The sequence below is a fragment of the Streptomyces coeruleorubidus genome (assembly GCF_008705135.1).
GTDB classification, from domain to species: domain Bacteria; phylum Actinomycetota; class Actinomycetes; order Streptomycetales; family Streptomycetaceae; genus Streptomyces; species Streptomyces coeruleofuscus.
The window spans coordinates 1,649,788-1,707,458 of record NZ_CP023694.1 but is presented as its reverse complement, the minus strand read 5'-3'; the positions used below and the strand labels follow the sequence as shown (position 1 = coordinate 1,707,458).

The window sequence follows — 57,671 nt, the reverse complement described above, 5'->3', positions numbered from 1 at the left end:
CGGCGGCTGTCGGGGCTGCTGGCGGAGGCCCGTCGGCGGGATCCCGAGCTGCCGTACCTGGTGGCCCTGCTGGCGGTGCACGCGGCGAGTCCGCCGGTCGGTACGGCCTATCGCCAGGGCGAGCAGAAGTTGCTGTTCGCCGTGGACGACGGGACAGAGCTCGATGATCCCGAGTTCGGCGGGGCGGACTTGATCGTCGGCACAGCGCTGCTGGACGCGGCGGGGATGGCGGCGGATCGTACGGAGGCCGCGTGATGTGTCCGCCGGTGGGCGGGTGCGGCTCCGTTGCGGCCGGTCGCGCCCGCGCGGCGGAGCCGCACATGTCACCGCCCCGCGCCCCTGAGGGCGACGGCCTTCACCCAGTTTCCGAGACCGAGGAGTTCAAGCCGTGAGCGAGCACGTCGAGTGGAGTGAGCCGGAGGGGACGGCCCCCGCGGCCACCGCCGCCGTCACCCCCGCCGACGCCGCCGACGCGGCGCGGCTCGTTTCCTTCGGGTTGCAGCCCAAGCTTCAGCCCGCCCGCGACCAGGAGTACGCCGACCTGCTGCGGCGCTACCGCGAGGACCCGCCGTTCGCGCGGCTCGCCGACGCGGTGGCGACCGGACTGGGGCTGATCGTGCTGGAGGTCTCCCCGCGCGCGGGCATGGCCGTGACCGCCGCCGAGGACTCGGTGTTCGCCGTCCGCATGGGCGACTACGCGCGTCGTACGTCCGCCGACGGCGGCGACCGGTTCCTGCACGGGCTGGCCCATCTCGCCGTCGCCGCCATGGCGTTCCCTCGCCCCGAGGACCTCGCCGACGACGGCTACATCGGCCGCGTCACGGTCAACGGCGTCGACGCCTTCGTCCGCCAGGCCTGTCGCCGGCTGGAGGAGCGCGCCGCCGAACAGGGCGAGAACACCGACCCGGCGACCGACGCGCCCGGCCTGGAGGCCGCCTGGCGGATCTGGGTCCGGCGCAGCGCGACCGGTGCCACCAAGGACGCGCGCCGGCTCGCCGGTTCGACCACCGGCATCGTCGCCAAGGCCGTCGCGTTCCTCACCGACTCCGGATTCCTCCAGCGCACCGGCGACGACAACGGCGGCACGTACCGCACGACCGCCCGCTACCAGCTCCAGGTCCGCGACATGGCCGGCAGCGCCGCGATGGCCGAACTGCTGGAGCTGGGCGTCGTCCCGGTCACCGACGGCACGCCGACGCTGCTGCCCCCCGAGGAGAGCGACGACCTGGAGCTGGTCGCCGACGCCGGGCTGCCGTTCCACTCCTCCTGAACTCCCCATCTCACGAAGACTTACGAGAGTCCGCCATGTACGAGCTGTCCCGGGTCCGCCTCTACTCCATCGGGCCGGCCGGTGCGCGCTACGCCGACACCGTGCTTGACCTGCGCGGTGTGGGCGAGCCCGTGCCCGACCCCGCGCCCACGCAGGCGGAGTTCTTCGAGGAGGAGCCCGTCGGCCCGCCGCGCCGACCCGCGCCCGCGGGCGTGCTCTTCCTGGAGAACGGCGGCGGCAAGTCGGTGCTGCTCAAGCTGATCTTCTCGGTGATGCTGCCGGGCCACCGGAACACGCTCGGCGGCGCCAGCTCCGGCGTGCTGCGCAAGTTCCTGCTCGCCGACGACTGCGGACACGTCGCGCTGGAGTGGCAGCACGTGCTGACCGGCGAGTGCGTCGTCGTCGGCAAGGTCAGTGAGTGGCGCGGGCGGCAGGTCTCCAACGACCCGCGGAAGTTCGCCGAGGCCTGGTACTCCTTCCGCCCCGGGCCCGGACTGAGCCTCGACAACCTCCCCGTGGCGGAGTCCACCGCCGTACAAGCCCCGGTCGAGGGCCAGTCGGGCGCGCGCGGCCGGCGCCGCACCATGAAGGGCTTCCGCGACGCCCTCACGGAGGCGGGCAAGACGTACCCGCACCTGGAGGTGCACTGGGAGGAGATCCACGACCGCTGGATCGAGCACCTCGGCGACCTCGGCCTCGACCCCGAACTCTTCCGCTACCAGCGCGAGATGAACGCCGACGAGGGCGAGGCCGCAGGTCTCTTCGCGGTCAAGAAGGACGCCGACTTCACCGACCTGCTGCTGCGCGCCGTCACCGACACGCGGGACACCGACGGGCTCGCCGACCTGGTCAGCGGCTTCGGCAACAAGCTGGGCCGGCGGGCGGAGCTGATCGCCGAACGCGACTTCACCGCCGGATCCGTCGACCTGCTCGGACGGATCGTCGAGGCCGCCGAGGCCCGTTCCCGCGCGCGTGACATCCACGCCGGAGCCGAGCGCCGGACACGCACCCTGGCGCGCAGGCTGTCCGCGCGCGGCGTGCAGGAGCGGGTCCGGGCCGCCGACCTGGCCCAGCGCGTCACCGCCGCCGCGTACGCCGTCACGCACGCCGAGGCGGCCCGCGAGCGCAGCGCGCTGATCTCCGCCGAACTCGCCTACCGGCACGCCTCGCTGGCCCTCGCCGCGGCCGAGAAGTCCGCCGCCGCGCAGAAGCGCGAGCTCGCCGACGCCCGCACGCTGTACTCGGCGTGGCAGGCCGCCGAGGCCGTACTGCGCCACCGCGCGGCCGCCGACCGCGTCGCCCGCGTGTCCGCCGCGATCCAGGAGGCGGAGCGCGACGCAGCCCCGGCGCTGGCCGCCCGCTCCAAGGCCGCCGTGGACCTCGTACGGGCCCTGCACGCGGCCGCGGAGAAGGCGGAGAACCACGCCAACGAGGAGGAGGAGCGCTCCGCCGCCCTCCAGGAGGTCAGCGACGCGGCCTACCGGGACTCCACCGCCGCCGCCACACAGGCGCAGCGGGCCCGCAGTGAAGTCGGGCACCTCAAGCAGCGCCTCTCCGAGGTCGAGCAGGAGACCGCCGAGGCGGTACGGGCCGGCTGGCTCGACGACAGCGCGCCCGACGCCGACCCGGCCCGTGCGGCCCTCGCCGCCAGCGACGCCGAGAAGACCGCCGTCGCCGCCTGGGACTCGGCCCGCGAGGCGTCCCGCCGGGCCACCGAGCAGGCGCGCGAAGCCGCCGCCACCGAGACCCGCGCGGAACTGACCGCGGCCCGCGCGGCGGACGCGGCGACGGCCGCGGAGCGGTCGTACGAGGCCGAGCGCCGCACCGCCGAGGCACTGGCGGGGGAGGAGCGGCTGGCGGAACTGCTCAGCCTGACCCCCGAGACCCGCCCGGGCATCCCGCAGCCCCGCCACGGCACGCACAGCGAGCCGGCCACCCGGCCCGCCCCGGGCGAGCAGGGGCTCAGCCCCGAGGAGCTCGACCGCTTCGCCGACGACCTGCGCGACCTGCTCGACGACGCCGTCGGCTCCGCCGAACGCCAGCTGTTCGACCTGCGTACGGCCGCCGCCGACGACTCGCGCATCCTCGGCGCGCTCGGTGACGGCGGGCTGCTGCCGCCCGGCCCGGACGTGCTGGCCACGGTCGAGTTCCTCGGCGAGCACGGCATCCCCGCGCTGCCCGGCTGGCGCTACCTCGCCCAGGCCGTCGACCCGGCCGACCACGCGCGCGTCCTGGCCGCCCGGCCCGAACTGGTCGACGGCGTGATCATCACCGACCCGGACTCCCACGCACGCGCCCGGGAGGCGCTGGGCGACGCGGCGCTGCTGCCCCGCTCCGCGGTGGCGGTCGGCACCGCCGCCGCCCTGCTCGCCCCGACCCCCGCCCCGGACACCGACAGCGCAGACGTGTTCCTCGTCCCGCCGAACCCGGCCATGCACGACGAGCACGCCGCCGACGAGGAGCGGCAGGCGCTGCGCGCCCGGGCGACCGAGCGGGACGAGGAGATCCGCACGCTCGCCGCACGGCTCGGCAAGGACCGGGAGCTGGCCGCCCGCCTCGCCTCCTGGCGTACCGGCTGCCCGGCCGGCCGACTCGCCGAACTGGCCCAGACGGCACACGACACCCGCGCGTTCGCCGAAGAGGCGGAGGCCGAACTGGCCGAGGCGCGCACGGTGCGGGCGGAGGCCGACGAGGCCGCCGCCGAGGCCGCGCGCGTCCGGGACGAGCGGCAGGAGACCGCCCAGAAGGCCCGCCGCTCGGCCGACGCCCTCGCCGGGCTCGCCTTCCGGCTGCGCGAGCGGGCCGGCTGGCAGGTCAAGCTCCGGGAACTGGCCGACGAGGCCGCCGAGGCCGAGGCGAGCGCCCAGGCCTGCCTGGAGCGGGCCCGGGCTGCCGACGAGGACCGGCGGGCCGCCCAGCGCGCTGCCGACGACGCCCGCCGCACCGCCCGCGCGCTGCGCGCCGAGCGCTCCGAGATCGCGGGCGCCCCCGACGACGTACCCGAGGACGGCGCCCAGACCCCGAAGGCCTCCTTGCCCGCCCTCCGTGAGGCCTACCGGGCGGCGTCACAGCTGTACGAGAAGGTCGGCGTCGGCGCCGACCTGCGGGCGGAGCAGGCCCGTGCCGAGAGCGACGAGAGCGCGGCCCGCGCGGAGCTGGACCGGCTGAGCAACAAGGTCCGTACGCGCGCCGAACAGCTCCTCGAATCCCCCGACGGCTCCGACGGACCCAGCCGCCAGGCCGCCGCCGCCCGTGCCGAGGAGCTGGTGCAGCTCCTGGAGACCCGCATGTCGAGCGCGAGCGAGCAGCTCGGGCGGCTGCGCGGCGAGGCCGAACGGCACGCGCCCGAGGACGGCGAGGCCCACACCGACCTCCCCGAGGACCGCCGGCCGCGCGACGCCGAGCACGCGCAGACCCTGCTGCGCACCGCCATGGCCGAACTCGCATCCCACACCGAGGCGCTGAACCAGGCACGCGAGGCGCACGCCGAGCTCCTCGACGCCCACCGCGCCGCCGAGGACGCGGCGAGCGGCTTCGACGAGATCGCCGCCATGCTCCGCGACCTGCTGCGCGAGCACACCACGGAGGAGGAGCAGGAGGAGACCGAGCCGTACCCCGGCAGCCCGGAGGAGGCCCGGCAGTCCGCCGCCGAGGCCCGCCGCTCCCTGCGCGGCTGCGCCGCCGACCTGTCCGCCGCCGAGGCGGCCGTCCGCGAGGCCGGCGACATCCTCGTCCGGCACGCCAACTCCACGCGCTACGAGCAGGTCCGCACCCCGGCACGGCAGCAGATCCGCGAACTGCCCGCCTCCGCGCTGCCCGAACACGCCCAGAAGTGGGCCGACGCCTTCGCGCCCCGGCTCCGGGTCCTGACCGACGAGCTGGAGCAGCTGGAGCGCAACCGCGACTCGATCGTGGACCGGCTGCGCGGCCTGGTCGAGTCGGCCCTGGCCACCCTGCGCTCCGCCCAGAGGCTCTCCCGCCTCCCGGAGGGCCTCGGCGAGTGGTCGGGACAGGAGTTCCTCCGCATCCGCTTCGAGGAGCCCGACCAGGCCACGCTCACCGAGCGACTCGGCGAGGTCATCGACGAGGCGACCCGTGCCGCCGTCAAGAAGAACTCGGACCTGCGGCGGGACGGCATGTCCCTGCTGCTGCGGGGCGTCGCCGCGGCCCTCCAGCCCAAGGGTGTCGCCGTCGAGATCCTCAAGCCCGACGCGGTGCTGCGCGCCGAGCGTGTCCCCGTCGGGCAGATGGGCGACGTCTTCTCCGGCGGCCAGCTCCTCACCGCCGCCATCGCCCTGTACTGCACGATGGCCGCGCTGCGCTCGAACGACCGGGGCCGGGACAAACACCGGCACGCCGGCACGCTGTTCCTCGACAACCCCATCGGCCGCGCCAACGCCACGTACCTGCTGGAACTCCAGCGGGCGGTGTCGGACGCCCTGGGCGTCCAGCTCCTCTACACCACCGGCCTGTTCGACACCACCGCGCTGGCCGAGTTCCCCCTGGTCATCCGCATGCGCAACGACGCCGACCTGAGGGCCGGCCTCAAGTACATCAGCGTCGAGGAACACCTCCGCCCAGGGCTGCCGCAGCAGCCACAGGCGGGGGAGGCGGTGCACAGCGAGATCACGGCCACCAGGATGTACAAACGCCCCGCGTCTACGACGCCTTAGGGGCGCGGGGAACCGCGCGACCGGTCACAACGGTCCCGCAGCCGCCCGCGATCAGGCGCTGCCGGCCGCCGGGGCGGCGACGGGAGCGGTGCCCCCGGCGTCCGAACGGTGCCCGGCGAGCACGCCGGTCCGCTGCCGCTGGATGACCACGGGATCGGGCATCGGCTGCATCGACCGCATCGCTGCGTCGGCCTGGATCCGCCGCATCCGTCGAGCGTCCGGCCGTCGGATCCGGGCGCCCCGTCGGCGCTCCGCCGTCACTCCTTACGAGTGGGACAACTGCCCAGCTCCGCCCCGTCGGCGTATTCGCTCCTGCGCACGCTCGGCGGTGCGCGCCTGCCGTCGGGCGCGGCGCCGCTCGCGTCGCAGGGCCCGTGCCGTGCTGCTCGGCATGGACACCACGCCGTTGCGCTGGTTCCAGACCTGACGCGTCACCCACACGTCGAGCGCTCCCCAGGTCGCCACGATCGTGCTGACCACGCTGCTGATCACCATGGGGAACGCCAGCCAGGACCCGGCCATCGTGCACAGGAAGGCCACCATGGCCTGAATCAGCGTCAGAGCGATCAGGATTACCGCCCGCACGGCGGCCGTCCGTACCGGATCCGGCAACCGGCGCCGTCGCGCAGGCTCCTCGATCCACAGGGGCCGGTAGTACTGCCGTTCGCGCACATCACGGACCTCCGCGTGGGCCTGAACTCCCGTCTCTCGAGCCGTGATCTCCGCCTCGCCAGCCGGATTGTCGCGATCAGTCGCTTCGGCCTGACGCGCCGTCACTTGCACCCCACCCGCCCTGGGCGCTCCGCGCCGCTCCGCCGTGCCCGTCACCGTGTCACTCCCCACCGCCAGCAGACTGCTCGCTCGCATCCGAAGCCCCGTGCTTCCCAGCGGCTGCCCGGCTTGCGCTGTTTTACGCCGCCCGGATGCGAGATGCGGCTCCTGTGGCCGATTCCGTCCCCATTTCCCGTAGAGAAGGACGAACAACCCGCCATGAAGATTCCCAGAAACCGAAAAATTTCAGCCAACCGCCCGGGCGGTCCACGGGCCTTGACCCGCGCGGCCACCATCGGTTTCGGGGAGACAACTCCCGTAATGCCCGGACAACTCCGCATGCCTCGTGGCTGGCGCGGAAGTTCACCTTCCGGACCGGCCTTCGAGTTCCCTGGGCGTCGGTAGTAGGCTCGCGCCGTTTGTTGACGCACATGTGTACCCCCGGTAGCCGGGGGCCCGAGCTGGGGGAGGCCATGCGCTTTCGCGGGAAGTCCATCCGCCGGAAGATCGTGGCGCTGCTTCTCGTGCCGCTGGTGTCCCTGACCGCGATCTGGGCCTTCGCCACGGTGCTGACGGGACGTGAGGCGGGCGACCTGTTCAACGTGTCGTCCGTGGTGGAGAAGATCGGCTATCCCATCGAGGACACCGTCCGTGTCCTCCAGGAGGAACGCCGCCAGACCCTCGTCTACCTCGCCGACCCCCGAGCCTCCGACGGGCTCGCCGCGCTCCGGCGCAGCCGGACGGCCACCGACGAGGCCGTCGGCGGCATCCGCGACAACGCCCGGAATCCGGACGTGCGCGACGCGATGGGTGCCGACACCGACGAGCGGCTGACCGCGGTCCTGGACGCCTTCGAAGGCATCGAGTCGCTGCGCCGCAGCGTCGAGGACGGCACCGTCAACCGCTCCCAGGCCCTCGACCTCTACAACCGGCTGGTCGACCCGTGTTACGTCCTGCTCGCCAACCTCCACGTCGTCGACAACGTGGAACTGGACAAGCAGTACCGCGCCCTGGTCAATCTCGCCCGCGCCCGCGAACTGCTCTCCCGCGAGGACGCCCTCCTCGGCTCCGCCCTGATCGTCGGCAGGATCTCCCACTCCGAAGAGCGCGACGTCTCCGACCTCGTGGCCCAGCGCACCCTGATGTACGACACCAGCCTCCCGCTGCTGCCCGTCTCGGAACGCGACCGCTACGAGAGCTTCTGGAAGAACGCCTCCACCGCTCCGCTGCGCGTGGCCGAGGAAGCGGCCGTCTCCTCCACCGGCGGAACACCGCGCGGCGTCACAGCCAAGAGCTGGGACAGCGCCGCCGGCAACGTGCTCGACGAACTCGGCACGCTCAACGACCAGGCCAACGACCGCTACCAGAACCGCGTCGAACCGGTGGCCATGGGCGTCATCGCCAAGGCTGTCATCGCCGGCGTACTCGGTCTGCTCGCTCTCCTGGTCTCCCTCTTCCTGTCCGTGCGCGTCGGCCGCACCCTCATCCGCGATCTGCGGCAGCTGCGTCTGGAGGCCCACGAGGCGTCCGGAGTGCGGCTGCCCAGCGTGATGCGCAGGCTGTCGGCGGGTGAGCAGGTCGACGTGGAGACCGAGGTCCCGCGCCTGGAGTACGACAAGAACGAGATGGGCGAGGTCGGCCAGGCCCTCAACACCCTCCAGCGCGCCGCCGTGGAAGCCGCCGTCAAGCAGGCCGAGCTGCGAGCCGGCGTCTCCGAGGTCTTCGTCAACCTCGCGCGCCGCAGCCAGGTGCTGCTCCACAAGCAGCTCACCCTGCTCGACGCCATGGAGCGCCGGACCGAGGACACCGAGGAACTCGCCGACCTGTTCCGTCTCGACCACCTGACCACCCGCATGCGCCGGCACGCCGAGGGCCTCGTGATCCTCTCCGGCGCCGCGCCGTCCCGCCAGTGGCGCAAGCCCGTCCAGCTCATGGACGTCGTACGCGCCGCCGTCGCCGAGGTCGAGGACTACGAGCGCATCGAGGTCCGCCGTCTTCCGCGGATCGCCGTCACCGGCCCGGCCGTCGCCGACATCACGCATCTCGTGGCGGAACTCCTGGAGAACGCCACGGTCTTCTCGCCGCCGCACACGGCCGTCCAGGTCCTGGGCGAGCGGGTCGCCAACGGCTTCACCCTGGAGATCCACGACCGTGGCCTCGGCATGGCAGCCGAAGCGCTCCTGGACGCCAACCTCCGGCTCGCCGAGACCCCCGAGTTCGAGCTGTCCGACACCGACCGGCTCGGCCTGTTCGTGGTCAGCCGGCTCGCCCAGCGGCAGAACGTCCGCGTCTCCTTGCAGCCCTCTCCGTACGGCGGCACGACCGCCGTCGTCTTCCTCCCGGACGCCCTGCTGACGGACGACGTCCCGGACACGAACGGCATCGGGTTCCGGCTCGACCGCCCCCAGCTGGCCAAGGAGAGCGAGCCGCAGGACAGCCGCCGTGCCGCGCTGTCCCTGGGATCCGCGCAACGGCCCGGCCTGCCGGCCTCCCTCCTGGACGGACCGGTGGAGCTGGAGGCTCCCGTCGACCTGGACGCCGTCGGCGACTTCCCCGGCGCTCTCGAGGACGAGGACAGCGGACACGGCGGCCTGTTCCGTCCCCGCCCCTCCCTCACCCGCGCCCCGGATGAGGCGGCCGGCCGCCGCCCCGGTCCGCACCAGGCCGCCGACGCCCACAGCACACCCGACCGGACGGACACCGAAGACGAGCCGGGCGCCCCGGTCCAGCTGCCGCGCCGCCACACCCCGAAGCTGGTCAGCTCGCACGGGCGCCCGGTCACCGAGCAGCACTCTCGGCGCGGGAAGACGGATGAGGAGACCGGCAGGGGCACCGGCCGACCGGAGTCGGGTGGCGGCTCGTCCCCGCTCCCGTCGCGTCGCCGGGGCGACGACTCCGTGACCGGCGGGGCCGCGGGCCGGTCCGGGCCGGAGCCCGCGCTTCCGGTCCGCCGCCGCAGCGAGGACCCCTCGAACGACGGCCGGCGAGGCGAAGCCCAGCCGGACGCACCGCCGCCCCTGCCGGCCCGCCGTCGGGGGGCGGAGTCCGGTCGCCGCGGCATCGGCGCGGCCGGCCGGAACGACGAGCACACCGCATCACCGGCTTCGTCCGGCGCCGGGGCGGAACCGCCCGGTCTGCCCACGCGGACGCGCCGCTCGGAGATCGCATCGAGCGGCCCGGACGGCCCCGACCGTCGCTCCGGCCCCCTGCCGGAGGCCACCGGTGGTCCCGCGCGCCGGGTGACCGGGTCCGGTGCCACGCCTCAGGAGACGGGCTCGGCTCCCGGCTCCGCACGACGGGGACAGGGCCCCGGCTCCGCACCGCACGAGCCTCGCTCCGGCACCGCGCCGCTGCCCCGGCGGGTCCGCCAGGCCAATCTGGCTCCGCAGCTGAAGCGGGGGTCGGAGCCGCGTACCGAGGACAGAGCCGAGTCCGTCGAACGCGACGCCGACGAGGTACGCAGCCGTATGGCCTCGCTCCAGCGCGGCTGGCAGCGCGGCCGCGAGGAGAACGCAACGGGCGATGCCGCCCACAGCGGCACAGCACGACAAGGAACGACAGAGGGGGACGGTCGATGACCGCACCGAAGGCCACCGGCCACACCGCGACCAACAAGGGGGAGCTGAACTGGCTCCTCGACGACCTGGTGGACCGCGTCGCGAGCATCCGCAAGGCCCTCGTGCTCTCCGGCGACGGCTTGCCGACCGGGGTGTCCAGGGACCTGACCAGGGAGGACAGCGAGCATCTGGCTGCCGTCGCCTCCGGGTTCCACAGCCTCGCCAAGGGCGTGGGACGCCACTTCGAGGCCGGCAGCGTCCGCCAGACGGTCGTCGAGCTCGACGACGCCTTCCTGTTCGTGACGGCCGCCGGCGACGGCAGCTGCCTCGCCGTCCTCTCGGACGCCGACTCGGACGTCGGCCAGGTCGCCTACGAGATGACGCTCCTGGTGAAGCGAGTGGGTGTGCATCTCGGCGCCGCTCCGCGCACCGATCTGCCCGCAGGCGGGTAGTGGGATGACATGAGCGCTGACGGTCAGGGAAGAAGGCACTGGTTCGACGACGAGGCCGGACCGGTCGTCCGTCCGTACGCCATGACGCGCGGCCGCACCAGCAGCCAGGGCCAGCACCGTCTGGACCTGATCGCGGTCGTGGTCACGGAACCGCACGCGGACGACCCGGAAGCGGACCACATGCTCGCCCCGGAGCATGTGGACATCGTCGAACTGTGTCGTGACGCCCCGCAGTCGGTCGCCGAACTCGCAGCGGAACTCGACCTGCCGATCGGGGTGGTACGGGTCCTTGTCGGAGATCTCGTGGACGCGGAGTTCGTCCATGTGAACCGGCCCGTACCCCCTGCCGAACTGCCGGACGAGAGTATTCTGCGCGACGTGATCAACGGCCTCCGGGCGCTGTGAGCAGCGCGGAAGCGGGGTACTGACGTGACTGGCCGGCAGTTCCGGGTCGACCGAGGTGCCCGCAACGCCGACGCGGCCGTCGAGGGCGTCCGCACCCTGCTGGGCGACGTACTCGTCATCGAATCCCCAGGCGGCGGAGGCTACGGCCCGCCGTCGCCCGACCCCCATCAAGCAGGAGAAGAGACCGATGATCTTCGGGCGTTCTGAGCGTGGCAAGCCTCCGGTCGAGCCCGTCACGCTCAAGATCCTGGTGGCCGGCGGCTTCGGCGTGGGCAAGACCACGCTCGTCGGCGCGGTCAGCGAGATCCGGCCGCTGCGCACCGAGGAACTGCTCACCGAGGCCGGGCGCCCGGTCGACGACACCAGCGGTGTGGAAGGCAAGCACACCACGACCGTGGCCATGGACTTCGGCCGCATCACGCTCCGCGAGGACCTGGTGCTGTACCTCTTCGGCACGCCCGGCCAGGAGCGGTTCTGGTTCATGTGGGACGAGCTCTCGGAGGGCGCGCTGGGTGCCGTCGTGCTGGCCGACACCCGCCGCCTGGAGGACTCCTTCGCCGCCGTCGACTACTTCGAACGGCGCTCGATACCGTTCCTCGTCGGCGTCAACTGCTTCGAGGGCGCCCCGCGTTACCCGGTCGAAGACGTGCGTCAGGCCCTCGACCTCGACGACGGCGTGCCGCTCATGATGTGCGACGCCCGCGACCGCGAATCCGTCAAGGAAGCACTCATCGGCGTCGTCCAGCACGCGATGGCGTACGCGGCCGACCGCCGCCAGACGGTGACCACCTGACGCTCGGCCGACCGGCGGGCGCGGACCGTACCCCCGCCGACAGGGGTACGGTCCGCAGTCCGGAAACGCCGCTCCACGCACGCGTGGGCGAGGATGAGCCCCCCCGCGCGCGTGGCTAGCTGTCGCCGTCCTCCTCCCAGCCGAAGCTCTTCTCCACGGCCTTGCGCCAGTTGTGGTGCTCGCGGTCCCGCACCGACGCGTCCATGGACGGCGTCCACTCGACGTCCTTCTGCCAGTGCGCCTTGAGCTCGTCCAGGTCGTTCCAGACACCGGTGGCCAGACCGGCCGCGTACGCGGCGCCCAGACAGGTCGTCTCGGAGACCTTGGGCCGCACGACCGGCACGTCGAGCACGTCCGCCTGGTGCTGCATGAGCAGGTTGTTCTTCGTCATGCCGCCGTCGACCTTCAGGGTGGTGATGTGCACCCCGGAGTCCTGGTACATGGCGTCCACGACCTCGCGTGTCTGCCAGCTCGTCGCCTCCAGCACCGCGCGCGCGAGGTGCGCCTTCGTGACGTACCGGGTCAGCCCGGTGACCACGCCACGCGCGTCGGAGCGCCAGTACGGCGCGAACAGGCCCGAGAACGCCGGCACGATGTACGCGCCGCCGTTGTCCTCCACGCTCGCGGCCAGGGGCTCGATCTCGTCGGCGGTACGGATGATGCCGAGCTGGTCGCGGAACCACTGGACCAGCGCGCCCGTTATGGCTATCGACCCCTCCAGGCAGTAGACCGGCGCCTCACTCCCGATCTTGTACCCCATGGTCGTCAGCAGACCGCTCTTCGAGGACACCGGGCGGTTGCCGGTGTTGAGCAGCAGGAAGCTTCCCGTGCCGTACGTGTTCTTCGCCGTGCCGACGTCGTAGCAGGCCTGGCCGAACACGGCTGCCTGCTGGTCGCCCAGCGCGGAGGCGACGGGTACGCCGGCGAGCTGGCCGAGGGCGGTGCCGTACACCTCGGCGGAGGACTTGATCTCGGGCAGCATCGCCTCGGGGATGTTCATCGCGGAGAGGATCGAGGAGTCCCACTGGAGGGTCTCCAGGTTCATCAGCATGGTGCGCCCGGCGTTGGTCACGTCGGTGACGTGCTGCCCGCCGTCCGTGCCGCCGGTGAGGTTCCAGATCAGCCAGGAGTCCATCGTTCCGAAGGCGATCTCACCGCGCTCGGCACGCGTCCGGAGATCCGGCACATTGTCGAGCAGCCAGGCCGCCTTGGGCCCGGAGAAGTAGGTGGCCAGCGGCAGACCCGTCTGCTCGCGGAAGCGGTCCTGCCCCTCCGAGCCGCCCAGCTGGTTGCACAGCGCCGCCGTCCGCGTGTCCTGCCACACGATGGCGTTGTGCACCGGCTTCCCCGTCGCACGGTCCCACAAGAGGGTCGTCTCGCGCTGGTTGGTGATTCCCATCGCGCTCAGCTGGTCGGCGCGCAGCCCGGCCTTGGCGAGCGCCCCGGCGACCACGGCCTGCACCTTGGACCAGATCTCGGTGGCGTCGTGCTCCACCCACCCGGGTTTCGGGAAGATCTGACGGTGCTCGCGCTGGTCAACGGCGACGATGGCGCCGTCCTGGTTGAAGACGATGCAGCGGCTGGAGGTGGTGCCCTGGTCGATTGCGGCGACGTACTTCTCGGAGTTGTCCGTCATGGCTACCCCTTGGGCTGGTTCAGAAGGCTGCGTTGTAGATGAGGCCACCCAGTACTCCGCCGATCAGCGGTCCGACGACCGGGATCCACGAGTAGCCCCAGTCGGAACTTCCCTTGTTCGGAATCGGCAGGACGGAGTGGATGATGCGCGGGCCGAGGTCACGCGCCGGGTTGATGGCATAGCCCGTGGGGCCACCCAGGGACAGGCCGATGCCGACGACCAGGAGCGCCACGAGGAGGATCGCGATGCCGGACCCGTAGATGCCCTCGGCGCCGGGGACCAGCCCGATGCCGATGCCCTCGACGTGCCTGTTGTTACCGACCAGGGCGAGGAGCGGCAGCACCAGGGCGATGGTGGCGAGGATCTCGGTGACCAGGTTGGCCACCGGGTTCCGGATCTCGGGGATCGTGGAGAAGATGCCCAGCGTCGGAACGGGTTCGTCCAGCGTGCCCTCCGTGGTGCCCGTCTGCCGTACGTTGGCCTGGAACTGGGCGAAGTACACGAGGTAGGCCAGGACGGCCCCGATCATGGCGCCGGCCATCTGCCCCAGCACGTAGATCCAGACCTTGTCCCACACGCCGGTGTCGATGGCGATGCCGAAGGTGACGGCCGGGTTCAGGTGCCCTCCGGAGAGGGGAGCGGCGGTGTACGCGCCGGCCAGCACGCCGAAGCCCCAGCCGAACGCGATCACCACCCACCCGGCGGCCCGGGCTTTGGAGAACCTGAGGGTGACGGCGGCGCACACACCGGCGCCGAACAGGATCAGGATCGCCGTACCGATCATCTCGCCGAAGAAGATGTCTACGTTGCTCATGGCGGCTCCTAGGCCAGGCCCGGGGACGATCCGCCCCGGTCCTCACGTGCAGGGTGCGTTTCCCATGGCTACTTCAGCCGGAGGCAGGAGATCCCGCGCCCCGCCCGGCATCCGTGACGAGCGTGCCGTCGCAGCCGAATCGCCCGTGGGGGAAAGGGCCTTGGCGCAGGCGCGCCCTCGCGCCGCAGTGCCGGATACGCCGAGTATGTACGGCGATGTCGACTGACACCGGAAGTGTTCACCGGCACCCAGGGGGCGTCAAGGTCGCCGACCGCAACGGTTGACGGCCATGTGACGTCGACCGGGTCTGCCGGGCCGGCTGGCCGGTTGCACGGCCCTGGCGGCGCCCGGTCGGGTCGTTGTTCAGATCTGGTCGGGGGCTGCGCGGGCCTCGGTGAGCCGCGCGAGCCTTGCTGGTGGTGTCGTCCGGCCTCCGCTGAACTCCGCCGTGGGCGAGCGCCCAGCGTTTCTGACTCCTCGCTTGTTAGCCACCAGCATCCACCTGACCTGGCGGTCTCTCAACCGGACAGGTGGAGGCCCGGTCCCGGCCCCGTACAGGGGGCGTCCGGGCGGGCCGGAGCAGTGCCGAGGCGCCCGCCCTCCCCGACAGGGCCACAACCCGACTGGCGCCCGTACGGACCCCGTCTGCCCCCCGAGGCTCCGATGGGCACCAGCCCGCCCCAGGAGTCCGGTACGTCCCTCTCAGCCCCCACCCGGCTCCGCCACCCCACACGGCGCGGGGACCGGGGCCGGCGTCGCCTCGGCGCCGCGGCGGGTCTCATACCCGGGCATGCCCGCTCGGCCCAGCACCCAACTCGCTCCGTGCAACCCCTTCGCGACCTTCTTCAGTGGCGCCAGGCAGGCCGCCGCCTGCCGGTGATCGGTCACGCTGCCCGGCGCGCACACCACCGTGGCGAGCGACAGGGTGACCGGCCGGCCGCCTGCCGACCACGGGGCGTCCAGCACGGACGCGGCCAGCGGATCGAGGCCCTCCGGTTCTGCGAGCACCAGGAAGTCGTCGCCGCCGATATGGCCGACGCGGGTGCCGTCCGTCGCGGCCTGCTGCAACGCACGCCCCACCGCCCGGATCAGCTCGTCGCCCGCCGCGAACCCGGCACCGTCGTTGACCTGCTTGAAGTGGTCGACGTCCAGCCAGCTCAGGGCGAACGCCCGCCCGGACGCGATCCGCCGGTCCACCTCACCGGTGATCGCGTCCGAGCCGGGCAGACGTGTGAGCGGATTGAGCCCCGCCGCCTCCTCCACCCGCGTCTCGGCCAGTGCGCGCACGAGATCCGCGAGCCGTACGACGCCCACGCACCGCCCGTGCCTGTCCACGACGGCGACATCGTCCGACGTACGGTCCCGTCCGCCGACCGCCACGACGTCCAGCACCTCCCAGGCGGTGGCGTCGGAGCCCACCGTCCGCGGTGGGTCGCCCAGCTTGGCCGCGGGCCGGTCGGCGTACAGGGCGTGCCCGTAGCGCCCCGACATCGACAGCAGGAAGCGGGACCGGTGCACCGACCGGACCGGCACTCCGGCGGTGTCCACGAGCAGCACCCCGGACACGTCCGGCGACCCGGTCAGCAGCGCCCGCACCTGCCCCGCGGACGCCGTGGCGGGCAGCAGCGCGGCGGGTCGCACGAACTCCCGCACCGACGGCCCGGACCGCGGCACGGCCACATCACCGGGGGAGCGGGGCGGAACGTAGACGTCCGCGGCGGGCAGCCGGGCCGGCGGTGCGAACAGCTCGCCCTGTGCCAGCTGTGCCCCGGCCGCCAGTGCCCCCGCGCACTGCCCCTCGGTCTCCACGCCCTCGACAGCCAGGAGGGCCCCCAACTCGTCGCACAGCGTCCGCATCGACCGCACCACCGCCGGCCGTGCCAGCAGCGACGCGTCCAGCTTCACCAGGTCGGGCGTGACGTCCGAGAGGAGCCGCAAGGGCACGTCTCCGTCCCCGACACCGTCCGCGCAGATCCGGAAGCCCTGCCCGCGCAGCCTGGAGACCGCCTCCAGCAGGGCCCGCTGCGGCACGTGCGTGTACGGCGGGCAGACGTCGATCGTCACCTCCCACGGCAGCCGCCCCGCCTCGCGCACGGCGTCGTGCAGCGAAGGGAGCCCCCCGAGGTCGGCGAGAGTGCCGGCGAACACGTTGATGAACAGCGGCAGCAGGGTCTCCTTGCGCACCGCCGCCCGGACCGCCGACACCGCGAGCCGGCTGTCGAGCTCGGGATCCCGGCGGGCCTCGGCCAGGATGTCGCCGCTCTCCGGGCGGGCGAGTATCTCCAGTCCCGCGACCGCGCCGGTCGTCAGATTGATCACCGGTTGGAAGGCGAAGCGGAGAGTGTCCGTCCAGGAGTGCACGGGAGCATGATGACTCCGCCGGCGCATGCCCAAGCCCAGTTCATGAGACGTTCACGCAGGATTCCGGGGTGGTCACACAGCGTATGCCGAGGCCCGGTGCCGACCGCGCCGTCAGCGCCCGCCCCGGCACCGCCTCGTGCCAGGTCCGGCACCCCCTGTCACGCCTTTCTGACCCACCCGTCGTGTCCCAGCAACGCCCCCAAAGCCGTGTCCGGCACCGACTCAGTGCCGCGCCCCAGCACCGCGCCCAAGCCGCGCCCCCAGGCCGCGCCCCCGAGCCGTGTCCGGCACGGCCCCCTGCCGAGCCCGACACCCTGGCTCACCGCACCGCGATCACAGCCGACCCGTGCCCGAACAACCCCTGGTTCACACTGATGCCCACGCGTGCTCCCGCGACCTGCCGGACACCCGCCTCGCCCCGCAACTGCCAGGCCAGCTCACACACCTGGGCTATCGCCTGCGCGGGAACGGCCTCGCCGAAGGAGGCCAGGCCACCACTGGCGTTCACCGGTATTCGCCCGCCCAGGGCCGTCGCCCCGTCCCGCAGCAGCTTCACGCCCTCACCTTCACCGCACAGCCCCAGGTCCTCGTACCACTGCAACTCGAGCGCCGTGGACAGGTCGTAGACCTCGGCCAGCGACATGTCCTCCGGCCCGACTCCCGCCTCCTCGTAAGCCGCCCGGGCGATGGACACCCGGAACGTCTCGCCGGGCGGATCGACCGCCACCGCGGAATCCGTGGCGATGTCCGGCAGGTCCAGAACCGTGTTCGGGTATCGCGGCGTCACCGTCGACACGGCCCGGATCCGCACCGGATCCGCATGGCCCTGCCGCCGCGCGAACTCCAGGCTGGAGAGCACCAACGCGGCGCCGCCGTCGGAGGTCGCGCAGATGTCCAGCAGCCGCAGCGGATCGGCGACCACGGCGGAGGCGGCGACCTCTTCGGCGGTGACCCGCTTCCGGTAGCGCGCGTTGGGGTTCAGCGCTCCCATCGCCGCGTTCTTCACCTTCACCTGTGCGAAGTCGTCCGGGGTGTCACCGTGCACGGCCATGCGCCTGCGGGCGTAGAGCCCGAAGTACACGGGGTTGGTCGCCCCGAGAACCCGGAACCGCAGCCAGTCGGGATCGTCGGCCCGGTCTCCCCCCGCAGGACGGAAGAATCCCTTGGGAGCGGCGTCTGCTCCCACCACGAGCACCACATCGGCGAGCCCGGAGAGGATCTGGGCCCGCGCGGTGTCCACGGCCTGGGCCCCGGACGCGCACGCCGCGTACACGCTCGTGACCCGGGCCCCTTGCCAGCCCAGTGCTTTCGCGAACGTCGCTCCGGCGACATACCCGGGATAACCGCCACGGACGGTGTCCGCGCCGACGACCGAACCGATGTCCCGCCAGTCCAGCCCGGCGTCGGTGAGCGCCGCGCGGGCGGCTGCGACGCCGTACTCGACGAAGTTCCGACCCCACTTGCCCCAGGGGTGCATGCCCGCGCCCAGCACCGCCACCTCGCCCTTCACGCCTTCACCCCCGTCGGCCGCCAGTGCCACGTCGTCCAGGTCGTTTCCGCGTCCTCGTGGAGCACGCCGGGCACGACCTCCACCTCCATGCCCACCGCCAGATCCTCGACGGTGACCCCGGGAGCCGCCTGTCCCAGCACCACGATCCGCTCGGCCTCCAGCTCCACAGCGATCAACGCGTACGGCTCCCACGAGAGTTCCGGATCGCTCACATAGGGTGACGGCGGCCGGTACCGGCTGTCCGTGTACGACCAGACGCGGCCACGCCGCGACAGCGGGACCTCCGCCAACTCTCCGCCCCCGCAGGCGGGGTTGCGGCAGTGATGGTCCTCGCGAGGGAAGAAGACCGAGGCGCACGCCGCGCAACGCGTACCGAGCAGCCGGAAACCGTCCCCCTCCCCGGCGAACCACCCCGCCACCACAGGCGTTCGTGTACGCGACACAGTGCCTCCCCGCAGACCGAATCTGACGGAACGTCAGAAGTTTGCCACGGCCCTCCGGATTTGGGCATCCCTCCCCCTGTGGGACCCACGACTTCGTCGGCGAGCGCATCGACGGCTACGCACAGCCGATCTGCGTCTCACCCGGCCGAGACGCCCTCTCCGTGATCGGCTACAGTCCGCCGCGTGTCCGAAACTCAGCACTCCAGTTCCAACCCCGCGCCGAACTCCCACTGTTCGAGCTGCGGCGCGCCCTACGGAGAGGGCGTCTCCGGCTGGCCCCGCACCTGCCCGGCGTGCGGCAGCGTGGCCTACCGCAATCCACTCCCGGTCGCGGTGGCCCTCCAGCCCGTGTACGACACCAAGGGCACCGCCCTGGTCGTCATCACCCGAACCGTCGCTCCCGCGCGCGGGGGCACGGCCCTGCCCGGTGGCTACATCGACGACCGGGAGGACTGGCGGCACGCCGTCGTACGCGAACTCAAGGAGGAAACCGGCATCGACGCGGCCGGCCGCGACGTACGTCTCGTCGACGCCATGAGCTCGCCCGACGGACACCTGCTGCTGTTCGGTCTCCTCCCGGAACGCCCTGTCGAGGGTCTGCCGCCCTCGGCCACCACGGACGAGACGGAGGGCTGGCACCTCCTGCGCAGGGCGGAGGAACTCGCCTTCCCCCTGCACACCGTGGCCGTACGGGCCTGGTTCGAGGGCCGCTACATCTGAGCTCAGCGCTCCCCGGCCCCGCGGACGCGCACCGGGTGGGACGGCTCGCCCCCGCCGTCCTCACCCTCCCGCTCGACGACCACACGCGATCCCATCCACCGAGCGGTGTAGCGCTCGATGTCCGGCTCGTCCCACCCCTCGCCCCCGTCCGGCACGACCAGCCCGCCCCCGGTCCGTCCCCGGGCGGGCGCCCACACCTCCAGCTCCAGTCCGCCGTCCTCCCCGCGTACGGGAAGCACCGCACCCGCGCGCGCGAACACCGGGATCCGCGACAGAGGTGCGTCGATGAGCACCTGCGCCGGCCCCTCGTACGCCTGCTCCGTCACCGTGTCGTACCAGCGCCCCCGTGGCAGCTGCACCGCACGCCGGTCCGCGCCCGGGTCGAGCACCGGCGCCACCAGCAGGCTGTCGCCCAGCAGGAAGGCGTCCCCGCAGTCACGCAGCGCCCGCTCCTCCGGCGCCGCCCACCACAGAGGCCGCACATAGGGCGCTCCGGTACGCCGCGCCAGATGCGCCAGCGTCACGAAGTACGGCAGCAGCCGCCGGCGTTCGACGAGCGCCACGCGCGCGTGCTCCAGCACCTCCGCACCGAACTCCCACGGCTCCCTGCGCCCCGCCCGCAGACTCGCGTGCGTGCGAAAGAGCGGCAGGTACGCGCCCAACTGGAACCACCGCAGATACAGCTCGGGGGAGGGGTCCCCGTCGAAGCCTCCGATGTCCGGACCCGAGTACGGAACGCCGCACAGCCCGAGCCCCATCACCAGTGCCAACGAAGCCCGCAGTCCCGGCCAGCCGGTGGCGACGTCCCCCGACCAGGTCCCGCCATAGCGCTGCAGGCCGGCCCAGCCGGAGCGGGAGAACAGGAACGGCCGCTCCTCGGGCGCGAGTTTCCGCAACCCCTCGAAGCCCGCCCTGGCCATGCACAGCGCGTACACGTTGTGCGCCTCACGGTGGTCACCGCCCCGCCCCTCCAAGGAGTGCCGCGCCGAACGCGGCAGCGTCGACTCCCCGAAGGCGGCGAACGACGTGGGTTCGTTCATGTCGTGCCAGAACCCCGAGAACCCCTGCGCGAGCCGCTCCTCATACAGGCCGCCCCACCAGTCACGCACGCGCGCGTGCGTGAAATCGGGAAACACCGCATCTCCGGGCCACACGACACCCTGCACGACCTGCCCCGAGGCGTCCCGCACGAACGCGTCCTCGGCCGTCCCACCGTCGTACACGGCATTGCCGGGCAGGGCCTTCACGGCCGGGTCGACGATCGACACCAGCCGGATGCCGTCCCGCCGGAGTTCCTCGGCCAGAACGGACAGCTTCGGGAAGCGGTCCTGATCGACGGTGAACACCTGATGCGCGTCCAGATGATCGATGTCCAGGTGCACGGCGTCGAGCGGCAGACCGTGCTCCAGGTAACCCGCGACGATCCGCCGCACCTCCTGCTCGCTGCCGAACCCCCACCGCGCGTGGTGGTGCCCGAGCGCCCACGCGGGCGGCAGGGCGGGCGCGCCGGTGAGCGAGGCCCAAGCGAGCAGCACGCGCGCGGGTGTACCCACCATCACCCAGCAGCGCAGTGGACCGCCGTCCATCCGCAACTCGCTCGTCCCGGCCAGGTCGTGCCCGGAACCCTCACCCTCCTCGCCCTCCAGGAGCGTCACCGTGCCGTCCCACGAACTGTCGTGGAACACCAGATGCGTACCGCCGTCGGACACCACCATCTGCACCGGCATCGTGATGTACAGCGGGTCGTCGCCAGGCGCGAAGGCGAAACCGGGGTCGGTGTTCCACAGGCGGTACTTCCCGTCCGGCAGCCGAGGACCCGAGGCACGACCACCGAGCCCGAAGAACCGCGCGTCGGCGGCCACCTCCGACCGCTGCATCCACCGCGCCGGGCCGCCGCCGACCGGCTCCCACCACCGCGGCGGCAGATCACGGCGCAGAGTCACGCCACCAGGGGTGCGCACCTCCACCGCGCCGTGCCGTGACACGACGACCGTCACCCGCTCGGCCACCACCCGCCAGCCGCCGTCCTTGTCCGGCTCCAGCACCGCCCGGGGATCGGCTTCCGGACACCGGCCGGCCAGCGCGTACGACGGCTCGGGCTCCGCCCCGTCCCAGCCCCAGAAGACGGCCCCGTTCACGGCGACCAGAATCCGCAGCTCCGACCGGCTGAACCGGACGACACCGCCCCCCGGCCCCGGCTCCACCTCCTGCACGGCCCCGGGCACCCGCGCACGCTCCGCCCCTCGGGCCGGCAGCCCGGTGGCATCGGCCCGCCGCCTGCGCCACGCTGCTCGTACGGTACGCACACCCTGTGCCGCGCCCACCGAACCCACCGCTTTCACCGAACGCACCAGGTCACGACCGTTCATGCTGTTCACCCTGCCACTGACCGCCCCACGCGGGCGTGTCGTTCAACTGCCGTTCACCCGTGCCACGACCACATCTTCACGACACGGACTATGTGGGGCGCACCCTGGTGTCGAAGTCGATCACATGGCATTGTCCGTGCCAGCCGCGTCACGCGCACACCCCAGCCCGTGCGCGGAGGACGCACACGACGCGCACAGTCCGGGAGCCGACCATGTCGACCACCAGTCCTCAGCCGCTCTGGCAGCCAGACCCCGAGCGCATCGCCCGGGCACGGATCACGAGGTTCCAAGTCTGGGCAGCCGAGCACCACGGCGCCCCAGCCGAGGGCGGCTACGCGGCCCTCCAGCGCTGGTCCGTCGACGAGCTGGACACCTTCTGGAAAGCCGTCACGGAGTGGTTCGACGTCCGCTTTTCGACGCCCTACGCGCGCGTGCTCGGCGACCGCTCGATGCCGGGCGCCCAGTGGTTCCCCGGGGCGACCCTCAACTACGCCGAACACGCCCTCCGCGCAGCCGACACCCGCGCTGACGAACCGGCCCTCCTGTACGTCGACGAGACGCACGAACCAAGCCCCGTCACCTGGGCCGAGCTACGCCGCCAGGTCGGCTCCCTGGCCGCCGAACTGCGCGCCCTCGGCGTACGCCCCGGAGACCGCGTCAGCGGCTACCTCCCCAACATCCCGCAGGCCGTGGTCGCCCTCCTCGCCACAGCCGCCGTGGGCGCCGTCTGGACGTCCTGCGCGCCCGATTTCGGCGCCCGAAGCGTCCTCGACCGCTTCCAGCAGGTCGAACCCGTCCTGCTGTTCACGGTCGACGGCTACCGCTACGGCGGCAAGGAGCACGACCGGCGCGAGGTCGTCGCCGAACTGCGCCGCGAACTGCCCACCCTGCGCGCCGTCGTCCACATCCCGCTCCTCGGCACCGAGGCACCCGAGGGCGCCCTGGACTGGTCGGCCCTCACCTCCGCCGACACGGACCCCGACTTCGAGCAGGTGCCCTTCGACCACCCCCTGTGGGTGCTCTACTCCTCCGGCACGACCGGCCTGCCCAAGGCCATCGTCCAGTCCCAGGGCGGCATCCTGGTCGAGCACCTCAAGCAACTCGGCCTGCACTGCGACCTGGGGCCCGAAGACCGCTTCTTCTGGTACACGTCGACCGGCTGGATGATGTGGAATTTCCTCGTCTCCGGCCTGCTCACCGGCACCACGATCGTCCTCTACGACGGCAGCCCCGGCTACCCGGACACCGGCGCCCAGTGGCGCATCGCCGAACGCACCGAGGCCACCCTCTACGGCACCTCGGCCGCCTACGTCATGGCCTGCCGCAAAGCGGGCGTACACCCGTCCCGCGACTTCGACCTATCCTCCGTCCAGTGCGTCGCCACGACGGGCTCGCCCCTGCCCCCCGACGGCTTCCGCTGGCTCCACGACGAGGTGCGCGACAACCTGTGGATCGCCTCCGTCAGCGGCGGCACGGACGTGTGCTCCTGCTTCGCCGGAGCCGTACCGACCCTCCCGGTCCACGTCGGCGAACTCCAGGCCCCCTGCCTCGGCACCGACCTCCAGTCCTGGGACCCGAACGGCACCCCCCTGGTCGACGAGGTCGGCGAGCTCGTGGTCACCAACCCCATGCCGTCGATGCCCATCCACTTCTGGAACGACCCCGACGGCAGCCGCTACCACGACAGCTATTTCGACACGTACCCCGGCGTCTGGCGGCACGGCGACTGGATCACCGTCACCTCCCGCGGATCCGTCGTCATCCACGGCCGCTCCGACTCCACGCTCAACCGCCAGGGCGTACGCATGGGATCCGCCGACATCTACGAGGCCGTGGAGCGCCTCCCCGAGATCAGGGAATCCCTTGTCATCGGTATCGAACAGCCCGACGGCGGCTACTGGATGCCGCTCTTCGTGCACCTGGCCCCCGGAGCCGTCCTCGACGAGCCCCTGCTGAACCGCATCAAGCGGAGCATCCGCGAACAACTGTCACCGCGCCACGTCCCCGACGAGATCATCGAAGTACCCGGCGTCCCCCACACCCTGACCGGCAAGCGCATCGAGGTCCCGGTCAAACGCCTCCTTCAGGGCACGCCGCTGGAGAAGGCGGTCAATCCGGGCTCCATCGACAACCTCGACCTGCTGAGCTTCTACGAGGACCTGGCCCGCAAACGCGCCTGACCGCCACCGCCACCGCCACCGCCCTCGGACCACTCGTCGTAACCGTGACTGTCGACGTCATCATGCCGACTGTATAGCTGCTGACCTGCGTTTTTCTGCCCTCCCCTGATGCGCGATCACCTCGCCCGCCCCCGTTGTCAGTGCCGCCGATTACTGTGAGTGAGCATTGATCGACCGTGCACAGGGGGAACAATGACGCACACCGACAGCCGGACCATGCGACGGGTCCTGCACCGCGAAATCGCCGGCACCATCGGCCTGCTCACCGACGAGCACGACTTCCGGGCCATGCGGCGCTACCGCAGCTTCACCTTCGACGACCACGCGGCCTACCTCAAGCACGTGGAAGGCCTCCTCAGGACACGGGCACTACAAGGCAGCCACACCACGGTGGCCCTCTTCGACCCCGAGGAGTACGCCGAGTTCTGCACGCACAAAGGCCTCGACCCCGACAACCCGTCGAGCCGCACACGCTTCACGGCACGACTCGCGGTAACAGGCCCGACCCTTCCCTACGAGGGCCAGCCTCTGTCCGACCTCCTCCCGGCCCTCGTCGACGAGGCCGTACGCCAGGCCACCTGGGAGTACGCGACCACCCTGCTCGCTCGCCTGGGCGACTGCGCCTCCTGCGGCGAGGACCTCGGACGAGCCGCCTTCGCCCGCGCCTCGGACCTCCTGGTCCGCATCCTCGACACGGCCCCACCCGGCAACCGGCACCTCGTATGCAGCGTCACCGGACCGCCCGAAACCCTCGTCGCCGCCCTCCACGTCGCCGACACCGACGGCGACGTAAAACTCGACGAGACCGAAGCCCTGGAGTTCACCACGGTCCTTGCCCTCGGCCTGGCCACCGAAAGCCCCGGAGGACTCGTCATCCGCGCCAGCGCCCCGGGCAACCCCGACCGCGTCTACGGCTGGCGCCTGCGCGCCTACGGACTCGAACCTCTCACCGCGGGCGAGGTCTTCGACGCCTACTGCACCGACGTCGAGTCCGGCGACCTGATCTCCCCCGAATCCAACGTCGACTACTGCGAGCCGCCCGACCTGGGAGAGGAGAAACCCGCACAGGGGCACCACCACTGAAAAGCGGGCGGGGCGCCCCACCTCAGTGGAGCGCCCCGCCCGGGCAGCCATCGGCCGGCCATGCCCGGCTCACTCGCCCGACAACACCGCCTGCGCCGCACTGCGCGCGTCCTCGGCGGTGTCCGAGGCCCGAGCCGCCGCAGCGGCCCGCTCACACTGCGCCAGCGTGTACTTCGCCAGCGCGGCCCGGACGTACGGGATCGACGCCGCACCCATCGAAAGAGAGGTGACACCCAGACCAGCCAGCACACACGCCAGCAGCGGGTCGGACGCGGCCTCACCACAGACGCCACAGCTCTTGCCCTCGGCCTTCGCCGCCTCGGCGGACAGCGCCACCAGGTCGAGCAACGCGGGCTGCCACGGGTCCTGCAGACGGGAGACCGCACCCACCTGCCGGTCGGCGGCGAAGGTGTACTGCGCCAGGTCGTTCGTCCCCAGCGACAGGAACTCGACCTCCTGGAGAATCGAGCGCGCCCGCAGTGCGGCCGACGGGATCTCGACCATCGCGCCGAACTTCGCCCGAAGCCCGGCCTCTCGGCACGCGTCCGCGAAGGCCCGGGCATCGGTGCGGTCCGCGACCATCGGGGCCATGACCTCGAGGTAGACCGGCAGCCCTTCCGCGGCCTTAGCGAGCGCCGTCAGCTGGGTGCGCAGGACCTCCGGGTGATCCAGCAGCGTCCGCAGGCCGCGCACGCCGAGCGCCGGGTTCGGCTCGTCGGCCGGCGTCAGGAAGTCGAGCGGCTTGTCCGCGCCCGCGTCCAGCACCCGCACCACGACGCGTCCCTCGGGGAACGCCTCCAGCACCTGCCGGTACGCCGCGACCTGCTTCTCCTCGGACGGCGCCTGCTTGCTGTCGTCCAGGAAGAGAAACTCGGTACGGAAGAGACCGACACCCTCGGCACCGGCCTCGACCGCTGCCGCCACATCCGCAGGGCCACCTACGTTCGCGAGCAGCGGCACCTTGTGACCGTCCGCGGTGGCACCGGGACCCGTCGAGGCCGCCAGCGCCGCCCTGCGCTCGGCGGCCGCGGCCTCGAGCTGAGCCTTCTTCTCATCGCTCGGGTCCACGAAGATTTCGCCGGTGCTGCCGTCGACGGCGATCATCGTGCCCTCGGCGAGCTCACCGGCACCCGGCAGCGCGACCACGGCCGGCACCCCGAGCGCCCGCGCCAGAATCGCGCTGTGGCTGGTCGGACCGCCCTCCTCGGTGACGAAGCCGAGCACCAGAGTCGGGTCCAGCAGCGCGGTGTCAGCAGGCGCAAGGTCACGGGCGACCAGAACATAGGGCTCGTCGCTGTCGGGCACACCCGGCATCGGCACCCCCAGCAGACGGGCGACGATACGGTTCCGCACGTCGTCGAGGTCGGCCACACGACCGGCGAGGTACTCACCGGCACCCGCGAGCAGCTCGCGGTACGAGGCGAACGCGTCGTACACCCCGCGCTCGGCCGTGCTGCCGACGGCGATCCGCCGTTCCACGTCCGCCATCAGCTCGGGGTCCTGGGCCATCATGGCCTGGGCCTCGAGTACCGCCTGGGCTTCGCCCCCGGCCAGGTTGCCCCGTGCCATCAGGTCGGCCGCCACAGCCTCCACGGCCTGGCGGGCGCGCCCCTGTTCACGCTCCGCCTCCTCCGCGGGTATCTGCTTCGCAGGCGGCTCCAGCACCGCCGTTCCCATATGCCGAACCTCGCCGATAGCCACACCGTGGCTCACGCCGACGCCTCGCAGCGTTGTGTCCATCTCACCCGTCTCCGATAGTGCGGCGGATCCAGCCGCCGTGTTGGTTCTCCTGCCAGCCGCCGTACGACGGCACCGACGTCACTTCCAGAGGAAGAGACTGTCACCGGCCTTCACATCGCCGTCGTCACGAAGATCGGAGAGCGCTTCGGCCGTGGCCTCCAGCGCCACGACCGGGCAGACCGCGGACTTGCCGGCGGCCTCCACGGCAGCCGGGTTCCAGCGCACGATGCCCTGACCGCGCCTGACGGTGTCACCCTTGTTCACGAGCAGCTCGAAACCCTCGCCATTGAGCTGCACGGTGTCGATGCCGAGATGGGTGAGCACGCCGTGCCCGTTCTCGTCGACGACGACGAACGCGTGCGGGTGCAGGGAGACGATGACGCCGTCCACGGGCGAGACGGCCTCGGAAGGCTCACGTACGGGGTCGATCGCTGTGCCCGGGCCGACCATGGCCCCGGAGAAGACCGGATCCGGCACAGCTGCCAGTCCGATGGCGCGTCCTGCGAGTGGGGACGTCACGGTGGTCATGGGAAGCCTCCCAGGGGTGGAGATCGATATGGGCCGTCCCTGTCGGTACCGGGACGGCACACTGCTCAGCAGGGTATGTCACCTGAAGTGCCGGTTCCGCGTGAGCACTCCAGAGTGGTCTAGACCATACCGTAAATCGATTTGCACCCGCTCCGCGGCCGCGTGTACAGTCGTACTCCTGCCTGGGGCTGAGCGACGCAACCTCGTGTCCTCGCCTGGCAGCACCCAACTTGTCAGATCCTATCTCGGGGTCACTTTCTGCATGCCTGCAGGACGGTGGTCAGGGAGACGGAAAAACACTGGTAGAGTTGGGGACATCGAAGGGAAGCGCCCGGAGGAAAGCCCGAGAGGGTGAGTACAAAGGAAGCGACCGTTCCTTGAGAACTCAACAGCGTGCCAAAAGTCAACGCCAGATATGTTGATACCCCGTCTCCAGCATCAGCTGGGACGAGGTTCCTTTGAAAAAACACAGCGAGGACGCTGTGAACGGTCGGGCCTATTCCGCCTGACCGTTCCGCTCTCGTGGTGTCGACCGGATTACCGGTAAACATTCACGGAGAGTTTGATCCTGGCTCAGGACGAACGCTGGCGGCGTGCTTAACACATGCAAGTCGAACGATGAACCACTTCGGTGGGGATTAGTGGCGAACGGGTGAGTAACACGTGGGCAATCTGCCCTGCACTCTGGGACAAGCCCTGGAAACGGGGTCTAATACCGGATACTGACCACCTTGGGCATCCAAGGTGTTCGAAAGCTCCGGCGGTGCAGGATGAGTCCGCGGCCTATCAGCTTGTTGGTGAGGTAATGGCTCACCAAGGCGACGACGGGTAGCCGGCCTGAGAGGGCGACCGGCCACACTGGGACTGAGACACGGCCCAGACTCCTACGGGAGGCAGCAGTGGGGAATATTGCACAATGGGCGAAAGCCTGATGCAGCGACGCCGCGTGAGGGATGACGGCCTTCGGGTTGTAAACCTCTTTCAGCAGGGAAGAAGCGAAAGTGACGGTACCTGCAGAAGAAGCGCCGGCTAACTACGTGCCAGCAGCCGCGGTAATACGTAGGGCGCGAGCGTTGTCCGGAATTATTGGGCGTAAAGAGCTCGTAGGCGGCTTGTCACGTCGGTTGTGAAAGCCCGGGGCTTAACCCCGGGTCTGCAGTCGATACGGGCAGGCTAGAGTTCGGTAGGGGAGATCGGAATTCCTGGTGTAGCGGTGAAATGCGCAGATATCAGGAGGAACACCGGTGGCGAAGGCGGATCTCTGGGCCGATACTGACGCTGAGGAGCGAAAGCGTGGGGAGCGAACAGGATTAGATACCCTGGTAGTCCACGCCGTAAACGGTGGGCACTAGGTGTGGGCAACATTCCACGTTGTCCGTGCCGCAGCTAACGCATTAAGTGCCCCGCCTGGGGAGTACGGCCGCAAGGCTAAAACTCAAAGGAATTGACGGGGGCCCGCACAAGCGGCGGAGCATGTGGCTTAATTCGACGCAACGCGAAGAACCTTACCAAGGCTTGACATACACCGGAAACGTCCAGAGATGGGCGCCCCCTTGTGGTCGGTGTACAGGTGGTGCATGGCTGTCGTCAGCTCGTGTCGTGAGATGTTGGGTTAAGTCCCGCAACGAGCGCAACCCTTGTCCCGTGTTGCCAGCAAGCCCTTCGGGGTGTTGGGGACTCACGGGAGACCGCCGGGGTCAACTCGGAGGAAGGTGGGGACGACGTCAAGTCATCATGCCCCTTATGTCTTGGGCTGCACACGTGCTACAATGGCCGGTACAATGAGCTGCGATACCGCGAGGTGGAGCGAATCTCAAAAAGCCGGTCTCAGTTCGGATTGGGGTCTGCAACTCGACCCCATGAAGTCGGAGTCGCTAGTAATCGCAGATCAGCATTGCTGCGGTGAATACGTTCCCGGGCCTTGTACACACCGCCCGTCACGTCACGAAAGTCGGTAACACCCGAAGCCGGTGGCCCAACCCCCTTGTGGGGAGGGAGCTGTCGAAGGTGGGACTGGCGATTGGGACGAAGTCGTAACAAGGTAGCCGTACCGGAAGGTGCGGCTGGATCACCTCCTTTCTAAGGAGCACTTCTTACCGATCCCTTCGGGGTGAGGTCAGAGGCCAGTACATCAGCGAATGTCTGATGCTGGTTGCTCATGGGTGGAACGTTGACTATTCGGCCGGGATTCCGGGTCGGAGGCTGCTAGTACTGCTCTTCGGAGCGTGGAACGCATGATCTTCGGACGGGAGCCGGCCGGGCACGCTGTTGGGTGTCTGAGGGAATGGATTTTTCCTCAGTCGCCGGCCCCAGTGAACTCGGATCGAAGGTCCGGGGTGATGGGTGGCTGGTCGTTGTTTGAGAACTGCACAGTGGACGCGAGCATCTGTGGCCAAGTTTTTAAGGGCGCACGGTGGATGCCTTGGCACCAGGAACCGATGAAGGACGTGGGAGGCCACGATAGGCCCCGGGGAGTCGTCAACCAGGCTTTGATCCGGGGGTGTCCGAATGGGGAAACCCGGCAGTCGTCATGGGCTGTCACCCGCTGCTGAACACATAGGCAGTGTGGAGGGAACGCGGGGAAGTGAAACATCTCAGTACCCGCAGGAAGAGAAAACAACCGTGATTCCGGGAGTAGTGGCGAGCGAAACCGGATGAGGCCAAACCGTATGCGTGTGAGACCCGGCAGGGGTTGCGTATACGGGGTTGTGGGATCTCTCTTTCATGGTCTGCCGGCCATGAGACGAGTCAGAAACCGTTGATGTAGGCGAAGGACATGCGAAAGGTCCGGCGTAGAGGGTAAGACCCCCGTAGTCGAAACATCAGCGGCTCGTTTGAGAGACACCCAAGTAGCACGGGGCCCGAGAAATCCCGTGTGAATCTGGCGGGACCACCCGCTAAGCCTAAATATTCCCTGGTGACCGATAGCGGATAGTACCGTGAGGGAATGGTGAAAAGTACCGCGGGAGCGGAGTGAAATAGTACCTGAAACCGTGTGCCTACAAGCCGTGGGAGCGTCGGGCAAGCACTTGTGCTTGCCTCGTGACTGCGTGCCTTTTGAAGAATGAGCCTGCGAGTTTGCGGTGTGTTGCGAGGTTAACCCGAGTGGGGAAGCCGTAGCGAAAGCGAGTCCGAATAGGGCGGTGGAGTAGCACGCTCAAGACCCGAAGCGGAGTGATCTAGCCATGGGCAGGTTGAAGCGGAGGTAAGACTTCGTGGAGGACCGAACCCACCAGGGTTGAAAACCTGGGGGATGACCTGTGGTTAGGGGTGAAAGGCCAATCAAACTCCGTGATAGCTGGTTCTCCCCGAAATGCATTTAGGTGCAGCGTCGTGTGTTTCTTGCCGGAGGTAGAGCACTGGATAGGCGATGGGCCCTACCGGGTTACTGACCTTAGCCAAACTCCGAATGCCGGTAAGTGAGAGCGCGGCAGTGAGACTGTGGGGGATAAGCTCCATGGTCGAGAGGGAAACAGCCCAGAGCATCGACTAAGGCCCTAAGCGTACGCTAAGTGGGAAAGGATGTGGAGTCGCAGAGACAACCAGGAGGTTGGCTTAGAAGCAGCCACCCTTGAAAGAGTGCGTAATAGCTCACTGGTCTAGTGATTCCGCGCCGACAATGTAGCGGGGCTCAAGCGTACCGCCGAAGTCGTGTCATTGCAGCTATAGCCCCAACGGGTGCTGTGATGGGTAGGGGAGCGTCGTGTGCCGGGTGAAGCAGCCGCGTAAGCGAGTTGTGGACGGTTCACGAGTGAGAATGCAGGCATGAGTAGCGATTCACACGTGAGAAACGTGTGCGCCGATTGACTAAGGGTTCCTGGGTCAAGCTGATCTGCCCAGGGTAAGTCGGGACCTAAGGCGAGGCCGACAGGCGTAGTCGATGGATAACCGGTTGATATTCCGGTACCCGCTGTGAAGCGTCAAACATCGAGCATCGTGATGCTAAGGCCGTGAAGCCGTTCCGGACCCTTCGGGGAAAGGAAAGTGGTGGAGCCGCCGAACCAAGCGGTTAGTAGGTGAGTGATGGGGTGACGCAGGAAGGTAGTCCAGCCCGGGCGGTGGTTGTCCCGGGGTAAGGGTGTAGCCCGTCATCTAGGTAAATCCGGATGACTTGAGGGTGAGACCTGATGCCGAGCCGATTGTGGTGAAGTGGATGATCCTATGCTGTCGAGAAAAGCCTCTAGCGAGTTTCATGGCGGCCCGTACCCTAAACCGACTCAGGTGGTCAGGTAGAGAATACCGAGGCGTTCGGGTGAACTATGGTTAAGGAACTCGGCAAAATGCCCCCGTAACTTCGGGAGAAGGGGGCCATCACTGGTGATCCGTTTTACACGGTGAGCTGGGGGTGGCCGCAGAGACCAGCGAGAAGCGACTGTTTACTAAAAACACAGGTCCGTGCGAAGCCGTAAGGCGATGTATACGGACTGACGCCTGCCCGGTGCTGGAACGTTAAGGGGACCGGTTAGTCACTCTTCGGGGTGGCGAAGCTGAGAACTTAAGCGCCAGTAAACGGCGGTGGTAACTATAACCATCCTAAGGTAGCGAAATTCCTTGTCGGGTAAGTTCCGACCTGCACGAATGGCGTAACGACTTCTCGACTGTCTCAACCATAGGCCCGGTGAAATTGCACTACGAGTAAAGATGCTCGTTTCGCGCAGCAGGACGGAAAGACCCCGGGACCTTTACTACAGTTTGATATTGGTGTTCGGTTCGGCTTGTGTAGGATAGCTGGGAGACTGTGAAGCGCTAACGCCAGTTAGTGTGGAGTCGTCGTTGAAATACCAGTCTGGTCGTGCTGGATGTCTAACCTGGGTCCGTGATCCGGATCAGGGACAGTGTCTGATGGGTAGTTTAACTGGGGCGGTTGCCTCCTAAAGAGTAACGGAGGCGCCCAAAGGTTCCCTCAGCCTGGTTGGCAATCAGGTGTTGAGTGTAAGTGCACAAGGGAGCTTGACTGTGAGACCGACGGGTCGAGCAGGGACGAAAGTCGGGACTAGTGATCCGGCGGTGGCTTGTGGAAGCGCCGTCGCTCAACGGATAAAAGGTACCCCGGGGATAACAGGCTGATCTTCCCCAAGAGTCCATATCGACGGGATGGTTTGGCACCTCGATGTCGGCTCGTCGCATCCTGGGGCTGGAGTCGGTCCCAAGGGTTGGGCTGTTCGCCCATTAAAGCGGTACGCGAGCTGGGTTTAGAACGTCGTGAGACAGTTCGGTCCCTATCCGCTGTGCGCGTAGGAGTCTTGAGAAGGGCTGTCCCTAGTACGAGAGGACCGGGACGGACGAACCTCTGGTGTGCCAGTTGTTCTGCCAAGGGCATGGCTGGTTGGCTACGTTCGGGAGGGATAACCGCTGAAAGCATCTAAGCGGGAAGCCTGCTTCGAGATGAGGACTCCCACCTCCTAGAGAGGGTAAGGCTCCCAGTAGACGACTGGGTTGATAGGCCGGATATGGAAGCACGGTAACGTGTGGAGTTGACCGGTACTAATAGGCCGAGGGCTTGTCCTCAGTTGCTCGCGTCCACTGTGTTGGTTCTGAAACCACGAACAGCCCCATGCCATGGTCACGGTATGGTGCGGCATAGTTCCACAGTTTCATAGTGTTTCGGTGGTTATAGCGTAGGGGAAACGCCCGGTTACATTCCGAACCCGGAAGCTAAGCCTTACAGCGCCGATGGTACTGCAGGGGGGACCCTGTGGGAGAGTAGGACGCCGCCGAACTCCTTTTAGAGCTCTGGCTCTTGGGCGCACAGCCCAAGAGCCAGAGCTTTTTTGCGTTGAGGTAAGGTCAGGGAGCATCGTTGGCTCGTTTCCCACAGGAGGCCCCCGGGTGGAGGTTCAGGAGACTCGCGTCCAGACGGACCGTGTGCTCACCATCCCGAACATCCTCAGCATGGCGCGGCTCGTTGGCGTGCCCCTCTTCCTGTGGTTGATTCTGCGTCCTGAGTTCGGTGGGCCCAAGAGTGACGGCTGGGCCCTTCTGGTACTGGCCCTCAGCGGCGTCAGTGACTACCTGGACGGCAAGCTCGCGCGGCGCTGGAACCAGATCAGCAGCCTCGGCCGGCTCCTCGATCCCGCGGCCGACCGGCTCTATATCCTTTCGACCTTGGTCGGCCTCACTTGGCGAGAGATTCTGCCCCTCTGGTTGACCGCTGCACTTCTGGCGCGGGAGCTGGTGCTGCTGGTGATGGTGGGCATCCTTCGTCGGCACGGCTATCCGCCGCCCCAGGTGAACTTCCTGGGCAAGGCCGCCACCTTCAACTTGATGTATGCCTTCCCGCTGCTCCTGCTCAGTGACGGAAGTGGTTGGATCTCGTCACTGGCTGCTATTTTCGGATGGGCGTTCGCCGGATGGGGTACAACGCTGTACTGGTGGGCAGGAGTCCTCTACGTAGTACAAGTCCGCCGCCTGGTCCGTGCGGACGCCATGCCCGATTGAACTCGCGGATTGCTCCGACCGAAGCGGTGCGTTGGCCCGTGGTGCAAAAGTGCGGGACAATCCTCGCGGGGGAAGTCGGCTAGACCGTCGTCTCTTAGAGGAGGACGCTTCCGACATGAAGGCCGTCGTGATGGCCGGAGGCGAAGGCACGCGCCTTCGCCCCATGACCTCAAGCATGCCCAAGCCGCTCCTGCCCGTGGCCAACCGCCCGATCATGGAGCATGTGCTGCGGCTGCTCAAAAGGCATGGGCTCAACGAAACAGTCGTAACTGTCCAGTTCCTGGCCTCGCTCGTCAAGAACTACTTCGGTGACGGCGAAGAGCTCGGTATGGAGCTCACCTATGCCAATGAGGAGAAGCCACTCGGTACCGCCGGAAGCGTCAAGAATGCCGAAGAGGCGTTGAAGGACGATGCCTTCCTCGTCATCTCGGGCGATGCGCTGACGGATTTCGATCTCACCGAGCTCATCAATTTCCACAAGGAGAAGGGTGCACTCGTCACGGTCTGCCTGACGCGTGTGCCCAATCCGCTGGAATTCGGCATCACCATTGTCGACGAGGAAGGCAAGGTGGAGCGCTTCCTCGAGAAGCCCACCTGGGGCCAGGTCTTCTCCGACACCGTGAACACCGGCATCTATGTGATGGAGCCCGAGGTCTTCGACTACGTCGAGCCCGATGTGCCCGTCGACTGGTCCGGCGATGTCTTCCCGCAGTTGATGAAGGAAGGCAAGCCGATCTACGGCTACGTGGCCGAGGGGTACTGGGAGGACGTCGGCACGCACGAGAGCTATGTGAAGGCGCAGGCCGACGTCCTGGAGGGCAAGGTCGACGTCGACATCGACGGGTTCGAGATCTCCGCCGGGGTGTGGGTCGCCGAGGGTGCCGAGGTCCATCCCGACGCCGTGCTCCGCGGGCCTCTTTACATCGGGGACTACGCCAAGGTCGAGGCCGGCGCCGAAATCCGTGAGCACACCGTCGTGGGCTCCAACGTGGTCGTCAAGAGCGGCGCTTTTCTGCACAAGTCCGTCGTTCACGACAACGTCTACGTGGGGCCGCACAGCAATCTGCGTGGCTGCGTGGTCGGAAAGAACACCGACATCATGCGCGCGGCGCGGATCGAGGACGGGGCGGTCATCGGTGATGAGTGCCTGATCGGTGAAGAATCGATCGTTCAGGGCAATGTGCGGGTCTATCCGTTCAAGACCATCGAAGCCGGTGCCTTCGTCAATACCTCAGTCATCTGGGAATCCAGGGGACAGGCACACCTCTTCGGCGCCCGGGGTGTGTCCGGAATCCTCAACGTGGAGATCACGCCGGAGCTGGCGGTACGGCTCGCCGGTGCCTATGCGACGACCCTCAAGAAGGGCTCGACCGTCACCACGGCGCGCGACCACTCGCGTGGTGCCCGTGCGCTGAAGCGGGCGGTGATCTCCGCTTTGCAGGCCAGTGCCATCGACGTACGGGACCTGGAGAACGTGCCGCTGCCGGTGGCCCGGCAGCAGACGGCCCGAGGCAGTGCGGGCGGGATCATGATCCGGACCACGCCAGGGGTGCAGGATTCCGTCGACATCATGTTCTTCGACGGGCAGGGCGCGGACCTGTCGCAGGGCAGCCAGCGGAAGCTCGACCGGGTGTTCGCGCGGCAGGAGTACCGGCGTGCGTTCCCCGGGGAGATCGGTGATCTGCACTTCCCGGCGAGTGTCTTCGACTCGTACACCGGGTCGCTGCTGCGGAACGTCGACACGACCGGGATCGCGGACTCCGGTCTGAAGGTGGTCGTGGACGCGTCCAACGGGAGTGCGGGACTCGTGCTGCCGAGTCTGCTGGGGAAGCTCGGTGTCGACTCGCTGACGATCAATCCCGGTCTCGACGAGTCCAGGCCGACGGAGACGGCCGACATGCGGCGGTCGGGGATGGTGCGCCTCGGGGAGATCGTGGCGTCCTCGGGGGCCGCGTTCGGTGTGCGGTTCGATCCCGTCGGTGAGCGGCTGTCCCTCGTCGACGAGAAGGGGCGCATCATCGAGGACGACCGGGCGCTGCTCGTGATGCTCGACCTCATCGCGGCCGAGCGGCGTAGCGGTCGGGTCGCGCTGCCGGTGACCACGACCCGGATCGCCGAGCAGGTGGCGGCGTACCACGGGACCCAGGTCGAGTGGACGACCACGTCTCCCGACGACCTCACGCGCGTCGGCGGTGAGGAAGGGACGATCTTCGGCGGTGACGGCAAGGGCGGCTTCATCGTCCCCGAGTTCAGCAGCGTGTACGACGCCACCGCGGCCTTCGTACGGCTCATCGGACTCGTGGCGCGGACGCAGCTCACGCTCAGCCAGATCGACGCGCGGATCCCGCGGGCGCACGTCCTGAAGCGGGACCTGGCGACTCCGTGGGCCGTCAAGGGGCTCGTGATGCGGCGGGTCGTCGAGGCGGCCGGAGACCGGTTCGTGGACACCACGGACGGCGTGCGGGTGGTGGAGACGGACGGCCGTTGGGTGATGGTGTTGCCCGACCCGGCCGAGGCCGTCACCCACCTGTGGGCCGAGGGGCCGGACGATGCCTCCGCGCAGGCCCTGCTGGACGAGTGGTCGGCCGTCGTGGACAGCGCCGGCCGGTAGAACGGCCTGCACGCGTGCGTGCCGGACAAGTGTCCTCAACGGGGCCTGTCCGGCACGCCGGTGGGGCCGTTCGGAGGTAGTGGCCCCGACGTGCGACGATGTGCGGCATGCCGCAGCAACCCCCCATTCGGAGCACACCGACGCGGCCCAGGCGCCCGGACGCGTCCATGTCGTTGCTCACCAACGTCATGGACCACAGCCTCGACGACGGATACGCCGAGGCCGCCGCGCGGAAGAAGGCCGCGGGCGACGCCGGCATGCCGAAGACACTCAGGGCGAAGCTGGGGCTGGCCGCCGGTCTGGTGCTGGCGGCCCTCGTCGTGACCGTGGGAGCGGCGCAGGCGCGGGTCGCCGCTCCGGTCGTCGCCAAGGAGCGCGAGGAACTGGTCGACCGGATCGACCGGGAGACCGAGGCGGCGGACAAGCTGGAGGACTCCGTCGACCGGCTGCGCGAGGACGTGAGCGCGCGACAGCGGGCGGCGTTGAAGCACAGCGGTGGCAGCGCCGAGTCCGAGATCGTGAGCATCCTGTCGGGAGCCACGGCGGTGCACGGCCCCGGTGTGAAGCTGGTCGTGAACGACGCCAAGGACGCCGGCGCGGGCGGTGACGGCGACCCGCGCGGGACCACCGGGTTCTCCGACACCGGCCGGGTGCGCGACCGGGACATGCAGCGCGTGGTCAACGGACTGTGGGAGTCGGGCGCCGAGGCCGTCTCGATCAACGGGCAGCGGCTGACGGCGCTGTCCGCGATCAGGGCCGCGGGGGACGCGATACTGGTCGACAACAAGCCGCTGGTGCCGCCGTACACGGTGCTCGCGGTGGGGGACGGTCAGCGGCTGAGCACTCGGTTCCAGAACAGCGCGGACGGGCTGTATCTGGACGCGCTCCAGGAGAGCTACGGCGTCAGGACGGCCATCTCCGCGGAGGACGACCTCCGGCTGCCGGCCGCGCCGAGTGTGATCGTACGTACAGCACAGCCGAGCATTGAGAAGAGCGAGAAGGGCACATCGTGATCGCCGTACTGGGCCTCGTCGTGGGAGTCGTGGCCGGCCTGTTGGTCCGGCCTGAGGTTCCGGCGGTGGTCGAGCCTTATCTGCCGATCGCTGTCGTGGCGGCGCTCGACGCCGTCTTCGGTGGCCTGCGGGCCATGCTCGACGGCATCTTCGACGACAAGGTCTTCGTGGTGTCGTTCCTGTCGAACGTGGTGGTGGCCGCGTTGATCGTGTTCCTGGGGGACAAGCTGGGCGTGGGCGCCCAGCTGTCCACCGGTGTGGTGGTCGTCCTCGGTATCCGGATCTTCTCCAACGCCGCGGCGATCCGCCGGCACGTGTTCCGGGCGTGAGGCCGATGAGCGAGCACGACGACAAGCGCCCCGAGGAGAACGGCGACACGCGCGCGGACCAGCGTGGCGGGAGCGGCGAGTCCGGAAACCGGCTGCGCAAGGAATTGCCTCAAGAGGTGTCCGCGTCGGTGCCCGCTGCCCGGGACACGCCGGACCAAGACCCCACGGAAGCGGGAGCGGAATCGGCGCCCGAACCGGAGGTTGCCCCCGAGCCCGATCCTGACTCCGAGCCGCAGCTGACCGGACGGCAGCGGCTGGTGAAGGGGCTGTGGCCGCCGCGGGTCTCACGGGCCCAGTTCATCGTCGCGGTGCTGCTGTTCGGCCTGGGGTTCGGGCTGGCCGTGCAGGTGGCCTCGAACAGCGACAGTGACAGCGCGCTGCGCGGGGCGCGTCAGGAAGATCTCGTCCGCATCCTCGATGAACTGGATGACCGTACGCAGCGTCTTGAGGACGAGAAGCAGGGCCTCGAGAAGCAGCGCGACGAGCTGGAGAACAGCTCGGACCAGGCCGAGGAGGCCCGGAAGCAGACCATCGAGAAGGAGAGGCAACTCGGCATCCTGGCGGGCACGGTGGCCGCGCAGGGGCCCGGCATCACCATGACCATCGAGGACACGAAGGGGACGGTCGAGGCGGACATGCTGCTCGACGCGATCCAGGAGCTGCGCGCGGCGGGTGCCGAGGCGATCCAGGTGAACGGCGTGCGGGTCGTCGCGGGCACGTTTCTGACGGACTCCGGCAAGGGTGTGAGCGTCGACGGGAACAAGATCAACGCGCCCTATCGTTTCAAGGTCATCGGCAAGCCGCAGGACCTCGAGCCGGCGCTCAACATCCCCGGAGGCGTGGTGCAGACTCTCGAGAAGGAACAGGCCACGGTCACCATCGAGCGGTCGACCAAGATCGTCGTGGACGCCTTGCGGGCGGTGAAGCGGCCTGACTACGCTCGGTCGTCCTCCCAGTGAAGCGGGGGTGCATGGGCGACGTCCGGCGAGGGCATGAGGTTGCGGGGGGTCGGCGCACCGATTGGGTGGTGCGTGGTGGAAACTGTCTGGTGCAGACGGACGTTGTCAGGATGTCCGGGTCGGCCAGAGTGTTCAGTCAGGGTTCGTCCTGCCCCACGGGCGGGTCTGTTTCGGTCAAGGGGAATCGCCCGTGAAGTTGTTTGCGAAGTTGTTCGGCAAGAGCGCGCGAGAAGGCAGCGACAACGCGACCGCTCGCCATCGCGCGCAGCCTGACGCGGAGGGCCAGCGGCCGCTGTTCCGGGACCAGGTCGGTGGCCCGGGCGGTGACGTTTCCGGAGGTCAGGGCGCGCCGTCGGTTGACCCCGCGCAGCCCGGCGGCATAGGTTTCGGGCAACCGTCAACCTCAGGTGCGGGTGGTGGATTTTCCGACCCGTATGCGTCCAATGCCCCCGGTGGGCAGCCGCGGCAGGAGGATCCGATGTCGGCCCTGGTGTGTACGAGGTGCGGTAACCGCAACGCGGAGAACAGCCGCTTCTGCTCCAACTGCGGCGCGCCGCTGCGGGCCGGGGCGGCGCCGGAGCGTCCGTCCGAGACGACCTCCACGATCTCCATCTCCGGCCTCGAGGCCTACGACAGCGAGACCACCGGCCAGACGCCGATGCCGACGCTGTCCCCCGAGGCGCAGGCGGCCGTCGACGCGCTGCCGCTGGGCTCCGCGCTGCTGGTCGTGCGCCGCGGGCCGAACTCGGGCAGCCGCTTCCTGCTGGACGGCGATCTGACCACGGCCGGGCGCCATCCGCAGAGCGACATCTTCCTGGACGACGTGACGGTCTCCCGGCGTCATGTGGAGTTCCGCCGAGGCCAGGACGGTTCCTTCACGGTGGCCGACGTGGGCAGCCTGAACGGCACGTACGTGAACCGCGAGCGGATCGACCAGGTCGCCCTGAACAACGGCGACGAGGTGCAGATCGGCAAGTACCGGCTGGTCTTCTACGCCAGCCAGCGGGGCTACTGACCGGATACCGTCCGGGGAACCCCGCGAAGGTCCGTCCGTCAGGGAAGGTCCATGCTTCAAACACCGAGCGGCGGTGCCGGGCACGGCGCCGCCGCCACGGACAGGCTGATGAGCATCGGCACGGTGCTGAACGTGCTGCGCGAGGAGTTTCCCGAAGTCACCATTTCCAAGATCCGTTTCCTGGAGGCGGAGGGGCTCATCGAGCCGCAGCGGACTCCGTCGGGGTATCGCAAGTTCAGCGCACAGGACGTCGAGCGTCTCGGTCACGTCCTGAGGATGCAGCGGGACCACTATCTGCCCCTGAAGGTGATCCGCGAGCACCTGGAGGCCATGGAGCGCGGTGAGGCCGTCCAGCTGCCATTGCTGGGGCGTCAGCGTGACGGCGACACGGTACCCGAGACTCCCGAGGCGCCCACGGCGGCCAGGATCGGGCGCGAGGAGCTGCTCGCCGCCGCTGGTGTCGGCGAGGAGGAACTCAGGGAATGGGAGTCGTACGGGCTCGTCACCCCACTGGAGGGCGGCGCGTACGACGCGGAGGCGGCCACGGTGGCCTCGCTGATCGCCGAGTTGGGGCGGTTCGGGATCGAGCCGCGGCACCTGCGGGTGATGAAGGCCGCCGCCGACCGCGAGGCCGGGCTCGTGGACCAGGTGGTGGCCCCGTTGAGGCGGCACCGGAATCCGCAGACCAGGGCTCATGCGGAGGACCGCACCAGGGAGCTGGCGGGGCTCACGGTGAAGCTGCACGCCGCTCTGGTGCAGACGGCGCTCGGGGTCCGGCTGCCCTGAGACGGCTGGTCGCGGAGGGCCGGATCAGGCGCCCGTTCCCGGCCCGACTACCCAAACATCCCGAGCACGGCCTAGGGTTACTGTGTGAACGAGCTCGATGTCGTAGGTGTCCGGGTGGAAATGCCCTCCAACCAACCGATCGTGCTGCTGCGTGAAGTGGGAGGCGACCGTTACCTCCCCATCTGGATCGGACCGGGGGAGGCGACGGCGATCGCCTTCGCCCAGCAGGGCATGGCTCCTGCGCGGCCGCTGACCCACGACCTGTTCAAGGACGTGCTGGAAGCCGTCGGTCAGGAGCTTACGGAAGTACGCATCACGGACCTGCGTGAGGGCGTCTTCTACGCGGAGCTGGTCTTCGCCAGCGGCGTCGAGGTGAGCGCCCGCCCGTCCGACGCCATAGCGCTGGCGCTGCGCACCGGTACGCCGATCTACGGCAGTGACACGGTGCTCGACGACGCCGGTATCGCGATCCCGGACGAGCAGGAGGACGAGGTGGAGAAGTTCCGCGAGTTCCTCGACCAGATCTCCCCGGAGGACTTCGGCAGCAGCAGTCAGTGAGCTCCGGATTCCGGTAAGAGCCGGATGGCGGCGAGTATCAGTGGTCGGTGAGACGTCTGGGCGGCCCAGCGGACGATGTGGTCCGCGGCGGGGCCGCCCGCCGCATGTGCGGCGGGCGGGCGAATTGCCCGCATGTGCCTCAGGCGAGTGAGAGCGTCACGCGGCCCGTATCGGATGCATTCGGCTAGCCTTTCCCCGCGGTGGGGCACGGGAAACCACTCTTAGGGTGATTATCACTCGGCGTGGCGAGTGTGGCGATCGTTGACGCACCCCTGGTGACTGCCTACCGTCGAGAAGGCAGGTCAAGGACGGAGGTCGGCGTGAGAAGCAGCGGCGACGGTACGGCTGGGGGCGGCCCCGAGCGCAGTCTCAGGGCGAGCGGTCCGTATCCTCCCCCGGGCTCACGGCTCCGCCCGAGCGGGGGGTGTCCCCAGCCCGGCGGCGTGGCTGATCACGCTCCGCAGCGACCGACGGCCGTGCCGAGCAGCGGAGGGACGACGTCCATGGCGTCCGAGCAGATCGGCTATCGCGGGCCCACGGCCTGCGCGGCCGCCGGCATCACCTACCGGCAGCTGGACTACTGGGCCCGCACGGGCCTCGTCGAGCCGAGCGTGCGTCCCGCCTACGGGTCGGGGACGCAGCGGCTGTACAGCTTCCGGGACGTCGTCGTCCTGAAGATCGTCAAGCGGTTCCTCGACACCGGTGTGTCGCTTCAGAACATCCGCACGGCCGTCCAGCATCTCCGAGAACGCGGTTTCAGCGACCTCGAACGGATGACGCTGATGAGCGACGGGGCGACGGTCTACGAGTGCACCTCGCCGGACGAGGTCCACGCCCTGCTCCAAGGGGGCCAGGGCGTCTTCGGGATCGCCGTGGGCGTGGTGTGGCGGGATGTCGAGAGCGCGCTGTCCCAGCTGCACGGGGAGCGGATCGACACCGGCGAGACGCTGGTCGGGCCCAACCCGGCGGACGAGCTGGCGCGGCGGCGGAACCGGGCCGTCTGAGCCGTCCGGCAGTGCGGCGCCCCCGCGGCTGTTGCGTGCGGGGCGTTTCCGCGCCGGACTGAAAGCGGTTTCCCCAGAGGCGTCGGGGCGGTTGTCCGGGCGTTGTCAGTGGCGTAGGGCAGCATCGGAGATGTGAGAACCGCGCCCACGATCCTGCATCTCGACATGGATGCCTTCTTCGCCTCGGTGGAGCAGGCGTCCAAGCCGAGTCTGCGCGGGAAGGCCGTCGTCGTGGGCGGGCTGGGGCCGCGGGGCGTCGTGGCCACGGCGTCGTACGAAGCCAGGGTGTTCGGCGTGCATTCGGCGATGCCGATGGGGCAGGCCAGGCGGCTCGCGCCCAACGCCGCGTATCTCGTCCCGCGCTTCGGGTTCTACAAGGCGATCAGCGAGCGGGTGATGGAGCTGCTGCGGGCGTTGTCGCCGCTGGTGGAGCCGCTGAGCCTGGACGAGGCGTTCGTGGACCTGGAGGCCGGGGGAGCGGCCTGGGACGAGCAGTCGGCGCGGCTGGTCGGGGCGCGGCTGCGCGCGGACATACGGGCCGTCACCGGGCTCACGGGGTCGGTCGGGCTCGCCGCCTCCAAGATGCTGGCGAAGATCGCATCAGAGCAGGCCAAGCCCGACGGACTGGTGGTGATCGAGCCGGGGACCGAGCGGGCGATGCTCGGACCGATGTCGGTGCGGACACTGCCGGGGGTCGGGCCGGCGACGGGCGACCATCTGCGCCGGGCGGGGATCACCACGATCGAGGAGATCGTCGAGGCGGGCGAGGACGAGCTGGTCCGGCTGCTGGGAAAGTCACACGGGCACGGCCTCTACGCCATGGCGCTCGCGCGGGACGACCGGCCCGTGGTGGCGGAGCGGGAGGCGAAGTCGGTGTCGGTCGAGGACACCTACGACGTGGACATCCACGACCGGGTGCGGGTCGGTCTCGAGGTACAGCGGCTCGCCGACCGGTGCGTGCGGCGGCTGCGCGGGGCCGGCCTGTCCGGGCGGACCATCGTGCTGAAGGTGCGGCGGTACGACTTCTCGACGCTCACCCGGTCCGAGACGCTGCGCGGGCCGACGGACGATCCCGCGGTGATCCGCGAGGCGGCGGCCCGGTTGCTCGATTCGGTCGACACGACGGGCGGTGTGCGGCTGCTCGGGGTGGGCGTCAGCGGGCTCGCCGACTACACGCAGGAGGACCTCTTCGCGCAGGCGGCGGGGGAGCGGGCGGAAGTGCGGGGGCCGGTCGAGGAGCCTGCCGTGGTGCCGGCCGAGGAGCAGCCGGCGCTCGCCGAGCGGCGGTGGCCCGCCGGGCACGACGTACGGCACGCCGCGTTCGGGCACGGGTGGGTGCAGGGCAGCGGTCTGGGGCGCGTCACCGTGCGGTTCGAGACGCCCGGCTCGGAGCCTGGGCGGGTGCGCACCTTCCGGGTCGACGATCCGGATCTGGAGCCGGCGGATCCGTTGCCGCTGGTTTTATCGAGACCGGAGGGCAGCCGCGGGCCGGAAGGCGGGTCCGGAGCTGTGGGGCTGCGGTCCGCTGCCCCGTAGACGGCCAGGCGGCCAGGCGGCTGGGCTGGAGGGCTTGGCTCAGGCCGGCTCGTCCGTGCCTGCCAGTTTGCCGAAGTCGTGGTCCGCGAGCGGGCGAGGTGCGGCGACGTCCAGGCCGTAGTGGTGGTAGAGCTGGAGTTCCTGCTCCGGGGAGAGGTGGCGGCCCACGCCGAAGTCGGGGGCGTCCTTGATCAGGGCGCGGTCGAAGGGCACGTGAAGGGCGCCGTCGATCAGCTCGCTCGGCTCGAGTGGGACGAAAGCGTCCCGGCTGAACAGGCCGGTCCGTATGGCCGCCCACTCCGGTTCGCCGGTGGCGTCGTCGAGGTAGACCTCGTCGATCGTGCCGATCCTGGTGCCGTTGCGGTCGAACGCCTTGCGGCCGATCAGGTTGCGCGGATCGATATCGGTTCGCACGGGCCCTCCACGTGGTCGCAACTCATCCGTAAGCACTACAAAACGGCACAATCGGGGAGGCGGCCACTCGAAGGTTCGTGCGTTGACCGCGCTGGTACGCTGGCAGCGGCTGCTGACCCCGCGCGGGAGAGTCCTCCAGACACCATCGGAGGCGCCGAAGGAGCAAATCCTCCCCGGAATCTCTCAGGCTCACGTACCGCACGGACGAGGTCACTCTGGAAAGCAGGGCGGGTGTCGACGGCTTCCGCTCTCACCGACGGTGAAAGCCGGAGGCCTTCGGGCGATCCGGTGAAGCTCTCAGGTCGAGATGACAGAGGGGGAGGCCGTTCGGGTACCCGTGCCGTGGTGCCCCTCGAAGGTCGTGTCGACCAGGAGGCCTCCGTAATGACCGCCCACCGCATTCCGCTCTCCGAGCTCGAAGAGGCAGTTCCCTTCGAGCAGCGCCACATCGGCCCCGACCACGAGGCCCGCGCCAAGATGCTCGCGCAGGTCGGCTACGGCTCGCTGGACGAGCTCACGGCCGCAGCGGTCCCGGCCGTGATCAAGAGCGCCGAGGCGCTGGACCTGCCGGGCGCCCGCAGTGAGGCCGAGGTGATCGCCGAGCTGCGCTCCCTCGCCGACCGCAACCAGGTCCTCGACTCCATGATCGGGATCGGGTACTACGGCACGTTCACGCCGCCGGTCATCATGCGCAACGTCATGGAGAACCCGGCCTGGTACACGGCCTACACGCCGTACCAGCCGGAGATCTCGCAGGGACGACTCGAGGCGCTGCTCAACTTCCAGACCATGGTCGCCGACCTCACCGGACTGCCGACCTCCGGTGCCTCGCTGCTCGACGAGGGCACCGCGGCCGCCGAGGCCATGGCGTTGTCGCGGCGGCTCGGCAAGAACAAGAAGGGCCTGTTCCTGGTCGACGCGGACGCGCTGCCGCAGACCATCGCCGTGATCCAGACCCGGGCCGAGCCGGCCGGCGTCGAGGTCGTCGTCGCGGACCTCGGCGAGGGCATCCCCGCCGGGATCGCCGAGCGCGAGATCAACGGCGTGCTGATCCAGTACCCGGGCGCCTCCGGAGCCGTACGGGACATCAAGCCGGTCATCGACCAGGCGCACGAGCTCGGGGCGCTCATCACCGTCGCCGCCGATCTGCTCGCACTGACGCTGCTGAAGTCGCCCGGTGAACTCGGCGCGGACATCGCCGTCGGGACGACGCAGCGCTTCGGGGTGCCGATGGGCTTCGGCGGGCCGCACGCCGGCTACATGGCGGTCAAGGAGAAGATGGCGCGCAGCCTGCCCGGGCGGCTCGTCGGCGTGTCCGTGGACGCCGACGGGAACAGGGCGTACCGGCTGGCGCTCCAGACGCGTGAGCAGCACATCCGCCGTGAGAAGGCCACCAGCAACATCTGCACCGCCCAGGTGCTGCTCGCCGTCATGGCCGGCATGTACGCCGTCTACCACGGGCCGGAGGGCCTGAAGGGCATCGCGCGGCGCACCCACCGGTACGCCTCGGTCCTCGCCGCCGGGCTCGCGAACGGCGGGGTGGAGGTCGTGCACGGCTCCTACTTCGACACGCTGACCGTGCGGGTCGAGGGCCGGGCCGCCGACGTCGTGGCCGCCGCGCGGGAGAACGGGGTCAACCTCCGCCTCGTCGACGCCGACCACGTCTCGATCGCCTGCGACGAGACCACCACGCGGAACCAGCTGCGTGCCGTATGGGCCGCCTTCGGGGTCGACGGTGTCATCGAGGCGCTGGACGCGGCCACCGAGGACGGGCTTCCGGACGCTCTGCTGCGGACCGACGAGTACCTGACGCACCCCGTCTTCCACCAGCACCGCTCCGAGACGGCCATGCTGCGCTACCTGCGCCGGCTGGCCGACCGCGACTACGCGCTCGACCGGGGCATGATCCCGCTGGGCTCCTGCACCATGAAGCTCAACGCGACCACGGAGATGGAGCCGGTCACCTGGCCCGAGTTCGGGCAGCTGCACCCGTTCGCGCCCGCCGAGCAGGCCGGGGGCTACCTCACGCTCATCCACGAGCTGGAGGACCGTCTCGCCGAGGTCACCGGGTACGACAAGGTGTCCCTCCAGCCGAACGCCGGGTCGCAGGGTGAGCTGGCCGGTCTGCTCGCCGTACGCGGGTACCACCGGGCCAACGGGGACGAGCAGCGCACGGTGTGCCTGATCCCGTCGTCCGCGCACGGGACCAACGCCGCCAGCGCGGTGATGGCGGGCATGAAGGTCGTCGTCGTGAAGACCGCCGAGGACGGCGAGATCGACGTCGAGGACCTGCGCGCGAAGATCGAGCAGTACCGCGACGAGCTGTCGGTGCTGATGATCACCTACCCGTCCACCCACGGTGTGTTCGAGGAGCACGTCGCCGACATCTGCGCGCAGGTGCACGAGGCGGGCGGGCAGGTCTACGTCGACGGGGCCAACCTCAACGCGCTCGTGGGGCTCGCCAAGCCGGGGCACTTCGGCGGTGACGTCTCGCACCTGAACCTGCACAAGACCTTCTGCATCCCGCACGGCGGCGGCGGTCCGGGCGTCGGTCCGGTGGCGGTGCGTGAGCACCTCGCGCCGTACCTGCCCAACCACCCGCTCCAGCCCGAGGCGGGCCCGGAGACCGGTGTGGGTCCCATCTCGGCGGCGCCGTGGGGTTCCGCCGGCATCCTGCCGATCTCCTGGGCGTACGTCCGGCTCATGGGCGGTGAGGGGCTGAAGCGGGCGACGCAGGTCGCGGTGCTCAGCGCCAACTACATCGCCAAGCGGCTGGAGCCGCACTACCCGGTGCTCTACACCGGTCCCGGCGGGCTCGTCGCGCACGAGTGCATCATCGACCTGCGGCCGCTGACCAAGGCGACCGGTGTGAGCGTCGACGACGTCGCCAAGCGGCTGATCGACTACGGCTTCCACGCGCCGACGATGTCGTTCCCGGTGGCCGGGACGCTGATGATCGAGCCGACCGAGTCGGAGGACCTGGCCGAGCTGGACCGGTTCTGCGAGGCGATGATCGCCATCCGCGCGGAGATCGAGAAGGTCGGCTCCGGAGCGTGGCCCGCGGACGACAACCCGCTGCGGGGCGCCCCGCACACCGCCGGGACGCTCGCCGGGGAGTGGGGGCACGCCTACAGCCGTGAGGAGGCCGTCTTCCCGGCCGGGGTCTCGGTCGCCGACAAGTACTGGCCGCCGGTGCGCCGGATCGACCAGGCCTTCGGTGACCGGAACCTGGTCTGCTCCTGCCCGCCGCTGGACGCGTACGAGGACTGACCGGCCGGATCGGTCGCAGGGGAGGGGCTCCGCGGTGCGGGGCCCCTCCCGTCATTCGGCGGCGAGGGACACCTCGGTCGACTTGATCAGGGCGACGACGGGGGTTCCGGCCGACAGGGCGAGGTCGTCGGCGGCGTCCCTGGTGATCGCGGCGGTCAGTTCGCCGCCCTCGACGGTGATGCGGACGGACGCCATGGCGTCGCCGGTCGCGATGTCCGTGACCGTGCCGGGGAGCCGGTTGCGGATGGACAGGCCCTCGACGGGGGCGGTGGCCAGCGAGACCTCCGTCGACTTCACCAGGGCGCGCACGGCGGTGCCCGGCGCGAGACCGAGGTCGTCCGCCGCCTCGCGAGTGATCGCCGCGGTGAGGACCTGGCCGCCGGTGAGGCGGACCCTGACCGTCGCCATGACCTCGCCCGGCGTGACGGCGGTGACGGTGCCGGGGAGCTGGTTGCGGATGCTCAGGCTCATGGGGGCACGGTAGCCCGGCGAGTGCCTTATGCCGGGTATGCGTGTGTTTGCGTCGCCTTGACCGTCGCCCAGACCGGGGCGCCGGGATGCAGGTCGAGTTCGGCCGCGGCGACCGTGGTGAGGTCGGCGGTCAGGGGGAGTTCGCCGGTGAGGTCCGCGCGTATCTGGTCGCCGTGCGTCTCCAGTCCGGCGACCTCGCAGCGCCAGAGGTTGCGGGCGCTGGAGCCCGTGGGGCGGTCGCGGTACAGCGTCACCGCCCCGGGCGGGAACGCCACGAAGGCCGGGCCGGAGAGCTCTTCCGTGGTCGTGATGGCCGGGCCCGCGTCGAGCCGGACGGTGTGGCCCTCGGCCCGTCCCCGGTAGAGGTTGAGGCCGACGAGCCGGGCGATGTAGTCCGTACGGGGATGGCGGGCGATGTGGGAGGGCGTGCCCTCCTGGACGACGTGGCCGTGCTCGACGACGACCAGGCGGTCGGCCAGCACCATGGCGTCCAGCGGATCGTGTGTGACGAGGACGGCCACGGCCTCGAACTCGGAGAGGTGGCGCCGGAGCTGGGCACGCACCTCCAGACGGGTGCGGGCGTCGAGCGCGGCGAGGGGTTCGTCCAGGAGCAGCAGCCGGGGCCCGGTGGCCAGGGCCCGGGCCACGGCCACGCGCTGGGCCTGACCACCGGAGAGGCGGCGGGGCTTGGCGCCGGCGTGGTCGGCCAGGCCCATACGGTCCAGCCATACGGCGGCCTGGACACGGGCCTCGGCCTTGTTCGCGCCCCGGCAGCGTGGGCCGAAGGCGACGTTGTCCAGGGCGGTCAGATGAGGGAAGAGCAGGTAGTCCTGGAAGACGACGCCGACGGGGCGGGACTCGGGCGGCATGGCGTCCAGCCGGGTGCCGTCCAGCCGTAGATGACCCGACGTGAGGGGCGTGAGCCCCGCGAGTGCGCGCAGGGCCGTCGTCTTGCCGGCGCCGTTCGGGCCGAGCAGGGCGACGACCTCCCCGGGGGCGGCGGTGAGTGCGAGGTCCAGGCGGAAGGTGGCGCGGTCGACGACGAGATGGGCGTCGAGGCCCTCGGTGAGGACGCTGGTCGTGATGCCGTCGAGGTCGGTCATGAGGGTTCGTCCAGGGGTCAGGAGGCCGTCATCCAGCGGTCTCGCAGCGCTGCCAGCACGGCGATGGACACCGCCAGCAGTACCAGGCTGAGGGCGATCGCCGCTGCCGGGTCGTTCTGGAGGGCCAGGTAGACCGCCAGGGGCATGGTCTGGGTCCGGCCCGGGAAGTTGCCCGCGAAGGTGATCGTCGCGCCGAACTCGCCGAGGGCCCGGGCCCAGGCCAGTACGGCACCGGCCGCGATGCCGGGTGCGATCAGCGGCAGGGTGACCCGGCGGAACGCGGTGAAGCGGGAGGCGCCCAGGGTGGTGGCCGCCTCCTCGTAGCGCGGGTCGGCGGCGCGCAGGGTGCCCTCCACGCTGATGACGAGGAACGGCATCGCCACGAACGTCTCGGCGAGGACGACACCCGTCGTGGTGAAGGGCAGGGTGATCCCGAACCAGGAGTCGAGCCACTGCCCGATGACGCCGTTGCGCCCGAAGGCGAGCAGCAGGGCCACGCCGCCCACGACCGGCGGCAGCACCAACGGCAGGGTCACCAGGGCCCGTACGAAGCCCCGGCCGGGGAACCACGTGCGGGCCAGCAGCCAGGCCAGGGGCACGCCGACGACGAGGCTCAGCACCGTCGCCGCCGTGGCGCACAGGAGCGACAGCCGGAGTGCTTCCCACACCTCGGCGCTCGTCAGCTGCTCGGGGAGGCTGCGCCAGGGCGCCCGTACCAGCAGGGCGATCAGGGGCAGGAGCAGGAACGCCAGGCCGACCAGGGCGGGCACCAGCAGGGGGATCGGCGCCGTCCGGGTCCGACCGCGGTGGCGATCGCGGTGGCGATCGCGGCGGGGTCGGCTCTCCAGGGTGTCGGTCACGGCTTGAGGAACCCGGCCCGGGACAGCACCTTCTGGCCCTCCGCGGACCTCACCAGTGCCATGAACGCCTTCGCCGCCTTGGGGTTGGGGGCGTTCTTGAGCAGGGCGATCGGATAGTCGTTGACGGCCTCGGCCGACTCGGGGAAGTCCACGCCGTCCACCTTGTCACCCGCCGCCCGCACGTCGGTCTTGTAGACGACGGCGGCGTCGGCCTCCTTCAGCTCCACCTTGGTCAGGGCGCTCTTGACGTCCTGTTCGTACGAGACGGGGGTGAGCTTCAGACCGCCGGCGTCCAGCGCCTTCCGGGCCGCGGTACCGCACGGCACGCTCTCGTCGCACAGGACGACCTTCAGGCCGGGCTTGGTGAGGTCCTTCAGGGAGGAGATCCGGTCGGGGTTGCCCGGCAGCGTGGCGATCTCCAGCTGATTGCGGACGAACGTGGCCGGCGTGCCCGCCGCGTCCTGCTTGTCCGTCACGATCGCCATGGTCTTGGTGCTGGCGGCGGCGAAGACATCGGCCGGGGCGCCGCCGGTGATGCTGGCGGCGAGGGTGTCGCTGCCGCCGAAATTGAAGGTGACCTTCGTGCCCGGGTGTTCCTTCTCGAACTGCTTGCCCAGGGTCTTGAAGCTCTCCTCCAGGGAGGCCGCGGCGAAGACGGTGACCGTGCCGGACGGTTTCGCCGAGGAGGAGCCCGCGCCCGTGCCCGGGCCGGACGAGGAACAGGCGCTCAGAGCCAGCAGCGCGGCCCCGGACGCGCCGGCGACCTGGAGGATCCGGCGCGTCCGGTGCGCGGAACGGGTCATCTTGGGGCCACTCCCTCTGTGGGCGGGTGGACGAGCCCACAGGGCTCCTCCGGTACGCCGATCATACTGACGCATCTGCGAGGCGGAAGTCTGCTGTGGCATCGCATGAGCCAGGGTGAGGGGACCCCTGGGTTTGTATGTGCGCTCCTACGTCCTTCAGGCCCGGTCGATGTGGACGTTCGTCGACTTCACGCGGGCCGTCGCCTCCATGCCGACCTCCAGGCCCAGTTCCTCGACGGCCTCGCGGGTGAGCAGGGAGACCAGGCGGTGCGGGCCGGCCTGGATCTCCACCTGGGCGGCGACGTCGCCGAGCTTGATCGCGGTGACGATGCCGGGGAAGGCGTTGCGGGCCGAGGTGTACGGGGTGTCCTCCTCGGCGGTGCCCGACCTTGCGAGTTCGACCGAGAACGCGGCCAGGTCCCGTCCGTCGACGAGCCGCCGTCCGGCCTCGTCGCGATGGGTGGTGATGCGGCCCGCGTCCGCCCAGCGCCGGGCGGTGTCCGGGCTCACGCCGAGCAGTCGTGCTGCCTGGCCGATCGTGTAGGACTGCATGCCGGTCACGATAGGGGCGCGGGACGGGAACGGCGGATGCGGGGTTGGCCGTTGGGTATAACGCGATATAGCGTTAGTCGTCGAGCGGGTGGGCCGTGTGCCGCGCCCGGGGAGAATCGGGGAGATGCGATGGCGGGGGACCTCTCGCGTACCGGCGGAGCGCTTGAGATGAGGGCTTCGCACGCGGACCGGGACCGGATCGTGGACGTGCTGCGCGTCGCCGCGGGTGAGGGCCGGCTGACCTTGGAGGAGCTCGACGAGCGGCTGGAGGCCGCGCTGTCCGCCCGTACGGTGGGCGAGCTCGCCGTGCTGACCGTGGATCTGCCCGAGGTGGTGGGCGAGACTCCCGAGGCCCTGGAGGTCGTCCGGATCGAGCAGGAGGGGTCCTCGACCCGGCGGGGTGACGGCTGGGTGGTGCCGCGGTGCCTGGAGATCCGGTCGGCCTGGGGCGAGGTGACGCTCGACTTCACCGACGCTGTGATCACGCGGGACGCGCTGCGCATCGACCTGGACATGCGGGCCGGCGCCCTGAAGCTGCTGACCCGGCCGGGGGTCGTGGTGGACACCGGCGCGCTGGTGACGAACTACTCCCAGATCAAGGCGCGTGGGGCGGCCGACGCCCCGGTCGTGCTGCGCGTGCGGATCACCGGCGAGATCAACTACGGGCAGATCGTGGTCCGTCCGCCCCGGAGGGGCTTCGGCCGGCGCAGACCGACGGCCTGACTCAGCCCACGTGCACCTTCGGCCGTCGCTTGCGGTCCGGTTCCGCCTCGCGCAGGACCTCGCGGGTCACGGGGGCGACCTCGCCCTGGCCGAACAGGAAGAAGCGCAGGAGGTTGGCGAAGGGGCCGCCTTCGGTCCACTCGAAGTAGATGTGCGGGGTGCGGCCGGTCTGGTCGCGGACGTACAGGAGGAGCGCGGCGAGGGCGTTGGGGACGGAGGCGGACTCCAGGGTCAGGACGCGGTAGCGGCCGTGGAGCACCTCGCCGCGTACGGTCAGGCCCGCCTCGAACTCGGACGGGTCGGTGACCGTCACCTCGACGAAGACGAAGTCCTCCTGTCCGGGCACGTCGTTGTCGTGCCGGATCTGCTCGATCTTGTCGCGGTACTCCGCCATGTCGCGCCGGTCGGGCTCGTTGGCGATGAACCGCATCCTGCGGCTGGCCATGTCCCGGACGAAGCGTTCCGCCATGGGGTCGAGCGTCACGCTGGTCACGCGGAGCTCGAAGGACCGGGCCAGCCGTGACAGCAGGGAGACCAGGATGATGCCGGCGATGAAGCAGGCGCCGATCTTCACGCCGTCCGGGCGCTCGATGACGTTCGCCACGGTCGTGTAGAGGAACACCGCGGAGATGACCGCGAAGGCGATGGTCCAGTTCCGCTGCCGGGCCTTGCGGGCGGCGATGGTCACCGCGATCGCGGCGGAGCTGATGAGGACCAGCACACCGGTGGCGTAGGCGCCGCCCTGCGCGTTGACATCGGCGTCGAAGATCCAGGTGACGAGGAAGGCGATCAGGGTGAAGACGATGACCATGGGGCGGACGGCCCTGGCCCAGTGCGGGGCCATGCCGTACCGGGGCAGATAGCGCGGCATGAGATTGAGCAGACCGGCCATCGCAGAGGCGCCGGCGAACCACAGGATGGCGATCGTCGAGACGTCGTAGACGGTGCCGAAGGTGTTGCCCAGGTAGTCGTGCGCCAGATAGGCCAGCGCGCGTCCGTTGGCCTGGCCGCCCGCCTCGAACTCCTTCTCGGGGATGAGGAGGGTCGTGATGAAGCTGGTGGTGATCAGAAAGCCGCTCATGATGAGGGCGGCCGTGGTGAGCAGCTTCTTCGTGTCGCGGATGCGGCCGGTCGGCCGTTCCTCCGTGTCGTCCGGGTCGCCCTTGACGTGCGGCATCACGGCCACGCCGGTCTCGAACCCGGACAGTCCGAGCGCCAGCTTCGGGAAGACGAGCAGGGCCACGCCGATCATGACGAAGACATTGCCGTGCTGGGTGGTGAGGGCGCCGGCCCAGTCGGTGACCACATGGCCCGCGGTGACCACGTGGTAGAGGCCGACGGCCACCACGACCACGTTGAGCGCGAGGTAGGCGCCCACCAGAGCGACCGCGACGCCGATCGCCTCCAGGAAGCCCTTGAGGAACACCGCGCCGAGCAGCGCCACGAGGACGAGTGTGATCAGCAGCTGCTTGTCGTGCAGGACACCGGTCAGATGCGGGTTCTCCACGAGGTGGGTGGAGGCGTCGGCGGCCGACAGGGTGATGGTGATCAGGAAGTCGGTGGCGGCGAAGCCCAGCAGGGTCAGCACGAACAGCTTGCCCTGCCAGAAGGAGAGCAGCCGCTCCAGCATCGCGATCGAGCCCTCGCCGTGCGGGCTCTCCTCGGCCACCCGGCGGTAGACGGGCAGGGCGCCCGCCAGGGTGACGATCACCAGCACGATCGTCGCGATCGGTGAGAGCAGTCCGGCGGCGAGAGCCGCGATGCCCGGCTGGTAGCCGAGGGTGGAGAAGTAGTCGACGCCGGTCAAGCACATCACCCGCCACCAGGGCTGACCTTTGTGCGGGGGCTCCGGTTCGGCATGGGGGCCGGTGTGGCCGCCGCCCTTGCCCATGTCCGACAGGCCCTGAAGCATCCAGGCGCGCAGGCGACTGGGTGGAGCGGGCTCCGTACGGCTCGGAGGCGAGTGCTCGGTGGTGGCCATCGACGTGCTCCCGATGTGCGGTTCAGCGTGGTTCCGGCCATCACTGGACGGCCGCATCAGCGTAAGCGGAGCGTGATGCGGTGGCCTGTGGATGAGGGTGCTGAGCGCGTCAAACTTCCGTTAAGACTGGCGCAGGGGGGCGGTGGAAGGGAGACGTGGTGTGTCAAAGCGCGAGTTGAGAGTGCGTTGGCCGGTCGCGGAGTCGCACCTTGCCCGCGTGCGGGGAACGGTCGGGCACGATCGCGAGCCGGACACCCTGCGTGATCGTGCATGCGTCGGCAACGGGGCACTGGCCTTCATGCAGTACGGCTTCGTAATGTTCGCAAGGTGATCCGAATGTTTCGTCCCCTTCGTCGGGCGGTGCCTGTCACGGCGTTACCGGTCCGCAGGCGTCGCCGGAGGTGCGGCCTTCGACTGGTCCGAGTACGCCCCCGCCTCCGCCTGACCGCTCCTTCCGGAAGGGGCGGAAACCCATTGCTCGGCCGAGTGTCCCCCAAGACCCGTGCGCCGACGGCAGATTCACCGTGTACAAGGGGTTGCCACCGTTTGGCGGCTGTCTCTAGGGTGCGGCATCAACGAATCTTTTCTGGATCTGTTCCGAAACTTTCGATCCAGTGGGCGGACGCGGGAGCGCCGTCCCGTACCCAAGGAGCGCATGATGGGCGACCCGGCACTGTCCCGCCGCGGCTTCCTGGCGGCCTCCGCCGCGGCCGGTCTCGGAATGACGACACTGAGCGCATGCGGCGGGGACTCGGACGGAGGGTCGTCGGGGACGACCACGATCGAATGGTGGAACATCTCCACCACCGAACCGGCAAAGACCGTCTGGGCCGCCCTCGCCCGGAAGTTCGAAGCCCAGAACCCCAAAGTCAAGATAAAGATCGTCCAAATGGAGAACGAAGCCTTCAAGTCGAAGATGACGGCCCTGACGTCCTCCGGGAAGCTGCCCGACATCTTCCACACCTGGGGCGGCGGCGTACTCAAGCAGCAGGTCGACGCCGGACTCGTCGAGGACCTCACGGACAGCACCAAGCCGTGGGGCGACGCCCTGCTCCCGGTCGCCAGGGAGCCGTACCTGATCGACGACAAGGTCTACGGCATCCCGTTCGACATCGGCATGATCGGCTTCTGGTACAACAAGGCGCTCTTCGACCAGGCCGGCATCTCCGAGCCCCCGACCACCTGGAGCGGCTTCCTCGACGCCGTGCGCAAGCTGAAGGCCGAGAACATCACTCCCCTCGCCCTGGCCGGCAAGGAGAAGTGGCCGGGCATGTACTACTGGGCCTACCTGGCGATGCGCACCGCGGGCGCCGAGGCGTTGCAGAAGGCCTACGAAGCCAAGGACTTCACCGGCGCCCCCTTCGTCGAGGCGGGGCGGCACCTCGAGGAGCTCGTCGCGCTCCAGCCGTTCCAGAAGGGCTTCCTGGGCGCCGCCTACTCCACGCCCACCGGGCAGGCCGCAGCCGTCGGCAACGGCAAGGCGGCAATGGAACTCATGGGCCAGTGGGCGCCCGTGGTGCAGGCCGACGCGGGCAAGGGCCTCGGCAAGGACCTCGGGTTCTTCCCGTTCCCCGCGGTCGAGGGCGGCAAGGGCGCCATCACCGAGGTGTTCGGCGGAGGCGGCGGGCACGCCCTGCGCCGGGGCGCCCCGCAGGCGGCCGTCGACTTCCTGAAGTTCTTCGCGTCCGAGGCCACCGACCTGGAACTGGTCAAGAAGACCGGCGTCCTGCCCGTGGTCCCGGCGGCCGAGAGCGCCATCGCCGACCCCAACATCAAGGCCGTCCAGGAGCAGTTGAAGAAGGCAACCGGCTTCCAGCTCTACCTCGACCAGGCGTACGCGCCCGCCGTCGGCCAGGAGATCAACGACAGCGTCGCCGCGCTCATCGCCGGATCGAAGTCGCCCGGGCAGGTCGCCCAGTCGATCACGAAGACCGTGAAGGAAGAGCAGTAACCGGCGATGACCTCCACCTACCTGCCGGACAAACGGACCGGCCGCGACGCCGGCCCGCCGCCCCCGGCCAAGGACCGGGCCCGGAGCCGGGCCCGGCGGCGGACGCTGAACTGGCTGACCGCGGCCGGCTTCCAACTGCCCGCCCTGGTGCTGTTCATGGGGCTCGTGCTGCTGCCGATGCTGTTCGCGCTGTACGCCGCGTTCTTCCGCTGGGGCGGCTTCGGCATGCCCTCCGACTACATCGGCGGCGAGAACTTCACGCGGCTCTTCCAGGACGAGGTCTTCCTGGGCGACCTGTGGCGCTGCCTGGTCCTGGTGGTCCTGTCGCTCGTCGTCCAACTGCCGTTCGCGCTCGCCATGGCCGTCCTGCTCAACCAGCGGATGCGCGGCCGGGCGGTCTACCGGATGCTGTTCTTCGCTCCGTACGTCCTGTCCGAGGCCATCACCGGAATCCTCTTCGGCATGATCTTCGCCCCGGACGACGGCTTCGCGGACCAGGTCCTCGGCAAGGTCGGACTGGACGGGCTGGGCGGGGAGTGGTTCGCCGATCCGTCCACCGTCATGGCGACCCTGTTCCTCGTCATGACCTGGAAGTACTTCGGCTTCCACATGATGCTGTACCTGGCCGGGCTCCAGGCCGTCCCGAGGGAGCTCACGGAGGCGGCCCTGATCGACGGGGCTGGACCCTGGCAGCGCTTCCGCAACGTGACGCTGCCGCTGCTCGCGCCCACCCTGCGCATCAGCGTCTTCCTGTCGGTCATCGGTGCCATCCAGCTCTTCGACCTGGTGTGGGTGACCACCGCGGGCGGACCGGACCACCACTCCGAGACCATGGCCGTGACCATGTTCCAGTACGGGTTCAAGCGCTACCAGGTCGGCTACGCCAGCGCGATCAGCGTGGTCATGTTCGGCATCAGTCTCGTCTTCGCCCTCGCCTACCAGCGGTTCGTGCTCCGGCGCGACCTGGAGGGGGCCACCACGACCATGCGGGGAGACGGAAAGTGACGCACAGTCGGACATCCCGCAGGGGCCGGAATCTCCCTCTGCACCTCGTCCTGGTCCTCGTCGGCGCGGTCATGGCCGTCCCCCTGATCTACGCCGCGCTCTCCGGTTTCAAGTCCACCGACGAGCTCTCCCGCAACCCGGTCGGTCTGCCCGAGTCGTGGGTGACCTCCAACTACGCCCAGATCCTCGGCTCGGGGGACTTCTGGCGGCTGATCGGCAACAGCACGCTGATCGCGGTGGGCACGACCGTCCTGGTCGTCGCGGTCTCCGCGCTGTCGGCCTTCTCCTTCGCGCGGTTCGCCTTCCGCGGCCGGGAAGTGCTGTTCACGCTGTTCACGATGGGGCTGATGTTCCCGTTCGCCGTGGCGGCCCTGCCGCTGTTCCTGCTGCTGCGCTCCCTGGGCCTGCTGGACAACCCGCTCGGCGTGATCCTCCCGCAGGCCGCCTTCGGACTGCCGATGACCATCATCATCCTGCGCGGCTTCTTCCGGCAGATCCCCGGGGAACTGGAGGAGGCGGCGACGCTCGACGGGTGCAGCTCGTTCGGCTTCTTCTGGCGGGTGCTGCTGCCCATGGCGCGGCCCGCGCTCGGCACCGTGTCCGTGCTGGCCGTCGTCGCCAGCTGGAACAACTTCTTCCTGCCGCTGCTGGTGTTCACCGAGGCGCAGTGGTGGACGCTGCCGATCGGCGTGCAGCAGTTCCAGGGGCAGTACTCCGCGGAGTACGCCAAGGTCTTCGCCTATCTGGTGCTGGCCATGGTCCCCGCCCTCGCCTTCTACTCGGTCGCCGAGCGTCAGCTCGTCGGCGGCCTCACCGCCGGCGCGACGAAGGGCTGACGCGCGCCGCGGACGTACGGCTCACCCACCCATCGATCGTGAGGAGTCGCACCATGCGCAAGACCGCTCCACGGCTCAGACTCGCCGGGGCGCTCGCCGCCGCGCTGATGCTCGGCGGCATCGCCACCGGGCCGACGGCACAGGCGGA

43 protein-coding genes, 3 rRNA genes, 1 pseudogene and 1 riboswitch (2 of these 48 only partly in view) are annotated in these 57,671 nt (G+C 69.7%); of the genes and pseudogenes, 30 read left to right on the top strand and 17 right to left on the bottom strand.

What is annotated here, in order from left to right; translation table 11 throughout:
- From CP976_RS07965 to CP976_RS07955, 3 genes are all read left to right on the top strand, one after another.
- On the top strand, positions 1-255 hold the final stretch of the coding sequence (locus tag CP976_RS07965; RefSeq protein WP_150479703.1) for a hypothetical protein. It extends 1,272 nt beyond the left edge of the window; only the last 255 of its 1,527 coding nucleotides appear in the window; the start codon falls outside the window, past its left edge; the stop codon is at positions 253-255.
- A gap of 133 nt (positions 256-388) precedes the next feature.
- Positions 389-1,270, top strand: coding sequence for a hypothetical protein (locus tag CP976_RS07960; RefSeq protein ID WP_086603143.1), 882 nt, complete (start codon positions 389-391; stop codon positions 1,268-1,270).
- Positions 1,271-1,305: 35 nt separating this feature from the next.
- A complete protein-coding gene (locus CP976_RS07955) occupies positions 1,306-5,943 on the top strand; it encodes a hypothetical protein (RefSeq protein WP_150479702.1) in 4,638 nt (1,545 codons plus the stop codon).
- Positions 5,944-5,994: 51 nt separating this feature from the next.
- Here CP976_RS07955 and CP976_RS42820 read toward each other — a convergent pair whose 3' ends face one another.
- Together CP976_RS42820 and CP976_RS07950 are read right to left on the bottom strand one after the other, a co-directional pair.
- Positions 5,995-6,150 (bottom strand): hypothetical protein, encoded by a 156-nt coding sequence (locus CP976_RS42820; protein WP_167537226.1) that lies wholly within the window; start codon positions 6,148-6,150, stop codon positions 5,995-5,997.
- A 57-nt stretch (positions 6,151-6,207) separates the two neighbouring features.
- Entirely contained in the window at positions 6,208-6,810 is a 603-nt protein-coding gene (locus tag CP976_RS07950; RefSeq protein WP_150479701.1) for a hypothetical protein, read from the bottom strand.
- A gap of 377 nt (positions 6,811-7,187) precedes the next feature.
- On the opposite strand from CP976_RS07950, the gene CP976_RS07945 reads away from it, so the two are divergent.
- From CP976_RS07945 to CP976_RS07925, 5 genes are read left to right on the top strand one after another with little or no spacing between them, the layout of a single operon-like run.
- Complete coding sequence (locus CP976_RS07945) at positions 7,188-10,292, top strand: sensor histidine kinase (RefSeq protein WP_150479700.1); 3,105 nt, start codon at positions 7,188-7,190, stop codon at positions 10,290-10,292.
- The gene (locus tag CP976_RS07940; protein ID WP_086847999.1) at positions 10,289-10,723 is read left to right on the top strand and encodes a roadblock/LC7 domain-containing protein; all 435 of its coding nucleotides are present in this window, start codon (positions 10,289-10,291) and stop codon (positions 10,721-10,723) included. The genes CP976_RS07945 and CP976_RS07940 overlap by 4 nt, the downstream gene beginning before the upstream one ends.
- Before the next feature lie 9 nt (positions 10,724-10,732).
- Positions 10,733-11,128: a DUF742 domain-containing protein gene (locus tag CP976_RS07935; protein WP_086847997.1), complete on the top strand. Its 396-nt coding sequence runs from the start codon at positions 10,733-10,735 to the stop codon at positions 11,126-11,128.
- A gap of 24 nt (positions 11,129-11,152) precedes the next feature.
- Positions 11,153-11,335, top strand: a complete 183-nt coding sequence (locus CP976_RS07930; protein WP_150479699.1) for a hypothetical protein — start codon at positions 11,153-11,155, stop codon at positions 11,333-11,335.
- Positions 11,316-11,921: a GTP-binding protein gene (locus CP976_RS07925; RefSeq protein WP_086561343.1), complete on the top strand. Its 606-nt coding sequence runs from the start codon at positions 11,316-11,318 to the stop codon at positions 11,919-11,921. The genes CP976_RS07930 and CP976_RS07925 overlap by 20 nt, the downstream gene beginning before the upstream one ends.
- Before the next feature lie 115 nt (positions 11,922-12,036).
- Here the strand turns inward: CP976_RS07925 and glpK are convergent, their stop codons facing one another.
- The 5 genes from glpK to CP976_RS07900 form a co-directional block, all read right to left on the bottom strand.
- Positions 12,037-13,557, bottom strand: coding sequence for a glycerol kinase GlpK (gene glpK, locus CP976_RS07920; protein ID WP_150479698.1), 1,521 nt, complete (start codon positions 13,555-13,557; stop codon positions 12,037-12,039).
- Between the two features lie 19 nt (positions 13,558-13,576).
- Positions 13,577-14,371 carry an MIP/aquaporin family protein gene (locus CP976_RS07915; RefSeq protein ID WP_150479697.1) on the bottom strand — a complete coding sequence of 265 codons (795 nt, stop codon included), beginning with the start codon at positions 14,369-14,371 and terminating at the stop codon, positions 13,577-13,579.
- 702 nt (positions 14,372-15,073) lie between these two features.
- The gene (locus tag CP976_RS07910; RefSeq protein ID WP_150479696.1) at positions 15,074-16,732 is read right to left on the bottom strand and encodes a GGDEF domain-containing protein; all 1,659 of its coding nucleotides are present in this window, start codon (positions 16,730-16,732) and stop codon (positions 15,074-15,076) included.
- A 319-nt stretch (positions 16,733-17,051) separates the two neighbouring features.
- Entirely contained in the window at positions 17,052-18,242 is a 1,191-nt protein-coding gene (locus CP976_RS07905; protein ID WP_150485269.1) for a lipid-transfer protein, read from the bottom strand.
- A complete protein-coding gene (locus CP976_RS07900; protein ID WP_150485270.1) occupies positions 18,239-18,664 on the bottom strand; it encodes a Zn-ribbon domain-containing OB-fold protein in 426 nt (141 codons plus the stop codon). Before CP976_RS07900 ends, CP976_RS07905 begins: the two co-directional genes overlap by 4 nt.
- A 204-nt stretch (positions 18,665-18,868) precedes the next feature.
- Between CP976_RS07900 and CP976_RS07895 the strand changes: the two genes are divergently transcribed.
- A complete protein-coding gene (locus tag CP976_RS07895; protein ID WP_150479695.1) occupies positions 18,869-19,405 on the top strand; it encodes an NUDIX domain-containing protein in 537 nt (178 codons plus the stop codon).
- Between the two features lie 2 nt (positions 19,406-19,407).
- Here the strand turns inward: CP976_RS07895 and CP976_RS07890 are convergent, their stop codons facing one another.
- A complete protein-coding gene (locus CP976_RS07890; RefSeq protein WP_150479694.1) occupies positions 19,408-21,774 on the bottom strand; it encodes a glycoside hydrolase family 31 protein in 2,367 nt (788 codons plus the stop codon).
- Positions 21,775-21,986: 212 nt separating this feature from the next.
- Between CP976_RS07890 and CP976_RS07885 the strand changes: the two genes are divergently transcribed.
- Together CP976_RS07885 and CP976_RS07880 are read left to right on the top strand one after the other, a co-directional pair.
- Positions 21,987-23,954, top strand: coding sequence for an acetoacetate--CoA ligase (locus CP976_RS07885; RefSeq protein ID WP_150479693.1), 1,968 nt, complete (start codon positions 21,987-21,989; stop codon positions 23,952-23,954).
- 192 nt (positions 23,955-24,146) lie between these two features.
- Complete coding sequence (locus CP976_RS07880; protein WP_150479692.1) at positions 24,147-25,037, top strand: hypothetical protein; 891 nt, start codon at positions 24,147-24,149, stop codon at positions 25,035-25,037.
- 69 nt (positions 25,038-25,106) lie between these two features.
- On the opposite strand, the gene ptsP is transcribed toward CP976_RS07880, so the two are convergent.
- Positions 25,107-26,777 (bottom strand): phosphoenolpyruvate--protein phosphotransferase, encoded by a 1,671-nt coding sequence (gene ptsP / locus CP976_RS07875; RefSeq protein ID WP_150479691.1) that lies wholly within the window; start codon positions 26,775-26,777, stop codon positions 25,107-25,109.
- Between the two features lie 78 nt (positions 26,778-26,855).
- Entirely contained in the window at positions 26,856-27,305 is a 450-nt protein-coding gene (locus CP976_RS07870; protein ID WP_086850436.1) for a PTS sugar transporter subunit IIA, read from the bottom strand.
- A 550-nt stretch (positions 27,306-27,855) separates the two neighbouring features.
- Between CP976_RS07870 and CP976_RS07860 the strand changes: the two genes are divergently transcribed.
- The 13 genes and pseudogenes from CP976_RS07860 (at position 27,856) to CP976_RS07800 (ending at position 43,675) form a co-directional block, all read left to right on the top strand.
- Positions 27,856-29,384 (top strand): 16S ribosomal RNA (locus tag CP976_RS07860).
- Positions 29,385-29,695: 311 nt separating this feature from the next.
- A 23S ribosomal RNA gene (locus CP976_RS07855) occupies positions 29,696-32,813 on the top strand.
- A gap of 95 nt (positions 32,814-32,908) precedes the next feature.
- Positions 32,909-33,025, top strand: a 5S ribosomal RNA gene (rrf, locus tag CP976_RS07850).
- The 16S, 23S and 5S rRNA genes sit together here, the layout of an rRNA operon.
- Positions 33,026-33,134: 109 nt before the next feature.
- Complete coding sequence (clsA, locus tag CP976_RS07845; protein ID WP_150479689.1) at positions 33,135-33,743, top strand: cardiolipin synthase ClsA; 609 nt, start codon at positions 33,135-33,137, stop codon at positions 33,741-33,743.
- A 115-nt stretch (positions 33,744-33,858) separates the two neighbouring features.
- Positions 33,859-36,354: a mannose-1-phosphate guanyltransferase gene (locus tag CP976_RS07840; RefSeq protein WP_086855237.1), complete on the top strand. Its 2,496-nt coding sequence runs from the start codon at positions 33,859-33,861 to the stop codon at positions 36,352-36,354.
- A gap of 98 nt (positions 36,355-36,452) precedes the next feature.
- Positions 36,453-37,367: a DUF881 domain-containing protein gene (locus tag CP976_RS07835; RefSeq protein ID WP_150479688.1), complete on the top strand. Its 915-nt coding sequence runs from the start codon at positions 36,453-36,455 to the stop codon at positions 37,365-37,367.
- Positions 37,364-37,696 (top strand): small basic family protein, encoded by a 333-nt coding sequence (locus CP976_RS07830; RefSeq protein ID WP_003988855.1) that lies wholly within the window; start codon positions 37,364-37,366, stop codon positions 37,694-37,696. Before CP976_RS07835 ends, CP976_RS07830 begins: the two co-directional genes overlap by 4 nt.
- Before the next feature lie 5 nt (positions 37,697-37,701).
- Positions 37,702-38,655: a DUF881 domain-containing protein gene (locus CP976_RS07825; RefSeq protein ID WP_150479687.1), complete on the top strand. Its 954-nt coding sequence runs from the start codon at positions 37,702-37,704 to the stop codon at positions 38,653-38,655.
- A 61-nt stretch (positions 38,656-38,716) separates the two neighbouring features.
- Positions 38,717-39,670, top strand: coding sequence for an FHA domain-containing protein (locus CP976_RS07820; RefSeq protein WP_150479686.1), 954 nt, complete (start codon positions 38,717-38,719; stop codon positions 39,668-39,670).
- Positions 39,671-39,721: 51 nt separating this feature from the next.
- Positions 39,722-40,456 (top strand): transcriptional regulator FtsR, encoded by a 735-nt coding sequence (ftsR, locus tag CP976_RS07815; RefSeq protein WP_150479685.1) that lies wholly within the window; start codon positions 39,722-39,724, stop codon positions 40,454-40,456.
- An 84-nt stretch (positions 40,457-40,540) separates the two neighbouring features.
- On the top strand, positions 40,541-41,014 hold the full coding sequence (locus tag CP976_RS07810) for a bifunctional nuclease family protein (RefSeq protein WP_003988851.1): 474 nt from the start codon (positions 40,541-40,543) through the stop codon (positions 41,012-41,014).
- 320 nt (positions 41,015-41,334) lie between these two features.
- Positions 41,335-42,018, top strand: a complete 684-nt coding sequence (locus tag CP976_RS07805) for a MerR family transcriptional regulator (RefSeq protein ID WP_190146971.1) — start codon at positions 41,335-41,337, stop codon at positions 42,016-42,018.
- A 132-nt stretch (positions 42,019-42,150) separates the two neighbouring features.
- Positions 42,151-43,675 (top strand): annotated as a pseudogene (locus tag CP976_RS07800) (DNA polymerase IV).
- Here CP976_RS07800 and CP976_RS07795 read toward each other — a convergent pair.
- Entirely contained in the window at positions 43,594-43,968 is a 375-nt protein-coding gene (locus CP976_RS07795) for a PRC-barrel domain-containing protein (protein ID WP_190146972.1), read from the bottom strand. The pseudogene CP976_RS07800 and the gene CP976_RS07795 overlap by 82 nt on opposite strands.
- A gap of 113 nt (positions 43,969-44,081) precedes the next feature.
- A riboswitch (glycine riboswitch) is annotated at positions 44,082-44,177 on the top strand.
- A 175-nt stretch (positions 44,178-44,352) separates the two neighbouring features.
- Here CP976_RS07795 and gcvP point away from each other — a divergent pair.
- Entirely contained in the window at positions 44,353-47,238 is a 2,886-nt protein-coding gene (gcvP, locus tag CP976_RS07790) for an aminomethyl-transferring glycine dehydrogenase (RefSeq protein WP_150479681.1), read from the top strand.
- Positions 47,239-47,289: 51 nt separating this feature from the next.
- Here the strand turns inward: gcvP and CP976_RS07785 are convergent, their stop codons facing one another.
- The 5 genes from CP976_RS07785 to CP976_RS07765 form a co-directional block, all read right to left on the bottom strand.
- Positions 47,290-47,709 (bottom strand): TOBE domain-containing protein, encoded by a 420-nt coding sequence (locus CP976_RS07785; protein ID WP_150479680.1) that lies wholly within the window; start codon positions 47,707-47,709, stop codon positions 47,290-47,292.
- 26 nt (positions 47,710-47,735) lie between these two features.
- Positions 47,736-48,812 carry an ABC transporter ATP-binding protein gene (locus CP976_RS07780; RefSeq protein ID WP_150479679.1) on the bottom strand — a complete coding sequence of 359 codons (1,077 nt, stop codon included), beginning with the start codon at positions 48,810-48,812 and terminating at the stop codon, positions 47,736-47,738.
- A 17-nt stretch (positions 48,813-48,829) separates the two neighbouring features.
- A complete protein-coding gene (gene modB, locus CP976_RS07775; RefSeq protein ID WP_373304894.1) occupies positions 48,830-49,672 on the bottom strand; it encodes a molybdate ABC transporter permease subunit in 843 nt (280 codons plus the stop codon).
- Entirely contained in the window at positions 49,669-50,475 is an 807-nt protein-coding gene (modA, locus tag CP976_RS07770; RefSeq protein WP_150479678.1) for a molybdate ABC transporter substrate-binding protein, read from the bottom strand. Before modA ends, modB begins: the two co-directional genes overlap by 4 nt.
- A 156-nt stretch (positions 50,476-50,631) precedes the next feature.
- A complete protein-coding gene (locus CP976_RS07765) occupies positions 50,632-51,027 on the bottom strand; it encodes a TOBE domain-containing protein (protein WP_150479677.1) in 396 nt (131 codons plus the stop codon).
- 129 nt (positions 51,028-51,156) lie between these two features.
- Here CP976_RS07765 and CP976_RS07760 point away from each other — a divergent pair, with 129 nt between their 5' ends.
- Positions 51,157-51,750 (top strand): DUF1707 SHOCT-like domain-containing protein, encoded by a 594-nt coding sequence (locus tag CP976_RS07760; protein ID WP_150479676.1) that lies wholly within the window; start codon positions 51,157-51,159, stop codon positions 51,748-51,750.
- 1 nt (position 51,751) lies between these two features.
- Here CP976_RS07760 and CP976_RS07755 read toward each other — a convergent pair whose 3' ends face one another.
- Positions 51,752-53,731 carry an APC family permease gene (locus tag CP976_RS07755; RefSeq protein ID WP_150479675.1) on the bottom strand — a complete coding sequence of 660 codons (1,980 nt, stop codon included), beginning with the start codon at positions 53,729-53,731 and terminating at the stop codon, positions 51,752-51,754.
- 658 nt (positions 53,732-54,389) lie between these two features.
- On the opposite strand from CP976_RS07755, the gene CP976_RS07750 reads away from it, so the two are divergent.
- The 4 genes from CP976_RS07750 to CP976_RS07735 all read left to right on the top strand — a co-directional run.
- A complete protein-coding gene (locus CP976_RS07750) occupies positions 54,390-55,682 on the top strand; it encodes an extracellular solute-binding protein (protein WP_150479674.1) in 1,293 nt (430 codons plus the stop codon).
- A 6-nt stretch (positions 55,683-55,688) separates the two neighbouring features.
- Entirely contained in the window at positions 55,689-56,687 is a 999-nt protein-coding gene (locus tag CP976_RS07745; protein WP_150479673.1) for a carbohydrate ABC transporter permease, read from the top strand.
- 71 nt (positions 56,688-56,758) lie between these two features.
- The gene (locus CP976_RS07740) at positions 56,759-57,523 is read left to right on the top strand and encodes a carbohydrate ABC transporter permease (protein WP_229876094.1); all 765 of its coding nucleotides are present in this window, start codon (positions 56,759-56,761) and stop codon (positions 57,521-57,523) included.
- Positions 57,524-57,576: 53 nt separating this feature from the next.
- A protein-coding gene (locus CP976_RS07735) for an endo-1,4-beta-xylanase (RefSeq protein ID WP_150479671.1) crosses the window boundary here: on the top strand, positions 57,577-57,671 show its start. It continues 970 nt past the right edge of the window; only the first 95 of its 1,065 coding nucleotides appear in the window; it begins with the start codon at positions 57,577-57,579; its stop codon lies beyond the right edge, outside the window.

Bases quoted from the DNA above. Each gene is read 5' to 3' on its own strand.
- CP976_RS07955 (WP_150479702.1), top strand. From the start codon at position 1,306: ATGTACGAGCTGTCCCGGGTCCGCCTCTACTCCATCGGGCCGGCCGGT.
- CP976_RS42820 (WP_167537226.1), bottom strand. From the start codon at position 6,150: ATGCGGCGGATCCAGGCCGACGCAGCGATGCGGTCGATGCAGCCGATG.
- CP976_RS07950 (WP_150479701.1), bottom strand. From the start codon at position 6,810: ATGCGAGCGAGCAGTCTGCTGGCGGTGGGGAGTGACACGGTGACGGGC.
- CP976_RS07945 (WP_150479700.1), top strand. From the start codon at position 7,188: ATGCGCTTTCGCGGGAAGTCCATCCGCCGGAAGATCGTGGCGCTGCTT.
- CP976_RS07940 (WP_086847999.1), top strand. From the start codon at position 10,289: ATGACCGCACCGAAGGCCACCGGCCACACCGCGACCAACAAGGGGGAG.
- CP976_RS07935 (WP_086847997.1), top strand. From the start codon at position 10,733: ATGAGCGCTGACGGTCAGGGAAGAAGGCACTGGTTCGACGACGAGGCC.
- CP976_RS07925 (WP_086561343.1), top strand. From the start codon at position 11,316: ATGATCTTCGGGCGTTCTGAGCGTGGCAAGCCTCCGGTCGAGCCCGTC.
- glpK (WP_150479698.1), bottom strand. From the start codon at position 13,557: ATGACGGACAACTCCGAGAAGTACGTCGCCGCAATCGACCAGGGCACC.
- CP976_RS07915 (WP_150479697.1), bottom strand. From the start codon at position 14,371: ATGAGCAACGTAGACATCTTCTTCGGCGAGATGATCGGTACGGCGATC.
- CP976_RS07890 (WP_150479694.1), bottom strand. From the start codon at position 21,774: ATGAACGGTCGTGACCTGGTGCGTTCGGTGAAAGCGGTGGGTTCGGTG.
- CP976_RS07885 (WP_150479693.1), top strand. From the start codon at position 21,987: ATGTCGACCACCAGTCCTCAGCCGCTCTGGCAGCCAGACCCCGAGCGC.
- CP976_RS07880 (WP_150479692.1), top strand. From the start codon at position 24,147: ATGACGCACACCGACAGCCGGACCATGCGACGGGTCCTGCACCGCGAA.
- ptsP (WP_150479691.1), bottom strand. From the start codon at position 26,777: ATGGACACAACGCTGCGAGGCGTCGGCGTGAGCCACGGTGTGGCTATC.
- CP976_RS07870 (WP_086850436.1), bottom strand. From the start codon at position 27,305: ATGACCACCGTGACGTCCCCACTCGCAGGACGCGCCATCGGACTGGCA.
- CP976_RS07840 (WP_086855237.1), top strand. From the start codon at position 33,859: ATGAAGGCCGTCGTGATGGCCGGAGGCGAAGGCACGCGCCTTCGCCCC.
- CP976_RS07835 (WP_150479688.1), top strand. From the start codon at position 36,453: ATGTGCGGCATGCCGCAGCAACCCCCCATTCGGAGCACACCGACGCGG.
- CP976_RS07825 (WP_150479687.1), top strand. From the start codon at position 37,702: ATGAGCGAGCACGACGACAAGCGCCCCGAGGAGAACGGCGACACGCGC.
- ftsR (WP_150479685.1), top strand. From the start codon at position 39,722: ATGCTTCAAACACCGAGCGGCGGTGCCGGGCACGGCGCCGCCGCCACG.
- gcvP (WP_150479681.1), top strand. From the start codon at position 44,353: ATGACCGCCCACCGCATTCCGCTCTCCGAGCTCGAAGAGGCAGTTCCC.
- CP976_RS07785 (WP_150479680.1), bottom strand. From the start codon at position 47,709: ATGAGCCTGAGCATCCGCAACCAGCTCCCCGGCACCGTCACCGCCGTC.
- CP976_RS07780 (WP_150479679.1), bottom strand. From the start codon at position 48,812: ATGACCGACCTCGACGGCATCACGACCAGCGTCCTCACCGAGGGCCTC.
- modA (WP_150479678.1), bottom strand. From the start codon at position 50,475: ATGACCCGTTCCGCGCACCGGACGCGCCGGATCCTCCAGGTCGCCGGC.
- CP976_RS07765 (WP_150479677.1), bottom strand. From the start codon at position 51,027: ATGCAGTCCTACACGATCGGCCAGGCAGCACGACTGCTCGGCGTGAGC.
- CP976_RS07760 (WP_150479676.1), top strand. From the start codon at position 51,157: ATGGCGGGGGACCTCTCGCGTACCGGCGGAGCGCTTGAGATGAGGGCT.
- CP976_RS07755 (WP_150479675.1), bottom strand. From the start codon at position 53,731: ATGGCCACCACCGAGCACTCGCCTCCGAGCCGTACGGAGCCCGCTCCA.
- CP976_RS07750 (WP_150479674.1), top strand. From the start codon at position 54,390: ATGGGCGACCCGGCACTGTCCCGCCGCGGCTTCCTGGCGGCCTCCGCC.
- CP976_RS07745 (WP_150479673.1), top strand. From the start codon at position 55,689: ATGACCTCCACCTACCTGCCGGACAAACGGACCGGCCGCGACGCCGGC.
- CP976_RS07740 (WP_229876094.1), top strand. From the start codon at position 56,759: ATGGCCGTCCCCCTGATCTACGCCGCGCTCTCCGGTTTCAAGTCCACC.